This is a genomic window from Azonexus sp., assembly GCF_049652925.1.
Classification (GTDB): Bacteria; Pseudomonadota; Gammaproteobacteria; order Burkholderiales; family Rhodocyclaceae; genus Azonexus.
This window is the reverse complement of record NZ_JBASFI010000005.1, coordinates 114590-170105: the sequence shown is the minus strand read 5'-3', so window position 1 is coordinate 170105 and position 55516 is coordinate 114590. Positions and strand designations below refer to the sequence as shown.

Here is a 55516-nt window from a genome sequence, read left to right as displayed (position 1 = left end):
CCCGGCGACGCAAGCGGCGCCACTGCCGCATCATGGTGAGTTGCGCAAGTTGCGCGAGGCGCTGACGGCAGTTGAAGAATTATGGAGCCGGTTTTGTACCGGCAACACGGGCAGCTTGGCCGGATTTGTCGAAAATGCGCGTAACTGCGCCCAGCTGACCGAGGAAATTGGACAGACCGATCTCAAGCGTCTTGGCCAGGGCCTCGGTGCTGTTGCCAACTGGTTGTCGGAAGATTCGTCACGCTTCAATGATGCGGTGGCGATGGAAGTGGCGACCACCATCCTGCTGCTCGAGAATGCGCAGGAGAATTTCCGACGTCTGGGTACCGATTTCGCCCAGCAAGTCGATCTCATGGTCGCCCGCCTCTACGCTTGCATCGCTGGCCGGCCAGCGGCTGACGAGGGAATTCCGCTGCTCGACGAGATGACTCGGCGGGCTCAGGAAAAGCTGCTGATTGGTCAGGTGGGTCGGGAAATCCAGAATAATCTGGCTCAGATCGAGCAGGCTCTCGACGGATTCTTCCGCGATCCGACCAAGGCACACGATCTCCTTCAGCTTGATAATCCGATCAAGCAGATCAGCGGAGCGCTGGCCATGCTTGGCCATTTTGGCGCGGTCAACAGTCTCAAGGAATGCGCGGCCACCATCCAGCAATTCGCGCAGCCTGATTATCAGCCGGCCAATGAGGATTTCGAGGCGGTTGCCGACCAGTTGTCGTTGCTGGGCTTCTTTGTTGACTCATTGCAAAACGGCGAAACCGATTTCGATGCCTTCGTTCGTCGCATGAATGGCGAGGTGTCGGATGAGCCGATGCCGGAGCCGGAGACCGCTTCGGCGCCGACTGTCGAAGCGCTTCTGGTCCAGCAGGCGCGGGACATGCAGGTTCTTGCCGACGCGCTCAAGGAGGCTCCGGAAGACGCTCGTCTGCAGGATGAGCTCAAGCAAAATCTGCAGGACATCCAGAAGGATGCTGACCTTGTCGCCAACCGCGAACTGGGCGAATCGGCCAAGGTTGCGCTGGCTGCCTTGCAGTCAGGCGTCGAGGTCGATGCTGCCTTGTCCGGGCTCAAACCGCTGGCGCCTGAAGCTCCGGCGCCTTCTGCCGAAACGCTGCAATTGGCCGAGTCAAGCCACGAAGAAATCGATGCCGAACTGCTGTCGATCTTCCTTGAGGAAGCCAACGAAGTCCTGGCCTCTATCGCTGACCAGAAGGCCTTGCTGGCGGCCGCCCCGGATAACGTCGAGGCGTTGACTACGGTTCGGCGCTCGATGCATACGCTGAAGGGTAGCGGTCGGATGGTCGGCCTCAAGGATCTTGGCGAGGCGGCGTGGGAGTTCGAACAGACCCTGAACCTATGGTTACGTCAGGACACGGCAGTAACGCCGGATCTCCAGCGCATGATCGAGGAAGCTCATGCCTTGTTTGCGGAATGGGTTGTATATCTCGAGTCCGGCCAGGGGCGAGCCCCCGATCCCACCGCCTTGGTTGCGCTTGCTGCACGGCTGCGCGGCGTTGAAGTTCCTGTCGCTCAACCGATTGAGGCCGCGCCGGTAGCGGTTGACGAGCCAGTCATTCTCATTGAAGAGCCAGCCGAGCTGCTGGCGCCCGAACTGCCCGAAGAAACGTTGGAGCCGGTCGAAGAAGTGTTTGAATTGGCGGAAGTGCCGCCCGAAGTTGTTGAAGTGGCGCTCCCTGAGATCGAAGAGGCGCTTCCGGCTGTCGAAGAGCCGTCTGCGCTGTTTGAAGAGCCGCCTGCCTTTGCCGGTGAACTTCTGGAGATCGAAACGCCCGCCGAAATCGTCGCCCAGCCAGCTCAGGACGTCGAAGAAATAGAAGCGCTGGCGTTGCCGGAAGAACTGGTCGAGCCGGAAGAGGCTATGCTGCGGTCAACGCCGGAAAACGAGGAAATTCCGCTTGTTTCGCCGGAGCCAGTCAGCGAGTCGCCAACGCTTTACGACATATTCCGCGAAGAAGCGCGGGGTCATTTGCAGACGCTGGTGGACAGTTATGCGGTGATCGACGCCGATCCATCGGCCCCGACCACCTTCGAAATGACCAGAGCTGCGCATACCCTTGGTGGTATTGCGGCAACGGTTGGCCTGATGCCGCTTAACCGGCTGGCTGTGGCGCTTGAGCATGCCTTATTGCGGCGCGATGGCTCGGGGCAGGCGGAAAGTATCGAGGGCATTGAAACAGTTCGCCAGGCCATCATCACGCTGGAAGAAATGTTTGCTGGCCTCGCCTTGCAGCGTTCGCCGGATGAGCAGACGCAGTTGATCGTGGCACTGGAAGATGTTTTCCACGCGGCATTGCCTGGCGAGGAAGCGGTGCAGCCCGGTGCCGAGGTCGTTGAACTGCCCGGCCAGGCGGCAGAAGCACCCGAATTTGTTGCCGAGGTGCTTCATGCAGCACCGGCACCGGCCTTGCCACTGCTCAACGACGAGCTCGACGAACAACTGCTGCCGATCTTCCTGGAGGAGGCCGTTGATCTGACGCGTGACCTGACTACCCAGGTCCGTGCCTGGCGCAGCGATCTGGCCGGGGACGCGGCGCCGCATGCGATTGCCCGCCTGCTGCATACCTTCAAAGGCAGCGCGCGCATGGCCGGGGCGATGAATCTCGGCGAAGCGACGCATCAGCTTGAGGCGCGGGTTGAAGAGGCCCTGCGCGCCGGTCATGTGACGCCGGCATTCATCGACGAACTTGAAAACGGATGCGATGCGCTGGACCAGGTTGTCGAGCGCCTGCGGGTCGGTCCTCAGGAGCCTGTCGCTCCGGAAAGCCAGGAAACGGCTGCTGAGATGCCGGCTGCCGCGGGTCAGTTGCCGCCGGTGGAAGCCGAAGCGGAGGCTGAGGCGGGCAGCCAGCGGGCGACGCTACGTGTCCGCGCCGATCTCATTGATCGTCTGGTTAGCGAGGCTGGCGAACTGTCGATTGCCCGTACCCGGATCGAAGGTGAAATGCGCAGCCTGAAGGGCTCGCTGCTCGAGTTGACGGAAAACGTCATCCGTTTGCGCCGCCAGTTGCGCGAAATCGAAATTCAGGCTGAATCGCAGATTCAGGCGCGTGTTGCCCAGACGCCGGACAGCGAGGTTGATTTCGACCCGCTGGAACTCGACCGTTTTACCCGCTTCCAGGAGCTGACACGCTTCATGGCCGAGTCGGTGAACGACGTGGCGACGGTTCAGCAAAGTCTGCTCAAGAACCTTGATGACGCCAACGCGGCGATTCTTGCCCAGTCCCGTCTCAACCGCAGCCTGCAGCAGGAGCTCATGGGCGTACGAATGGTGCCGTTCGCCAGCCAGACCGAGCGCCTGTACCGCATTGTCCGGCAGTCCGCCAAGGAAGTCGGCAAGCGGGCCAATCTTGATATCGTCGGCGGTCAGGTCGATATCGACCGTTCAGTGCTCGACAAGATGCTGGCGCCGATCGAACACATGCTGCGCAATGCCGTGACGCACGGCGTCGAGAGCCGCGAGGAGCGTCTTGCCGCCGGCAAGCCGGAGGCCGGTGAAATCGTCGTCAAGCTGTCGCAGGAAGGCAACGAAATCGTTCTGGCCATGAGCGATGACGGCAAGGGGCTTGATCTTGACCGCATCCGGGGGCGTGCCGAGGCCATGGGCCTGCTCCAGCCGGGCCAGGCGGCCGATGAAAAAACGCTGTACGACTTCATCTTCCAGCCCGGATTCTCGACGGCCGCCGAAGTGACCCAGCTTTCCGGCCGCGGTGTCGGCATGGACGTCGTGAAAACCGAGGTTGGCGAAATCGGCGGACGCATCGAAATCCAGTCGCAGCTCGGTCAGGGAACCACTTTCCGTCTCTACCTCCCGCTGACGCTGGCGGTGACGCAGACTTTGCTCGTTCGTGTCGGCACCCATCTCTATGCCGTGCCATCGACGATGATCGAGCAGGTCAAGGAAATGAAGGAAAAGGTACTGGCCTCCGTTCGCGAAAAAGGCGAGGTGGAGTGGCAGGGCATTCGCTACCCCTTCCACTTCCTGCCGCACCTGCTCGGCGATATGGAAGCCGTACCGGAAGCGCATCGTCAGTACTGGGTGCTGTTGTTGCGTTCCGGTTCGCAGCGGGTTGGCATTCTCGTCGATGAGCTCAAGGGCAACCAGGAAGTCGTCGTCAAGAATATCGGCGCCCAGCTCGCCCGCGTGGTCGGTATCGCCGGCGCTACGGTGCTTGGCGACGGCAAGGTCGTGCTGATCCTCAACCCGGTCGCGCTGGCCAGCCGGACAACGGTTTCCAGCGTCCATACCGCTGTGCCGTCGATGCTGCCGCCAGTCATGACGGAAGTGGCGCGCCTGCCGACCGTGATGGTGGTCGACGATTCGCTGACGGTGCGCAAGATCACCAGCCGACTGCTCATGCGCGAGGGCTATCAGGTGATTCTGGCCAAGGATGGTGTCGATGCGCTCGAGCAACTGGTCGAGGTGACACCGGATGTCATCCTGTCCGACATCGAAATGCCGCGCATGGATGGCTTCGATCTGGTCCGCAACCTGCGCGCCGACGCCCGTCTGCGCTCGCTACCGGTGGTCATGATCACCTCGCGGACGGCCGATAAGCACCGCAACTACGCGCTCGAAATCGGTGCTAACCACTATCTCGGCAAGCCGTACGACGAAGCCGAGTTGCTGGGCATCGTGGCCGGTTATTGCAAAAAATAGCCCGAATTTCCGGTTGACCGTGGCATTCCACGGTCAACCGGAAATAATGCCTAGTTTTTAAGTATGGCGTAGCGCGCCAAGGTTCTATCCCGGGCAGGAGCATGATCGACTATCGGTGCCGGGTAGTCCCGACCGATTACCACCCCAATGCTTTCCTGCTCGAGGCGCCCCATTTGCCACGGCGCGTGGATATATTCGTTGGCGACTTTGGCCAGTTCGGGCACGTAGCGGCGGATGAACTTGCCCTCCGGGTCAAAACGCTCGGACTGCGTCACCGGATTGAAAATGCGGAAATACGGTTGTGCATCACAGCCGGTCGAGGCTGCCCACTGCCAGCCGCCGTTGTTGGCCGAGAGGTCGAAATCGTTGAGCTGATCGGCAAAATAGCGCTCGCCGAGCCGCCAGTCGATGCCGAGATCCTTGCTCAGGAAGGAGGCGACGATCATGCGCAGCCGGTTGTGCATCCAGCCGCTGTGATTGAGTTGGCGAATGGCTGCGTCGACGAGCGGATAACCGGTGCGGCCTTCCTTCCATGCGGCCAGGCCATCCGGCCAGTTATCCCAGTGCACCGCATCGTAGGCCGGCTTGAAAGCCTGGCCGACGACGTGCGGAAAATGGTCGAGGATCATGAAATAGAAATCACGCCAGATCAGTTCGTTGAGCCAGGTGGTGTCCTTGGCGTTCAGCGCATTGCGGACCAGTTCGCGAATACCGATAGTGCCGAAGCGCAAATGCACCGACAGGTACGAAACCCCCTTGACCGCCGGGAAGTCGCGCAGCGCGCCGTAGCGTTCGATACGTCCCTGGCGGAACTCGTCCCACAAGGCGCGGGCACCCGACATGCCGGGGCGAATGCCCAAGGCCTCAAGATCGCTCATTTCGAAACCGATTTGAGCCAGCGTCGGGATGCCAGCCAACTCGCTGCCGGCTAGTTGCCCATGGCAAGTCCACTCGGCACAATCGGCTGCGGTCAATCGTTTCAACCAGGCGTTTTTGTAAGGCGTGAATACCGAGAACGGGTTGCCGGCCTGAGTCAGTACTTCGTTGCCATCGAAGACGGCCTGATCCTTGAATGCATCGAACTCGATGCCTTCAGACTTCAGTGATTCAGTGACGAGGGCGTCGCGCCGCTTGGCTGCGGGTTCGTAATCGCGGTTGGCAAACACCGCCGATACGCCGAGTTCTTTGGCCAACGCGGGGATTTCCTCGGTTGCCCGGCCGTGACGGACGATCAGTCCGCCACCCTTGGCGTGCAGGGCGGCATCGAGTTCGACCAGCGATTCGCGAATGAAATGAACGCGCCGGTCACATCGGGCGGGCAGTGCATCGAGAATTTCAGAGTCGAAAACAAAGGCGCAATAAACCTGTTGCGCCCCGGCCAGTGCCGCGCTCAGGGCGGCGTGGTCATGGTCGCGCAGGTCACGGCGAAACCAGACAAGGGCTTTTTCTTTTTTCATGGTTGGTTTGTACCCTCCCGGCGATTAAAATTCCAGTCATGGACAACGTCAACCTGACCGACAACTTCCTCATCGCCATGCCGACGCTGGAAGACCCGTATTTCTCGAACGCCCTGATCTACATTTGCGAACACAATGAGAACGGGGCGCTGGGGATCATCGTCAATCGCCCGATTGACATGAATCTGGCCGGTCTGTTCGACAAAATCGACATCAAGCTGGCGGCGGAAAATCTCGCCAACCTGCCGGTCTATTTCGGCGGCCCGGTCCAGCTTGACCGCGGTTTCGTCCTGCACCGTCCGATTGGCAAATGGCAGTCCACGCTGGCCGTCAATGGCGAGGTCGGCCTGACCAGTTCGCGCGATGTGCTCAATTCAGTGGGCAGCGAAGGCCTGCCAGCCGAAATCATCGTCACGCTGGGTTACTCAGGCTGGGATGCCGGGCAGCTTGAAGACGAGCTGGCCCAGAACTCCTGGCTGACCGTGCCGGCCAAAGCTGAAATCCTCTTCGACCTGCCGCCCGAAGAGCGCCTGCCAGCGGCCATGCAAAAGCTGGGCATCAGCTTCACGCAGCTTTCCGACGTGGCAGGACACGCATGAGCCGGTCAGCTCGTTGATGGGCACCGTCCTCGCGTTCGACTTCGGTGAAAAGCGCATCGGCGTCGCCACCGGCGAAACCATGCTCGGTACAGCCCACCCGCTGACCACCATCCACGCCGAATCGAACGACGACCGATTTGCCGCCATCGGCAAACTGGTCGCCGAATGGCAGCCGGTGCAGCTGGTTGTCGGTCTGCCAATGCACGCCGACGGTACGCCACATGAAATGACCCGGCTGGCCACCAAGTTCGCCGAGCGCCTCAAGCGTCGCTACAACCTGCCGGTCGGCTTTGCCGACGAACGGCTGACTTCGGTCGATGCCGAATCCCGCCTGCGCGAAACTGGCCACAACAGCAAATCCGCCAAGCCGCTGCTTGATGCCGTGGCAGCCCAACTGATCCTTGAAACCTGGTTCGAAAGCCCGCACCATGTCACCCCATCCTGAAGTATTACCCGATGCCGAGGCGCAGTGTCGCCAACTAGCCGATCTGATTCGTCCGCAACTTTCCCGCAAGCCGGCGCTGGTCGGCATCTACAGCGGCGGCGCCTGGATCGCCGAGCGCCTGCGCGAACTGCTCGATCTGCCGGAGGACATCGGCCTGATCGACGTTTCCTTCTATCGCGATGATTTCGCCGAAAAGGGTCTGCACCCGCAGGTCAAGCCGACGGTCATTCCCTTCGACGTTGAAGGCCGTCACCTGATCCTGGTCGATGACGTGCTCTACACCGGACGCACGACGCGGGCAGCGATCAACGAGCTGTTCGACTACGGTCGTCCGGCTTCCATCGAACTGGCCGTGCTGGCCGACCGCGGCGGCCGTGAGTTGCCGGTAGCCGCAGCCTACGGTGCCTGGGCGGTGGAATTGAACGATAACCAGAACCTCGTGCTGGGCAAGGCGAATGACGGTCGACTGGTGTGGAGGATGGAAAATGCATAACCCGCAGTTGAACAAGGAAGGCGAACTGACCCACCTGCTGTCGATCGAAGGCTTGCCGCAGCGCATCCTGACGCAGATTCTCGATACCGCCGCGTCCTTCATGGAAGTCTCGGCGCGCGATGTCAAGAAGGTGCCCTTGCTGCGTGGCAAGAGCGTCTTCAACCTGTTCTTCGAGAACTCGACCCGCACGCGAACGACCTTCGAGATTGCCGCCAAGCGCCTGAGCGCCGACGTCATCAACCTCGACATCAACAAGTCATCGACGGCCAAGGGCGAAACTCTGCTCGACACCATCGACAACCTCGTCGCCATGCACGCCAACCTGTTCGTCGTGCGCCACGCCTCGAGCGGCGCGCCCTACCTGATCGCCGAGCACCTGCAGCGCATCGGCCGCGACGACGTGCACGTGGTCAATGCCGGTGACGGTCGCCACGCCCACCCGACCCAGGGCCTGCTCGACATGTACACGATCCGCCACTACAAGAAGGATTTCACGCAACTGCGCGTCGCCATCGTCGGTGACATCCTGCACTCGCGTGTCGCCCGTTCCGATATTCACGCGCTGACCACGCTGGGCGTCCCGGAAGTCCGCGCCATCGGGCCGGAAACCCTGTTGCCCAAGCATCTCGACAAGCTCGGCGTGCACGTCTTCCACGACATGAATGAAGGGCTCAAGGATGTCGACGTCGTCATCATGCTGCGCCTGCAGAACGAGCGCATGACCGGCGCCCTGCTGCCTTCTGCCGGCGAATATTTCCGTCACTACGGTCTGACACCGCAGAAACTCGCGCTGGCCAAGCCGGACGCCATCGTCATGCACCCGGGGCCGATGAACCGCGGCGTCGAAATCCACTCGGCCGTGGCCGACGGTTCGCAGGCCGTGATCCTGCCGCAAGTCACTTTCGGTATCGCGGTCCGCATGGCCGTCATGAGCATCGTTGCGGGGAACTGATAAATGAACATCGAAATCAAGAACGGCCACGTAATTGACCCGAAAAATGGCGTCGACCGCAGCACTTCGCTCTACATCACCGCTGGCAAGGTGGCCGGGCTGGGCGACGCGCCCGCCGGTTTTGTCGCCGGCAGATGCATCGACGCCGCCGGTTGCGTCGTCTGCCCGGGACTGATTGACCTCGGCGCCCGCCTCAACTCCATCGAGGCCGAACTGGCCGCCGCCGTGGCTGGTGGCGTCACTTCGGTCGTCGTTCCGCCCGACGCCGATCCGCCGCTCGACGAGCCGGAACTGGCCGACCGTCTGGTCCATCGTGGCGCCGAAATCGGCAAGGCGCGTGTCCTGCCGCTGGGCGCCCTGACCCTCGGCCTCAATGGCGAGCGTCTGGCCGAACTGGCCGGCCTCAAGAAGGCCGGCTGCGTCGCCTTCTCGCAAGCCAACAAGCCGGTCACCGACACCGAGGCGCTGCTCCGCGCCATGGAATACGCCGCCACGTTCGGCTTCGCCATCTGGCTGCAGCCGCAGGATTACTGGCTGTCGCGCAATGGCATTGCCCACGAGGGCGAGGTTTCCAGCCGTCTCGGTCTGGCCGGCATTCCGGTCGCGGCCGAAACCATTGCCGTCGGCACCATCGTCCAGCTCGTGCGCGATACCGGCTGTCGCGTGCATCTGACCCGCCTTTCCTCGGCGGCCGGCGTGGCGCTGGTCCAGCGGGCGCAGCATGAAGGTCTGCCAATCACTTTCGACATCGGCGTTCATCACCTGCTGCTCACCGAAAACGACATCGGCTACTTCAACCCGCACGCCCGTTTCAGCCCGCCGCTGCGCGCCCAAAGCGACCGTCAGGCGCTGTCGAATGCGGCCGCTGCTGGTCTGGCCGTCATCTGTTCAGACCACACGCCGGTCGGCGCAGATGACAAGTTGCTGCCCTTTGGCGAAGCCAAGCCGGGGGCGACCGGGCTTGAAGTGTTGTTGCCGCTCACCCTGAAGTGGGCAGAGACGGCCGGCGTAAGCCTGTCCGATGCGCTGGCCCGCATCACCTCGGCGCCGGCTGCCGTCCTCGGTCTGCCCAGTGGCCAACTGGGCGTCGGCGCAGCGGCCGACATCTGCATCTTCGACCCGGAAGCGACCTGGCAACTGACCTCGGACGCCCTCAAGAGCCGTGGCAAGAATTCGCCATGGACCGGTTACATGATGACCGGCAAGGTGAAATCCACGCTGGTTGGTGGGCGCGTCGTTTATCAGGCTTGAGGCGTTTTCAGCACTGATTTGCCTCCCCGTCTGAGCTGTAGATTCATGGTTTAATCGTCGCATGGATCCACAGCTCACGACGGCCACCCAGCGCATCATCAAAATCCGGCGCGACTACAACACCTGGGTTGCCAACGAAACCCTGGAAGACTATGCGCTGCGTTTCACGCCGCGCAGTTTTCGCAAATGGTCAGAGTTGCGCGTCGCCAACACGGCCTTTGGAGCAGCCTCCTTTCTGGTCCTCGAAGCGGTCGGCGCGACCATGCTCGTCCAGGCTGGTTTTCTCAACGCTTTCTGGGCGATCCTCGCCACCGGCCTGATCATCTTCCTGATCGGCTTGCCGATCAGCGTCATGGCCGCCCGCCACGGGCTGGACATGGACCTGCTGACGCGCGGCGCCGGCTTCGGCTACATCGGCTCGACGATCACCTCGCTGATCTACGCCAGTTTCACCTTCATTTTCTTCGCCCTCGAAGCGGCGATCATGGCCTACGCGCTCGAACTCGCCTTCAAGATACCGCCGGTCTGGGGCTATCTGATCTGCGCGCTGGTCGTCATTCCGCTGGTTACCCACGGTGTCACGGCAATCAGCAAACTCCAAGCGTGGACCCAGCCGCTGTGGATTTTCCTGCTCGTCCTGCCTTACGCCTTCCTCTTCCTTGAAGACCCGCAGGCGCTGTCCGGCATTTGGCAATACGGTGGCGAACGGGGCGGCGAGTTGGGCGGAAATTCCAGTTTCAATCCGCATCTGTTTGCGGCGGCGCTGACGGTCGGCATCGCGCTGGTCACGCAGATGGCCGAGCAGGTCGATTACCTGCGTTTCATGCCGGAAAAAACGCCGGCCAACAACCGTCGCTGGTGGCTCGCCGTCATCATCGGCGGGCCGGGCTGGGTGGTTCCTGGCGTCCTCAAGATGCTCGGCGGGGCGCTGCTCGCCTGGCTCGTCTTGCGCAACGGCATCCCCGCCGAGAAGGCCGTCGACCCGAACCAGATGTACCTGATCGGCTTCTCGCACGTCTTCGACAACACGACCTTGGCCATCGCCGCGACGGCGCTGTTCGTCGTCATTTCGCAGCTCAAGATCAATGTCACGAATGCTTATGCCGGTTCGCTGGCCTGGTCGAATTTCTTTTCCCGGCTGACGCACAGCCATCCCGGCCGCGTGGTCTGGGTGGTTTTCAACACGCTGATCGCGCTATTGCTCATGGAACTGGATGTCTTCCAGGCGCTTGGCCAGGTGCTTGGGCTCTACTCGAACATCGCCATTTCATGGATGGCCGCCGTGGTCGCCGACCTCGTCATCAACAAGCCGCTCGGCCTGTCGCCGCCGGGGCTGGAGTTCAAGCGGAGCCATCTTTACGACATCAATCCGGTCGGCGTTGGCGCCATGGCCATCGCCTCGGCGCTGTCGGTCGGCACCTTCGTCGGGTTGTTTGGCGAGGCGTTGCAGCCCTATGCGCCCTTCGTCGCGCTGGTCGCAGCCTTTCTCGTTTCGCCACTGATCGCATGGGGAACGGGCGGTCGCTACTACCTGGTCCGCCCGAAAGAGATTCCCACGGTCAACCGGAAAAAATGCTCAATTTGCGAACGTGACTACGAGAGCGAGGACATGGCTTACTGCCCCGCCTATCAGGGGGCGATCTGCTCGCTGTGCTGCACGCTCGACGCCCGTTGCCACGACCTGTGCAAACCGCAAGCCAGCCTTGGCGCGCAATGGAACGCCGTGTTGCGGCGCATCCTGCCTAGGGCCGCGCTGCCCTATCTCGAAACCGGGCTCGGCCACTACCTGCTGCTGATGACGGGCATCGTGCCGATTCTGGCGCTCATCCTCGGCGTGCTCTACACCCACGAACTACTCGCGCTCGGCGCGCCGGACTCAGCCGTCATTGCCCGCCTGCAGGACAGTTTCATCAAGACCTTCGCCGCGCTGCTCATGCTCAGTGGCGTCATCGCCTGGTGGATGGTGCTGACCCAGGAAAGCCGGCGCGTCGCGCAGGAGGAGTCCAACCGCCAGACGCAGCTGCTAATGCAGGAAATCGAATCGCACCAGCGCACCGACGAGGCGCTGCAAAAAGCTCGGGTAGTCGCCGAGCAGGCCAATCAGGCCAAGAGCCGTTACATCACGGCGATCAGCCACGAACTCCGCACGCCGCTCAACAGCATCCTCGGCTACGCCCAGATTCTCGCCGCCGACGAGGACGTGCCGCCCAACCGGGCGCAGGCCGTCAGCGTCATCCGCAAATCCGGCGACCACCTGCTATCGGTCATTGAAGGCACGCTCGACATCGCCCGCATCGAGGGAGGCAAACTGACCCTCGACGTCAAGGCCATGGATTTCCCGGAACTGATGCAGCAGATCGTCGGCATGTTCGAACTGCAGGCGCGCAACAAGGGTTTGTCTTTCGAGTTCCGCCCGGTCGGCGAACTGCCGGTCGTCGTCCGTGCCGATGAAAAACGCTTGCGCCAGATTCTGATCAACGTATTGGGTAACGCCGTCAAATTCACCGTGCGCGGCGGCGTCACCTTCAGCGTCGAATGCCGGCGCGACATGGCGATTTTCGAAATCCGCGACACCGGCCCCGGCATCCCGGCTGCCGACATGGAACGCATCTTCGAGCCCTTCACGCGCGGCAGCAGCGCGCAGGCCGGCGGCAGCGGCGTCGGCCTGACCATCGCCCGCATGCTGACCGACCTCATGGGCGGCGAAATGCAGGTGTCGAGCACGCCGGGCGAAGGCACGCTGTTCCGCATCCGCCTCTTCCAGCCATCCGTGCACTCGGCGCAGGCAGCGAAGGAGTTGCCCAAACTCAACCGCATCGGCTACGTCGGCGTGCGCCGGCGAATCCTCGTCGTCGATAACGAAAAGGTCGACCGCGACCTGCTGCAAAACGTCCTCGAACCGCTTGGCTTCGTCGTCGAGCAGGCGGCCAGCGGCTACGAATGCCTCGCCGCCGTGCCGCGTTTCGCCCCGCACCTGATTTTCATGGACCTCGGCATGCCCGGCATCGACGGCTGGGAAACCATTCGCCGCCTGCGCCAGCAGGGCCACAACGAGGCCGCCATCGCCATCCTCTCGGCGAATGCCTACGACAAGGGGCTCGACAACGATGTCGGCGTGACGCCCGACGATTTCATCGTCAAGCCGCTCAAGGTCGACGAACTGCTCGCCTGGTTGGGCCGTAAGCTGGACCTCGAATGGGTGACGGCCGATGCGCCCGCCGCAGTGGCACAGCCCACGCCGGCCGAACCGCTCCCCCTGCTGCCGCCTGGTGAAACCGAAATGGCCGCGCTCGACGAATTGATCACCCTCGGCTACCTGCGCGGCATCCTCAACAAACTCGCCGAAATCGAGCGGATGGATGCCAGTCACGCCGAATTCGTCCGCGTCCTGCGCGATCTTGCGCGACAATTCCAGTTCGATGCGATGAAGGAAATTATCAGGAAAATGCGCGATGCCGCCCGTTGATCGGACCATCTCCGACATCGTCCTGATCGTGGACGATGTGCCGGAAAACCTCTCCCTGCTGCACGATGCGCTCGACGAAGCCGGCTACACCGTGCTCGTCGCGACGCACGGCGAAGCGGCGCTGCAACGCGCCCGCCAGAGCCTGCCCGACGTCATCTTGCTTGATGCGCTGATGCCCGGCATGGATGGCTTCGAGGTCGCCCGCCGGTTGAAGGCCGACTTCTCCACCCAGCATATTCCCATCGTCTTCATGACCGGCCTGACCGAAACCGAGCACGTTGTCGCCGCCTTCGCCGCCGGCGGCGCCGATTACGTCACCAAGCCGATCCGCCCGGCCGAGGTGCTCGCCCGCATCGCCGCCCACATGGCCAACGCCCGGCAGATGAAGCAGGCGCGCAGCGCGCTCGACGCCTTCGGCCAAGCCACCGTCGCCGTGCGCGCGGCAGACAGCAAGGTCGTCTGGCAGACGCCACTGGCCCGCAGCCTGCTCAACGCTTACTTTGCCAACCCGGAAACCGTTGCCCCGGAAGAACTGCTGAGCTGGATCGCCGCCGCTCTGCGCGCCCGTGCCGACGGCCGTGATGCGCCGGCCCTGCTCATCGCCGAAGGCAACAAGCGCCTGCTCGCCTCCTTCCACGACCAGACCGGCGACGACGAATGGCTCGTCGTGCTGCGCGAGGAAAACGACGCCTCGGCGGTCGAATCGCTGATCGCCGCCTTCCGCCTGACCCAGCGCGAAGCCGAGGTGCTTTACTGGGTGGTGCAGGGAAAAACCAGCAACGATATCGGCGAAATCCTCGGCAACAGCCCGCGTACGGTCAACAAGCACCTCGAGCACGTCTTCGAGAAACTCGGCGTCGAAACTCGGACGGCGGCGGCCAATCTGGCGATGAGCAAGATGCGCGGCGCCTGAACCATTTCAATTTTGGCCGTTTTTTCGGGTTGACCGTGGATGGCTTTGTCGACCCGAAATGGTCATTGGTCAGCCAAGGAAGCGGACATTGGCTGCTTGCAGGTTCGATTCTGGGGTGACAGTATTCTCGAATGGAATGACCTTCGGTAACCCACTGTCAAAATTTATGAATAGTTCATCCTCAGGAAACTCACTGGCCGAGCTAGTAACGGACTGGGGTGGGTTTGAGAAGCTCGTTGCTGAGCTGCACGATACTGGCGACGTGAATGTCGAGCACAATGTCACGCTGCCCGGACGCTCAGGTGCACCCCGTCAAATTGATGTCCTAGTTCGTTATACGCAAGGGCTGTATGAGCACCTGATTGTTGTCGAATGCAAATATCGGAACTCACCAATTGAACGTCTTCACGTGGATGCACTGGCAACAACGATACGGGAGGTAGGGGCTTCCCGCGGCGTTATTTTTTCGACAAAGGGATTCCAGAGCGGCGCCATCGCGCAGGCAGAGCACGAGAACATCTCACTCTTTCTCCTTAGGGAGCCGACCGATGCCGAGTGGGGATTGCCAGGGCGGCATCTCGACATATGGCTGCATTATGTTTCGATCAGCATTGGAAATTTAGAGATGCCGGGCACAACGGCAACGCCGCTCCGTCCAGGTGTTTCCCCCAGAATTGATATTCGTTTGGGTGATCCAGCGGGACCATCTCAAACACGGATTGAGGTCGATGGTAAGCCGCACCCAACGCTTGAAGAACTCCTCCTGGATATTGCCAACCGTTCTGCTCAGTTGGCATATCGCCCCACTCATATAGATTTTGGTGGGACATTCGAGGGAACCGTAAAGAACGTAATTAAGGTGAATTTCGCGCCAGAAACACCCACTCAGATATTCCTCGATGGAGCCATAATTTTCGCCCCGCGCATAACATTCGACCTGGGGACCAAAGTGACCCAATCCAGGCTTCAGCTTGACCGTGGCACTCCTTATGCATTTGTTCTTGCCATTGAGGATTGCATAAAGAAAGTGGTTACAAAGGCGTACAGAGGCCGGGAAGAGGCGGTTACCCAACTCCACCCAACCGGGGATACCACCGCAGAGTTGTCCGGAGATCCGTATAAAAATGGCTCAATCATGTCCATTTGGTTGAAGGGGTTCGAAAACTTTGACGAGTTTTCTGGGGTCACTCCATCGAGCGGTTCGGAAGTACTGCTCAAGCTCGTCCTCTAAAATATGCACATACCCATCTGGTGACTAGAACGACCGCTAGCAAGGAAAAACACGCAACATCTGCTGCTGGCCGATTGCCGCTTATCACTGGCTCCACAGCGTTCGATGGCTAATACCGGCCACCTTCTCTCCTCTGCGTGTCGACATGTCCATTTTGGTCAATTTTTCGGGTTGACCGTAGCAAAGCGGTACGCTGCGTACCCCTACGCAATCTAACGTATTTCTCCCGAACAACCCCGGTCGTACTCTGGCGCTGCACTGCAACAACGCAGTTTGACCAGATTTCCATTCCGAGGAGCTTCCATGAGCAATCGTCGCAACTTCATCAAGGCAACCGTTCTCGCCGCCGCCCTGTCGTCCATCGGCATGGCCGCCCACGCCGCCGACACCATCAAGGTCGGCGTGCTGCACTCCCTGTCCGGCACCATGGCCATTTCCGAGACCGCGCTCAAGGAAACCGTGCTGATGACCATCGACGAAATCAACAAGTCCGGCGGCGTCATGGGCAAGAAGCTCGAGCCGGTCGTTGTCGACCCCGCTTCCAATTGGCCGCTGTTCGCCGAAAAGGCCCGCCAGCTGCTGACCAAGGACAAGGTTGCCGTCACCTTCGGCTGCTGGACCTCGGTGTCGCGCAAGTCCGTGCTGCCGGTTTACAAGGAACTGAACGGCCTGCTCTTCTACCCGGTTCAGTACGAAGGCGAAGAGCTTGAGAAGAACGTCTTCTACACCGGCGCCGCGCCCAACCAGCAAGCCATCCCGGCCGTCGAATACTTGATGTCCAAGGACGGCGGCGAAGCCAAGCGCTTCGTGCTGCTCGGCACCGACTACGTCTATCCGCGCACCACCAACAAGATTCTGCGCGCCTTCCTGAAGTCCAAGGGCGTGGCTGACGCCGACATCATGGAAGACTACACGCCGTTCGGCCACAGCGATTACCAGACCATCATCGCCAAGATCAAGAAGTTCGCCTCCGAAGGCAAGAAGACCGCAGTCGTGTCGACCATCAACGGCGACTCCAACGTGCCGTTCTACAAGGAACTCGGCAATGCCGGCCTGAAGGCTACCGATGTGCCGGTCGTCGCCTTCTCGGTCGGTGAAGAGGAACTGCGCGGCGTCGATACCAAGCCGCTGGTCGGCCACCTGGCTTCGTGGAACTACTTCATGTCGCTCAAGAATCCGGAAAACGACAAGTTCGTGAAGATGTACCGCGACTGGGCCAAGAAGGCCAAGCTGCCGAACGCCGACAAGGTTGTGACGAACGACCCGATGGAAGCCACCTACATCGGCATCCACATGTGGAAGCAGGCGGTCGAGAAGGCCAAGTCCACCGACACCGACAAGGTCATCGCCGCCATGGCCGGCCAGACCTTCAAGGCACCGAGCGGCATCATGTCGAAGATGGACGAAAAGAACCACCACCTGCACAAGTCGGTATTCATCGGCGAAGTGAAGGCCGACGGCCAGTTCAACGTCGTCTGGAAGACGCCCGGCCCGGTCAAGGCCCAGCCGTGGAGCCCGTTCATCGCCGGCAACGACAAGAAGAAGGACGAGCCGGAAATGAAGTAGTCCGGAGCTACTGTCAGTCGCAGGAACGGGGGCTTCGGCCCCCGTCTTTACGTCCGGTCTTAGCATTCTTTGACATTGTCCGGCGATGACAGGGATACGCCGATCAGGCATAGTCGGCCCCTTGCGCATTCCCGATGAAAAGCAGTTCCCATGACAACTGACACGCGGGCAAACATCCGTCTGGCCCAGCTCCACCTCTACGTAGACATCCATCTTCACGATCGCTATCTGGCGCCGCCGCTGGCTCTGGTGGTCGCCGCGCTGCTCACCAACTGGGTTCCCGTCGCGTGGGCCGCTGCCTGGGCTGGTGCCGAACTGCTGATCATCGCCAACTACATCCGTGTTTATCGCGCCTTCAAGCGCAGCAACGCCACGCCGCGCGACGAACCGCGCTGGGCCCGACGCATCGCCATCGCCCACGGCGCCCACATGCTGGCCTGGTCGTCGCTGGTTTTCTGGGCCTGGCAACCAGGCAGCTTTCCCAGTCTGGTGTTCATCATGCTGGTGCACATCGGCCTGATTTCGCTGACCACCTCGATGAGCAATGCCCATCTGCGCATCCTCGCTTTCGACATGATCTTTCCCATCCTGGCCCTGCTCGGGCCGCCACTGCTTGAGTTCAGCTGGTTCAACGTCGGCCTTTGCCTGCTCGGTGCCGGTTTCAGTGCCTTGATGCTGCTCGTCGCCCGGCAGATCAATGCCTATTCGACCGAGGCCCTGCAACTGCGCCAGCGTAACGACATACTGATCCGCGAACTTGAATCGCAAGCCTCACGCGATTCGCTGACCGGCCTGGTCAATCGCCGCTATTTCCTCGCCGAGGCCAACCGGCAAATTCAGGCAGCACAACGTTCCCCGCAGGTGCTGGCCCTGATGATCATCGATCTCGATCACTTCAAGCAGGTCAATGACCAGTATGGCCACCTGGGTGGCGACGAGGTGCTGGTGGCTGTTGTCGATGCCTTGTCCCGGCACCTGCGCACCGGCGATTGGCTGGGGAGGCTGGGCGGCGAGGAGTTCGCCCTGCTCCTGCCCGAGACGACGCAGGCCGAAGCCATGGAAACGGCCGAGCGCCTGCGCCAGGCGACGGCCGCGCTGCACCTCGACATCCAGGGGCACCCCGTTAATCCGACCGTCAGCATCGGCATTGCCTTGCTGGACAAGGAGGATCTCAGCCTGTCCAATCTCATGCACCGGGCCGACCTGGCGATGTACGCGGCCAAGACACAAGGCCGCAACCGCGTCGTCTGCGCCACGCCGGCCGTGTCGCCGGAGATGGTGAGTCCACGCGCAAACACGGCAGCCATCCCGGTCTAGCCGGAAGCGAAATAATCCGGATCGATTGCCAATCGAACGAACGGGGGCCGAGGCCCCCGTTTTCAATTTTGGCCAAAATTTCCGGTTGACCGTGGGATTGGGCGCGCGGGGTTCAGACCACCCGTTTGGCACCGAAAGTGCTTACTCTCTGCCGGATGCGACGATGACCGCAGTTTTGTCTGTCATTTGTCGCACACTCATCCCGCCCTTGTTGCATTCGATACTACGGAGAGCGTCGTGCCCGTACTGACTGAAAATACCACCCTGATCGCACTCAAATCCGCCAAACCTACCGGCCTGGGCATGACCCAGCTCGGCATTCCCGTGCTTGACAGCACTCAGGTGAAGAAGGGCAAGCTACATGAGTTTCTGCAGTCCACCGAGGACGGCAAGGTTGGCCGCCGCTACCAGAACATCCGGGTGACCGCGGTCAGGACAGCCGAAGGCGGCGTCGAGTCGGCCAAGGTCTTCCTGCAGTTCGAGGTCTTCGGCGACGACAACGTGCCGGAAGGCGCTTGTGGTGGCTACACGGTGGCGCTGCTGAGCGGCGCGGACGCTCTGCTGACCCTGCCGGCGAGCAGCCTCTTCCTGCCTTATGGCCGCGCCTGGTACGAGAATCAGGTGGTCTTTGACGTGCCGCTCAGCATCTTCGACAAGGCAGACCAACTGCAACTCACGGTTGCGGCCGATCAGGTGCGGGCAATCTGAGCGCTGACGATGGTTCAGGCGGGCGGTGCGATGCCGCTCGCGGCCAGCTGTCGTTCCAGCGTGTCGGCGGCGGCCGCGATATCGAGCACGCGCCGGCGCATCAGCGCCAGCATTTCGCCGAGCAGCACGGCCGGCGGCGCTTCCATGACGCCCAGACCAACCAGCCAGCTGGCCAGGGCCGCCTCGTTGCGGTCAAGGGCCCGCGCGGTTTCGCGTTGCCAATCGCTGCCGTAGAGCAGGCGCGCGTTGTCGCGAAAAATCTGGCGTGCCGCTTCGTCGGCGGCCATGGCGTCGAGCGGCAGGGCAGTGCCGCCGGCCTCCTCGACGGCCATCGGCTGCGTCTGCATTGCTTCGGCCAGACGGCTCAGTTCCGGCAGGATTGATCGCACCAATTCCAGGCCGCTCAGCGGCACGATCCAGCAACGGTGCTTGGCACTCCAGCGTGTTTTCGGCGCCCAGCGCAGCAGGCGCTCGATGGTGTCGGTGTACTCGGCCTTGATGATGATGGCGCGGTCGGTGGCATAAACCCACGGGTTGGCAGGCAACGGATGGGCGGTGAGGCGGGAGTGGGCTTCTTCGTCGGTCAGCATGGCAGGTGGCGTGAGCCTGGTTGGTGGCGTGCCGGGTGATTCCGGAGGCTCTGCCACAACAGCGTTACAACTTGCCAATTGGCGAGACAGGGGCCGCAGCCCCTGTTTTCGATTTTGGCCGATATTTCCGGTTGACCGGGGAATCGCCGTTTAGGCTGCTACAGCGATCCACGGCTTCCGGCCGGTGCCTCAGACGCGCAGCAGGGCCTTGACCAGGCGTTCCGACAGCTGCTCTTCGGTGAATTGCGGTTCGTTCGGCGGGTAGAGGGAATTTTCTTCGATCTCGAAACCCTCGGCGGCGGACAGGGCACGGAGTTCCTTGATTTTCAGGCAGGCCTTCAACTGGGCGCCCAGTTCGGGATTGGCTCTGGCTTTTTCAGAAAAGGCCTTGATCGGTGCAACGGACATGATTTCTCCTTGGGTTAAAACAAAATGGGCATTGCTTTGGCAGCCTTCTCAGGCCGGGTAGTCGAGCGTTTCCGGATCGTCCCCGGCGTTCTGAATCACGGCCTGGGCCAGCCTGCCATCCGAGTGATAGTGGTAATCGTGACAAACCTCGATCTCGCCATAAACCACCTTCTCGCAGCGCGTCAGCAAGCCGCCAACGTCGAACGCCCCACGGTAGAAAGTGTTTCGGTTGCGCATGTCTTCAGCGGCGAGTTCGCCCACCAGATTGAGTGGCAGGCGAGCCCCGCTGTAGCTCGTGAAGTAGCGGATCGTCAGATCGGAGGAGTTCATGGCTGGTTCAGGATTGTCGGATAGACCACAAAAACCCGCCAAAAAAGCAGGTCAGGGACTGAACTAGCAAATTCAGGACCAAGGCGCGCCCGGCGGCGCCAAAGCCCTACGCAATTCATCGTATTCCTGATCACGAGCCCGCCCCGTAACCTGTCGTTGCACTGCACAAATTGCGGACGGGAATTTGATGAAAAAAACGCTAATTGCTTTACTGCTCAGCCTCGGCAGCCTGTCGGCGCAAGCCGCGCTCGACCCGGCGCAGGTGCGCCAGCTGGCCGCCGAGGATTCGACCGACAAGGTGGCAGCCATCCGCCAACTGACGCAGACGGCCGACCCGGATGCCGTGCGCGTTCTCAAGGCGATGTCGGAAGACAGCCTGTTCCTGGCCGGCGACAAGGTGGTGATTATCGATGGTGACAAGGCTTTCGACGGGGCGACCGGCGAAGCGATCAAGATGCCGGCCAATCCGGAATCGCCGACGGTCAATAACCGCATTCGCGGCGAACTGGCCAGCGCCTTGGCCGCGCTCAAGCTGTTCGATGCCGATGTGAGCGTTCGCCTCGCTTCCGCCCAGAAACTGCAAAGCCAGGTGACGCCGGAAATGGCGCCGCTGCTGGCCCGCGCGCTGGAGAAGGAAAGCGACTCGCAGATCAAGGCGCTGCTCGTCCTCGCCCACGCCCAGGCCAACTTGGCCCACACCGACCCCGCCGCCCGCCTCGCTGCGGTCAAGGCGCTGGCCGAAACTTCTTCGCCCACCATCAAGAGCGTCCTCTTGCCGCTTACCGAAAAGGCTGGCGAGCCCGATGACAAGGTGCGCTACGAAGCCATCGCGGCGGTGAAGGCGATCGACAGCCGACTGGCCATCGCCGAGAACGTCGGCCGCGCCTTCTCCGGCCTGTCGCTCGGCAGCATCTTGCTCCTTGGCGCCCTCGGCCTGGCCATCACCTACGGCGTCATGGGCATCATCAACATGGCGCACGGCGAATTGTTGATGGTCGGCGCGTACGCCACCTACGGCATGCAGACGCTGTTCCGCGCCTATTTCCCTGATGCCATCGATTGGTACCTGCCGGCCGCTATTCCGGTCGCCTTCTTCGCCGCCGCAATGGTCGGCGTGATCATGGAACGCACGGTGATCCGCTGGCTCTACGGCCGCACGCTGGAAACCCTGCTCGCCACCTGGGGCCTGTCGCTGGTGCTGATCCAGTCGGCGCGTGTGCTGTTCGGCGCGCAGAACGTCGAAGTCTCGAACCCGAGCTGGATGTCGGGCGGCATCGAGGTCATGCCCAACCTGATCCTGCCGTGGAACCGCATCATCATCGTCGGCTTTGCGATGTTCGTGCTCTTCCTCGTCTGGGTGCTGATGAACAAGACGCGCCTCGGCATGTTCGTCCGCGCCGTGACGCAGAACCGCCCGATGGCCGGCTGCGTCGGTGTGCCGACGGCGCGCATCGACACCATGGCCTTCGCGCTGGGCGCCGGCATCGCCGGGCTGGGCGGCGTCGCGCTGTCGCAGATTTCCAACGTCGGTCCGGACATGGGCCAGGGCTACATCGTCGATTCCTTCATGGTCGTTGTCGTCGGCGGCGTCGGGCAACTCGCCGGCGCGGTCTGGGCGGCGCTTGGCCTGGGCATCTTCAGCAAGCTGCTCGAAGGCTGGGCCGGGGCGGTCATCGCCAAGATCAGCATCCTCGTCTGCATCATCATCTTCATCCAGAAACGGCCGCAGGGCATCTTCGCCCTCAAGGGCCGCTTCGTCGAGTAAGGCTGAACCATGCGCAAACCCCTCACCCTCCGCATTGTGTCCTCCCTCGACACCAAAAGCTGGATCGCCCTCGGCATCTTCCTCGCCCTCGCGCTGGTCGTCGTCCCGGTCCTCCACCTCAACTTCCCGGAAGACAGCGCCTTCCACGTCTCGACCTACGCCATCACGCTGATCGGCAAGATCATGTGCTACGCGCTGGTCGCCGTCGCCATGGACCTGATCTGGGGCTACGGTGGCATCCTGTCGCTTGGCCACGGGTTGTTCTTCGCACTCGGCGGCTACGCCTTCGGCATGTACCTGATGCGCCAGATCGGCCGCGACGGCTCCTACGGCGCCGATCTGCCCGACTTCATGGTCTTCCTCGACTGGAAGGAACTGCCGTGGTTCTGGCTCGGCAGCGACAGCTTCGGCTGGGTCGCTTTCCTGGTCATGGCCGTGCCGGCTGTCGTTGCCTTCGTCTTCGGCTACTTCGCCTTCCGCTCGCGGATCAAGGGCGTCTATTTCTCGATCATCACCCAGGCCCTGACCTACGCCGCGATGCTGCTCTTCTTCCGCAACGAAACCGGCTTCGGCGGCAACAACGGCTTCACCGACTTCAAGCGCGTGCTGGGTTACAGCGTCACCTCATCGGAAACCCGGCTGGTCCTGTTTGGCCTGACCGCCGTGATGCTTGCCGTGACGCTGGTCTTTGCTGCCTGGCTGGTCAAATCCAAGTTCGGCCGGGTGCTGACTGCCATCCGCGACGCCGAGAGCCGCGTCATGTTCATCGGCTACAACCCGCTTTGGTACAAGCTGACCATCTGGGTCATCTCCGCCATCCTGTGCGGCATCGCCGGCGCGCTCTACGTGCCGCAGGTCGGCATCATCAACCCGTCCGAAATGAGCCCCGGCAACTCCATCGAAATCGCCATCTGGGTCGCCGTCGGCGGGCGCGGTACGCTGATCGGGCCGATCATCGGCGCCTTCGTGGTGAATCTCGCCAAAAGCTGGTTCACCGTCAGCTTCCCGGAATACTGGCTGTTCTTCCTCGGCCTGCTCTTCATCGTCGTGACGCTGATGCTGCCGCAAGGCCTGGTCGGGCTGTGGAAGAAACTGATGGCCAGAAAAGGAGCCGAAGCATGAACACGATTGACCTTTTCGAAGATGACCGTCCGGAAGGCAGCGATGGCGCGGATCAGATGGGGCACTTCGTCACCGGCGAACTCGACCTGTCGCACGGCGTTGCCCTCTACCTCGAAGACATCACCGTCAGCTTCGACGGCTTCAAGGCCCTGAACAACCTGAATCTCGAAATCAACGCCGGCGAGCTGCGCTGCATCATCGGCCCGAACGGTGCCGGCAAAACGACGATGATGGACGTCATCACCGGCAAGACCCGCCCCGATTCGGGCAAGGCCTACTTCGGTCAGTCGATCGACCTGACCCGCCTGACTGAACCGGAAATCGCCCACGTCGGCATCGGTCGCAAGTTCCAGAAACCGACCATCTTCGAGCAGCACACGGTGTTCGAAAATCTCGAACTGGCCATGAAGACCGACAAGCGCGTCTGGAAAAGTCTGATGGCCTGGCTGGCCGGCGATGAACGCGACAAGATCGCCGAAACCCTGCGCTTGATTCGGCTGGACAAGGAACCCGACCGGCAAGCCGGCTTGCTCTCGCATGGGCAAAAGCAGTGGCTGGAGATCGGCATGCTGCTGATGCAGGAACCCAAGCTGCTGCTGTTGGATGAGCCGGTCGCCGGCATGACCGACGATGAAACCATGCGCACGGCCGAACTGTTCGTCTCGCTGGCCGGCAAGCATTCACTGGTCGTCGTTGAGCACGACATGGCCTTCGTCGAAAAACTCGGCGGCCTTGTCACCGTGCTGCACGAAGGGTCAGTGCTGGCCGAGGGCGATCTCGCCACGGTGCAGAACGACCAGCGCGTCATCGAGGTGTATCTCGGCCGCTGAGTTGGCCGCTGAACAGATTTCATTTTTGGGCATTTTTTCCGGTTGACCGTGGAAACCCCGGCAGCCAACCCGAACAGGACAAAACATCATGTTGAAAGTCGATACCCTCAACCAGGCCTACGGCGGTAGCCACATCCTGCGCGGCCTCAGCTTCGAGGTCAAAACCGGCGAAGTCACCACCCTGCTCGGCCGCAACGGCGTCGGCAAGACCACGCTGCTCAAGTCGCTGATGGGCCTCGTCAAAACCAAATCGGGCAGCATTACCTTCGACGGCAAGGACATCACGAACCTGCCGCCGCACGAACGCGTCAAGGCCGGCATCGGCTTCGTCCCGCAAGGCCGCGAGATCTTCCCGCGCCTGACCGTCGAGGAAAACTTGCTCATGGGCCTCGCCACCAAACCCGGCAGTACGCCGATTCCGCAGCGCATCTTCGACATGTTCCCTGTGCTCAAACAGATGATGCACCGCCGCGGCGGCGACCTCTCCGGTGGCCAGCAACAACAACTGGCCATCGGCCGCGCCCTGGCCATGGGCCCCAAGCTGCTCATTCTCGACGAACCCACCGAAGGCATCCAGCCCTCGATCATCAAGGACATCGAACGCGCCATCCGAATGCTGGCCGAAACCGGCGAAATGGCCATCCTGCTCGTCGAGCAATACTACGACTTCGCCGAATCCCTGGCCGACCAGTACCTGCTCATGGAGCGCGGCGAATTCATCATGCGCGGCCGGGGTGAAACGATGCCGCAGGATGGGGTGCGCGAGGCGCTGGCGGTATAAGCTGAATATCGCGAAGTCATTGGGGCTGTCGCGTTTCGCCCGATCAATGGCTTGCGTAGCGCCGACGGCAATAGTTTGTTGCCAATGGTCTGGGCCGGGCCCCGTCTCAGGCACAATACGGCGGAATAATGTCTACAGGAAGTACGCACATGTCCCTGGTTCTTGGTGAGATCAGCAACGGCATCGGCACCGTTACGCTGAACCACGATATCAAGCGCAATGCGCTGTCCGAACACCTGGTCCAGGCAATTGCCGCGACCTTGGCAAGCTTCAAGGAGGCTAAGGTGCGCGTCGCCATCCTGCGCGCCCAGCCCGGCGCGCAGGTCTGGTCCGCTGGCCACGATGTTTCCGAGCTGCCGCTTGGCGGACTCGACCCACTTGGCTGGCAAGACCCGCTGCGCATGCTGATCCGCGAGGTGGAGGCTTTTCCAGCCCCGGTCATCGCGCTGATCGAGGGAAGTGTATGGGGCGGAGCCTGCGAACTGGTCTTTGCCTGCGACATGATCGTCGCCACCCCGGAGGCAACTTTTGCTGCGACACCAGCCAAGCTCGGTGTGCCCTACAACGCCACCGGTCTGCTCACCTTCCTCAATGCCGCGCCACCGCACATTGCAAAAGAGCTGCTTTTTACCAGTCGACCGATGACGGCCGCGCGCCTCGAACGTCAGGGCATCATCAACCATGTCGTGCCGGCCGCCGAAATTTCGGATTTTACGCACGACATGGCGCAGACCATCGCCCACAACTCGCCGCTGGCGATCGGTGTCATGAAGGAGCAACTGCGCATCCTGGCCGCCGCACACGCCTTGTCGCCAGCCGATTTCGAGCGTATCCAGGGCTTGCGTCGGGTGGTGTATAACAGTCGCGACTATGCCGAAGGGATCAATGCATTCAAGGAAAAACGCAAGCCGCTCTATCTTGGCGAATAGCCGAAAAGGAGAAATATGCTCCTTCTTTCGATGCTGCGCGCCGGGGTCGGGCCGCCAGGAAAAATCTGCCAAGCTCGCCCGTAAGCTGCCTACGCTTTCCTGCGTATGGTCGGCACTGGGGGTTTTGCCGATAATCCGGCCATGAACAGCCGCCTGTCGATCGCCCCGCCCAACTGGCATGCCGAATTGCAACTCGGCTTTGCGCGCCGCGATGCGCGCTCCGTGCTGCGCGAAAATCGTCATTTGGGGCCCTTGCGGGTGCAAAAGGCGCTTTACCCGGAAGGCGAAGGTGTTTGCCAGACCATCCTGCTCCATCCGCCCTCAGGCATCGCCGGCGGCGACCACTTGCACATTGCTGCGACGCTCGACGCCTCCGCGCAGGCCCAGATCACCACGCCCGGCGCCGGCAAGTGGTATCGCTCGGGCGGCGCCGAGGCCAGCCAGCACATCGACTTCATTGTCGGCGCCGGAGCCGTGCTCGAATGGCTACCGCAGGAAACCATCGTGTTCGACGGCGCCCGGGCGCGCATGGAAACCCGTGTTGCGCTGGCCGCCGACAGCCGCTATATCGGCTGGGACATCCTGTGTCTCGGCCGGGCGGCGGCTGGCGAGCGTTTTGAAAATGGTCGATTTGACCTGTTTTTTCGGGTTGACCGTGGCAACCGTCCGATCTGGATCGAACGTGGTGGCTTCGACGGCAGCGATCCGATGTTGAGCAGCCCGGCCGGCTGGGCCGGCGCCACGGTGTGCGGCACCTTGCTGTGCACCTTTCCCGAATTGCCGCAGCAGGCGGTAGCCCTGCTCGAAGCCTGCCGCAAAGTCGTCCCCGTCGATGGCGCCAATCATGGCCTGAGCGCCTTGCCCGGCATGCTCGTCGCCCGTTACCTCGGCGACAGCAGCGAAGCCGCCCGGTTGTGGTTCGCCGACCTGTGGTCCATCCTGCGTCCGGCCTGTTGCGGTCGACCGGCAGTTACCCCCCGAATCTGGAATACCTGAGGAGTCTTCATGGAACTGACACCGCGCGAAAAAGACAAACTGCTGATCTTCACCGCCGGCCTGCTCGCCGAGCGGCGCCAGGCCAGGGGCCTGAAGCTGAACTACCCGGAAGCCGTGGCGCTGATCACCTGCGCCATCATGGAAGGTGCCCGCGAAGGCAGGACTGTCGCCGAATTGATGCACGCCGGCACGCAGGTGCTGAGCCGCGCTGACGTGATCGACGGCATCGCCGAGCTGATCCCGGAAATTCAGGTCGAGGCGACGTTTCCGGACGGCACCAAGCTGGTCACCGTGCATAACCCGATTGTTTGAGGAGCTGACATGATCCCCGGAGAACTCCTCGCCGAACCCGGCGAACTCGAACTCAACGCCGGTCGGCCGACCATCACGCTGGTTGTCGCCAACACCGGTGACCGGCCGATCCAGGTCGGTTCGCACTACCATTTTTTCGAAACCAACGCCGGCCTCTCCTTCGACCGCGAAGCAGCGCGCGGCTTCCGTCTCGACATCGCCGCCGGTACTGCCGTGCGCTTCGAGCCGGGCCAGACGCGCACCGTGCAACTGGTGGCGCTGGCCGGTGACCGCAAGGTCTATGGTTTCCGTGGCCTGATCCAGGGGGCGCTATGAGCACGAAAATTACCCGTCAGGCTTACGCCGAAATGTTCGGCCCGACCACTGGCGACCGCCTGCGCCTGGCTGATACCGAACTGATCATCGAGGTCGAAAAGGACCACACCATCTACGGCGAAGAAGTGAAATTCGGTGGTGGCAAGGTCATCCGCGACGGCATGGGCCAGGGCCAGCGCGTCTCGGCTGAGACGGTCGATACCGTCATCACCAATGCGCTGATCGTCGATGCCGTCACCGGCATCGTCAAGGCCGACATCGGCTTGAAAGACGGCCACATTGCCGCCATCGGCAAAGCCGGCAACCCGGACATCCAGCCCGGCGTCACGATTGTGATCGGCCCCGGCACCGAAGTCATCGCCGGCGAGGGCATGATCGTCACGGCCGGCGGCATCGACAGTCACATCCATTTCATCTGCCCGCAGCAGATCGACGAGGCGCTCTATTCCGGCGTGACCACTATGATCGGCGGCGGCACCGGGCCGGCCACCGGCACTTTCGCCACGACCTGCACGCCGGGACCGTGGCACATCCACCGCATGCTCGAAGCCGCCGACGCTTTCCCGATGAACCTCGGTTTCCTCGGCAAGGGCAACGCCAGCCTGCCGGAAGCCCTGCGCGAACAGGTCGAGGCCGGGGCGATGGGCCTCAAGTTGCACGAAGACTGGGGTACGACACCGGCCGCCATCGACTGCTGTCTGACAGTGGCCGACGAGATGGACGTGCAGGTCGCCATCCACTCCGACACGCTCAACGAATCCGGCTTCGTCGAAGCGACGCTGGGCGCCTTCAAGGGCCGCACCATCCACACCTTCCACACCGAAGGCGCCGGCGGCGGCCACGCCCCGGACATCATCAAGGCAGCCGGCCTGCCCAATGTCCTGCCCAGTTCGACCAACCCGACCATGCCCTACACGGTGAACACCATCGACGAGCATCTCGACATGCTGATGGTTTGCCACCACCTCGACCCGAGCATCGCTGAGGACATCGCCTTCGCCGAATCGCGCATCCGCCGCGAGACCATCGCTGCCGAAGACATCTTGCACGACCTCGGTGCCTTCTCGATGATGTCCTCCGATTCGCAAGCCATGGGCCGCGTCGGCGAGGTCATCATCCGCACCTGGCAGGCGGCGCACAAGATGAAGCTGCAGCGCGGCGCCTTGCCGGAAGACAATGCGCGCAACGATAACTTCCGCGTCAAACGCTACATCGCCAAGTACACGATCAACCCGGCGCTGACCCACGGCATCGCGCACACTGTCGGTTCCGTCGAAGTCGGCAAGCTGGCCGACCTGGTGCTGTGGAAACCGGCCTTCTTCGGCGTCAAACCGTCGCTCATTTTGAAGGGCGGCATGATCGCCGCCGCCGCCATGGGCGACCCCAACGCCTCGATCCCGACACCGCAGCCGGTGCATTACCGGCCGATGTTTGGTAGCTTCGGCAAGGCGCTGAAGACTTCGGTCACCTTCGTCTCGCAGGCGGCGCTGAACAACCCGGCCGTCGCTGCGCTCGGTTTGAGCAAAACGTTGATCGCCGTCTCCGGCACACGCACGCTCAAGAAGTCCGACATGGTGCACAACGGCGCGACGCCCGAAATCACCGTCGATCCCGAAACCTACGTGGTCAAGGCCGACGGCGTGCATCTGGTCTGCGAACCGGCGACAGAATTGCCGCTGGCCCAACGTTACTTCCTGTTCTGACATGTTGATTCTCAACCAACGCACCCAACAATCGGCCACCGACTCGGTCGCGCTCGCCTACGACGAACGCAAGCGCAGCCGCCTCAAGGTGACGCTCGCTTCCGGCGCCGAAGCCGGTATCTTCCTCGAGCGTGGCGACCACCTGCAGGGCGGCGACAAACTGGCAGCCGAAGATGGTTCCGTAGTCGTCGAAATCCTCGCCGCGCCGGAAAGACTCATCGAAGCCGTCGCCGACAGTCCGCTGCTCTTCGCCCGCGCCGCCTACCATCTCGGCAACCGGCATGTGCCGGTGCAGATTCTGCCGACCGAGAACGGCGGCAAACTGCGTTTCCAGGCCGACCACGTGCTGGCCGACATGGTGCGCGGTCTCGGCTGCACGGTGAGCGAAACCGAAGCCCCGTTCCAGCCTGAATCCGGCGCCTATGGGTCGCATGGTGGCCACCACCATCATGGCGACGATGAGCCGGGCCCCGACCTCCACAACCCCGGTCACGGCCCGCATCGCTCGGTGCCGAAAATCCACCAGTTCAAGCCGCGCTAAACGGGAAATTTGCCAACATGCCCTACGTTAACGTTCAAATCACCAAGGGTGCCACCCGGGCACAAAAGGCAGAAATCGTTCGTGATATCACCGACTCGCTGGCCCGTGTGCTGGGCAAGAAGCCGGAGCACACGCACATCGTCATCCAAGAAATCGACGACGAGAATTGGGGCTTCGCCGGGCTGCTCACTGACGACTGGAAAAAGCAGCAAGCGACCGGATGAACCCTGCTTCGTCAATGCTGCAACTCGCTCGCCTGCTGCAACTGGCCAGCCCCGCGCTGCCGGTCGGCGCCTACACCTATTCGCAGGGGCTGGAGTGGGCGGTCGAATCCGGCGTCATTCGTGACGAAGCCAGTGCCGGACAGTGGATCGCCGACCTGCTGCAACACGGTATCGGTCGCTACGAGGCGCCGCTCGTCGTTGCCTTGATGGCGGCGTGGTCGACTGGCGACACGGCCGAGATCGACTGCCTCAACGCCGAATTCCTGGCCAGCCGCGAATCCGCCGAACTGCGGGCCGAAACCGCCCAGATGGGTTTCTCGATGCGCCGCCTGCTGCGCGACCTGCGCGACGGTTCGCTGGGCAGCGTGATGACCGCGGTCGAAGCCATGCCCGAGGTGGCTTTCCCGACGGTCTGGTCCGGCAACGCCGCCGCCTGGCGGATCGACCCGGAAGCCGCACTCACCGCTTACCTCTGGTCGTGGGCCGAGAACCAGGTGATGGCGGCACTCAAAGCCGTGCCGCTCGGTCAGGCGGCGGGCCAGCGCCTGCTTGCCGAACTGGGCCGGAAAATCCCTGATGTCACGGTCAACCGGAAAAATTGGCCAAAATCGAAATGGTCCAACTTCACGCCGGCCTTCGCCATCGCCTGCGCCCGCCACGAAACCCAATATTCACGTCTCTTCAGATCGTAAAACCATGAGCAAACAAGCCTTACGCGTCGGTATCGGCGGCCCCGTCGGTTCCGGCAAGACCGCCCTGACCCTCGCCCTGTGCCAGGCCCTGCGCGAGCAGGTCGATATGGCCGTCGTCACCAACGACATCTACACCGCCGAGGATGCCAAGTTTCTGGTCAATCATTCGGCGCTGGCGCCCGAGCGCATCATCGGGGTCGAGACCGGCGGTTGCCCGCATACGGCCATTCGCGAAGACGCCTCGATCAACCTTGAGGCCATCGACCGCCTGCAGCGGGCCTTCCCTGAAGTTGAGCTGATCCTTGTCGAATCGGGCGGCGACAATCTCGCTGCCACCTTTTCGCCCGAGCTTTCCGATCTGACGCTGTACGTGATTGACGTCGCCGCCGGCGAGAAGATTCCGCGCAAGGGCGGACCGGGGATCACCAAATCCGACCTGCTGATCATCAACAAGATCGACCTCGCGCCGATGGTCGGCGCCTCGCTTGAGGTCATGGCGCACGACGCCAAGGTTCAGCGCGGCGAGCGGCCTTTTGTCTTTTCCAACCTGAAAACGGGCGAAGGCCTGGACAAGATCATCGCCTTCATCCGCGAACGCGGGATGCTTTAAGCGCCTGAATTATGCCGAGGCGAAAGCGGCAATGGCGCCAACCTCGGCGCCCTGAACTTCGAGCACCTTGCGCCGCGAAGTCTGGCCGCTTTTCAGGTTGACCGCCGATTTGGGCAGTTTCAGCGTTTCGGCAACGAACTTGACCAACGCCTCGTTGGCCTTGCCGTCGACCGGCGGGGCTGCCAAGCGGATTTTCAGTGCGTCGCCATGCAGCCCGGCAAACTCCGTTTTCTTCGCCCCAGGCTGGATGTGCAGGGTCAGCGTGATGCGGCCGTCGGCGGCCTGGCGAAACCACTCGCTCACAGGAACATCAGCACCGCTTGCAGGAGCAGGATGGCGACCAGTGGCGACAGGTCGATACCCGAGATCAGCGGTACGATGCGGCGAATCGGATCAAGCAACGGCCGGGTCAGCTGATGGGCTGGCGCCGACAGCGGCGAGTAGGGGTTGATCCACGACAGCACGGCCTGCAAGATCAGCGCGCCGATCATGATGTAAACGGAGAGACGCAGCAGGCCACGCACGGCGAGCCAGAGGACCATCGGCGCCACGCTGGCGCCATCAACGTCACTGAAACTGACTGAGGCGCCGACGATGATGCCGGTGAACAACAGTTGCAGTGCCAACGCGGCAACCAGGCTGGCCCAGTCGAAACCGCCAGCGCCGGGGATGACGCGGCGCAGCGGCTTGACCGCCCAGTTGGTCAGCTTGACGACAAAATCGCCGATCTGCCCGCCAAAGGAAACTCGCAACGCCTGCATCATGAAACGCAGCAGGAAAAGTGTGCAGAAGAAGCTGACGACAGCGTCGAGCAGGAAAACGATGGCTTGCATCAATCGGCTCCGAGAATCTTGCCGAGTTCCTGGCCACGGGCGGCAGCGGCCATGCAGCCGGCGACGATGCCGTCCTTGACCCCGCGTTCGGCCATGACGTTGAGGGCGGCAGCAGTAGTACCGCCCTTCGAGGTGACGCGTTCGCGCAGAATCGAAGCCGGTTCGCTTGACTGGGCGGCCAGCGCGGCGGCGCCCTGCACGGTTTCGATGGCGAGCAGGCGGCCTTGTTCCGGCGTGAAGCCAAGGTCAGCGGCGGCCTGTTGCAGCGCTTCGATGAACAGGAAAACATAGGCCGGGCCGCTGCCGGAAATGGCGGTGACGCCATCGATCTTCGCCTCGTCCTCGATCCACACCGTGGTTCCGACGGCGCGCAGGACGCGATCCGCCGCGGCGCGCTGGTCGGCGCTCACTTCCGGCAGTGCGCACAGCCCGGTGATGCCGGCTCCGATCAGGGCTGGCGTGTTCGGCATGCAGCGGACGATCTGCCGATGGTCGCCGAGCCAGCGCGACAGGGCAGTCATGTCGAGGCCGGCGGCGATGCTGATGACCACAGCCTGGCCCAGTTTGCCGACGAGCGGCGCAACAGCTTCCTTCATCTGCTGCGGCTTGACGGCGAGCACCAGAATGTCCGGCGCGGCCGGGGCGCTGGCGGCGCTTTCATGGCAATTGACCCCATACGATGCAGCCAGCTTGGCGCGCGCTTCGGCGCCCGGGTCAATGACATCGATGTCGCTGGCCGCGAAGCCTTGCTTGAGCATGCCGCCGATCAGCGCGTTGGCCATGTTGCCACCGCCCAGGAAAACAATTTTCATCTGTAAATTCTCTCACCAAAAATGGCCGTGCCGATGCGGACGATAGTCGCGCCCTCGGCAACAGCTGCTTCAAGATCGTGGGACATGCCCATGGAAAGGGTATCGAGCGGTATGCCGGCCGCCCGGATGTGGTCGTAAATTTCCCATACATGGTGGAACTGGGCGCGCTGGGCGGCGGGGTCGTCGGTCGGCTCGGGGATGGCCATCAGGCCGCGCAGCTGGAGACCGGGCAGGGCCGCGACAGCCTGGCACAGGGCCAGCGCATCATCTGGCGCGCAACCACTCTTGCTGGCTTCGCCCGAGACGTTAACCTGGATGCAGACCTGCAAGGGCGCCAGGTTGGCCGGGCGCTGGGCCGACAAACGTTCGGCAATTTTCAGGCGCTCGATCGAGTGGACCCAGTCGAAATGCTCGGCGACGGCGCGCGACTTGTTGCTCTGCAACGGGCCGATGAAATGCCATTCGAGATTGCGTCCGGCAGTCGCCGTCACCTTGTCGATACCTTCCTGCACGTAGTTCTCGCCGAACGCACGTTGGCCTGCATCGGCGGCTTCGATCACGCTGGCCAGCGGCCAGGTTTTGCTGACCGCCAGCAGGTGAATGCTTTCCGGTGAACGGCCGGCAAGCGCCGCAGCATCGCTGATACGGGCCTGGACAGCTTGCAGGTTGTCGGCGATTGCGCTCATAATCCATTGGGAATTAACAACAAACCAAGTATACACGCGCTCCGAGGACGATCCGCATGGACATCACCGAACTGCTGGCTTTCAGCGTCAAGAACAAAGCCTCCGACCTGCACCTCTCCGCCGGCCTGCCGCCGATGATCCGGGTGCATGGCGATGTCAGGCGCATCAACCTGCCTGCCATGGAACACAAGGACGTTCATGGGATGGTGTACGACATCATGAACGACGGCCAGCGCAAGGTCTATGAAGAGACGCTGGAGTGCGACTTCTCCTTCGAAATCCCGAATCTGGCGCGTTTCCGGGTCAACGCCTTCAATCAGCATCGTGGTGCCGGCGCCGTGTTCCGGACCATTCCGACCAAGGTGCTGACGCTGGAAGAGCTGAACTGTCCGAAGATTTTCAAGGAAATCTCCGAGTATCCGCGCGGCATCGTTTTGTGTACGGGGCCGACCGGTTCCGGCAAATCGACGACGCTGGCGGCGATGGTCAATCACGTCAATGAAAACGATTACGGCCACATCCTGACGGTCGAGGATCCGATCGAATTTGTTCATGACTCGAAGAAGTGCCTGATCAACCAGCGTGAAGTCGGGCCGCATACGCTGTCCTTCGCCAACGCCCTGCGTGCGGCCCTGCGGGAAGATCCGGACGTCATCCTGGTCGGTGAAATGCGCGACCTGGAAACCATTCGCCTGGCCCTCTCTGCGGCTGAAACCGGCCACCTGGTATTCGGCACCCTGCACACCTCGTCCGCAGCGAAGACGGTTGACCGTATCGTCGACGTCTTTCCGGCGGCGGAAAAGGAAATGGTCCGTTCGATGCTGTCCGAGTCACTGCGTGCGGTCATCTCGCAGACGCTGCTCAAGACCAAGGACGGCAGCGGCCGGGTCGCGGCGCACGAAATCATGATCGGCACGCCGGCCATCCGCAATCTGATTCGCGAAAACAAGGTTGCCCAGATGTATTCGGCGATCCAGACCGGCCAGAATTTCGGCATGCAGACGCTCGATCAGAACCTGATCGACCTGGTGCGGCGCAACGTCGTATCGAGCGCCGAAGCGCGCTTCCGCGCTGCCAACAAGGATGCTTTCCCGGCTTGATCGGGCATCTGACAGAACAGACAAGGGGAAACAATGGAACGCGATCAGGCAATGAAATTCATGCACGATCTTTTGCGTCTGATGTCGCAAAAGAAAGGCTCCGACCTCTTCATCACCGCCGGTTTTCCGCCGGCCATCAAGATTGACGGCAAGATCACGCCGGTCTCGAACCAGGTTCTGACGCCGCAGCACACGGCCGAACTGGCCCGCTCGATCATGAATGACCGCCAGGCTGCCGAGTTCGAAGCGACCAAGGAATGCAATTTCGCCATTTCGCCGGCCAGTATCGGCCGCTTCCGGGTCAATGCGCTGGTTCAGCAGGGCCGTGTCGGGGTTGTTTGCCGGACGATCAACATGACCATCCCGACGCTGGACGAACTGCTGTTGCCGCCGGTGCTCAAGGATCTGGCCATGACCAAGCGCGGCCTGATCATCTTCGTCGGCGGCACCGGTACCGGCAAGACGACCTCGCTGGCCGCGCTGGTCGATTACCGCAACGAGAATTCGTACGGCCACATCATCACCATTGAAGACCCGATCGAGTACGTCCACGAGCACAAGAACTGCATCGTCACGCAGCGTGAAGTCGGGGTCGATACGGATGACTGGGGCCCGGCACTCAAGAACACGCTGCGTCAGGCACCGGACGTCATCCTAATGGGCGAAATCCGCGACCGAAACACCATGGACTACGCCATCGCCTTCGCCGAAACCGGCCACCTGGCACTGGCGACGCTGCACGCCAACAGCGCCAACCAGGCCATCGACCGGATCATCAACTTCTTCCCGGAAGAGCGTCGTCAGCAACTGCTCATGGACCTCTCGCTCAACCTGCGCGCCCTCGTTTCGCAGCGCCTGATTGCGAAAAAGGACGGCCGGGGGCGGATGGCGGCGATCGAGGTCATGCTCAATTCGCCGCTGATTTCCGACCTGATCTTCAAGGGCGAGGTGCACGAGATCAAGGAAATTATGAAGAAATCCCGCGAACTCGGCATGCAGACTTTCGACCAGGCGCTGTTCGACCTCTACGAAGCCGGCAAGATCACCTACGAAGATGCGCTGCGCAATGCCGATTCGCTCAACGACCTGCGCCTGCAGATCAAGCTGCACGGCAAGGAGTCGAAGGACCGGGATCTGTCGTCCGGTATCGGTCACCTCGACATCGTCTGATCCAAAGGAGCCTCTCATGCACGCCTTGAAACATTCCGTTTTTGCCCTTTTTTTCGGGTTGACCGTAGGATTCGCCCAGGCCGGGGCGCTCGATGCCATCTCCAGCGGCGACGCCAGTGCCGGCGTCAAGGAAGCACTGGCCAAGGGTGCTGATTACGCTGTTGCGTCGCTTGGCAAGAGTGGCGGCTTCCTTGGCAACGACAAGGTCAAGATCAAGCTGCCCGGCTATCTGGAAAAGGCCGATTCGGCCCTGCGCATGTTCGGCATGGGCAAGCAGGCTGACCAGCTGGTCGAAACCATGAACCGCGCGGCCGAAAATGCCGTGGCCGAAGCCAAGCCCATCCTCACCGAGTCGATTAAGAAGATGAGCGTCAAGGATGCGAAGGATATCCTGACTGGCGGCGAGGACAGCGTGACCCAGTATTTCAAGCGCACCTCGACCGATCAGCTGACCGCCAAGTTCAAGCCCATCGTCAAGAAGGAAACCAACAAGCTCCAGCTGGCCGACCAGTACAACAAGTTCGCCGGCAAGGCAGCGAGCGCTGGCCTGGTTGATAAACAGAACGCTGACGTCGATAGCTATGTGACGCAGAAAGCCATGGATGGCCTGTTCCTGATGATTGCCGAAGAAGAAAAGAAGCTGCGCGCCAATCCGATGGGCGCCGGCAGCGATCTGCTCAAAAACGTCTTCGGCGCGCTGAATTAAAGCTAATTGCTTTAAATGCCGTAATTGGGGGCAAGGAGCCCCCAATGAAACTCACCCGTCTGTCGAGCACCACGCAACGCGCCACTCGTGAATCGAGCGAGCGCGTGCGTCCGGTCGACAACGAGCAGATTCGGCGGGTCGAAGTCATGGAAGGCATCGAAGGCGATCGCCAGCGCACGCTGCAACAGGAGATCGCCGAAGTCGACCCGGGCGCCGTCGGCGACTTTCACGGTCAGGAGCGCGTGCTGCAAGGGGCGCGCGACGTTGCGGCGCAACTGCTTGAAAAGGATTTCGGCACCGACAGCCTGATCAAGCCCGGCGTGCCGCTGGACCGCCTGATCGGCATTGACGACACCGTCTGAAGCGGCTTCCACGGTCAACCGGGAAAAACGGCCAATATTCACATCTGCCGCCCTGAGTTAAAATCAAGGCAACCTATCCAGCGCGCCCCGCCTCGTCGGGGCGCCGTCATTTGCAGAGTCATGTCCGGCCTCAATCAACCGCAACGCGAAGCGATCCACTACCTCGACGGCCCCCTGCTCGTCCTGGCGGGTGCCGGCTCGGGCAAAACGCGGGTGATCACGCAGAAAATCGCCTACCTCGTGCAAAGCTGCGGCTTCAATCCGCGCAATATCGCCGCCATCACCTTCACCAACAAGGCGGCCAAGGAAATGCAGGAGCGCATCGGCAAGCTGCTCTCCAAGCAGCAAGCCGACGAATTGCAGATTTCGACTTTCCACTCGCTGGGCGTCCGCATCCTGCGCGAAGAAGCCAAGGCGCTCGGCTACAAGCCACGTTTCTCGATTTTCGATTCGGCCGATTGCGCCGGCATCATCAGCGAAACGGCCGGTACCGTCGACAAGGCGACGCTGCGCATCGTCCAGTCCACCATTTCCAACTGGAAGAATGGGCTCATTACACCCGAGGCAGCGCGCCATCTGGCCACCGATGAGCACCAAAAGCTGGCCGCCCACGCCTACCTGTCCTACGAAGCGACACTCAAGGCCTATCAGGCGGTCGATTTCGACGACCTGATCGGCCTGCCGGTCAAACTGTTCAGCGAGCATCCGGAAATCGCCGACAAGTGGCAGAACCGCCTGCGCTACCTGCTGGTCGATGAATACCAGGACACCAACGCCTGCCAGTATCAGCTACTCAAGCTGCTGACCGGCGTCCGCGCCCAGTTTACGGCGGTCGGCGACGATGATCAGGCGATCTACGGCTGGCGCGGTGCCGACATCGAAAATCTCAAGAAACTGCCGACCGAGTTTCCCGCCCTCAAGGTCATCAAACTTGAGCAAAATTACCGGTCGACCGTCAGAATCCTCAAGGCCGCCAACAACGTCATCTCGCACAACGAAAAACTGTTCGACAAGAAGCTCTGGTCCGATCTCGGCCACGGCGAACAGATTTCCGTCACCGCCTGCCGCGACAATGACGCCGAAGCCGAAGGCGTGGTCATGAAACTGCAGGCGCACAAGTTCGAGCATCGCGCCAAATTCAAGGATTACGCCATCCTCTACCGTTCCAACCACCAGGCGCGGATTTTCGAGGAATACCTGCGCGACCACCGCATTCCCTACCTGCTTTCCGGCGGCAAGTCCTTCTTCGACAAGGCCGAAATCAAGGACATCAACGCCTACCTGCGTCTGCTCACCAACGAAGACGACGACCCCGCTTTCATTCGCGCCGCCACGACGCCCAAGCGCGGCATTGGCGCGGCGACCCTGCAGGTGCTCGGCATCTATGCTGGCGAGCGCCACGTCTCGCTGTTCCAGGCCGCCTTTGAAGAGGGCTTCGCGCACCGCGTCCAGCCGCGCCAGCTCGACCCCCTGCTCGAATTCTGCAACTTCATCAACCGTACCCAGTCGCGGGCCAGCAAAGAGCCGGCACATCAGGTCCTGCCTGATCTGCTCAAGGCTATCGACTACGAAACCTTCCTCTACGACCACGAAGAGGAGCGCACGGCCCAGACGCGCTGGGCCAATGTCTGCGAATTCGCCAACTGGCTGAACAAGAAGGGCGAACAGGACGGCAAAACGCTGGTCGATCTGACCCAGAGCATCGCGCTGATCAACATGCTCGATAAGAAGAACGACGACGAATACGATGCTGTGCAACTGTCGACCCTGCATGCCGCCAAGGGCCTGGAGTACAAGAACGTCTTTCTGGTCGGTGTCGAGGAAGGCATCCTGCCCCACCGCGAATCGGTCGATCCGGCCAAAATCGAGGAAGAGCGCCGCCTGATGTACGTCGGCATCACGCGCGCCCAGCACACCTTGAACATTTCCTACTGCGAACGCCGCAAGCAGGCCCGCGAATTTGTGCCCTGCGAGCCCTCGCGCTTCATCGACGAAATGGGCAAGGAAGACGTTCGTTTCACCGGCGGCAAGCAGGATGTCCCTCCCGACAAGGCAACCGGCAGCGCCCGGCTCGATGCCATGAAGGCAATGCTCTCGGGAAACAAGCGCTAACCGCTTGGTAACACTGCGTTACAACGGGTTACGCTGCTTATGACATCCGGGCGGTAACCAGTCGCGTTATTCGGCACAAGGCAGCGCAATTTTGCAAAGCCGGATCAAAAACCGAATCAACAATACTGGAGAATCAAAAATGACCAAACAACTCGTCGCCATCATCCTTGCCACCGCTTTTGGTGTTGCCCACGCCGCTGATGTCAAGCCGGCCGCCGCTGAAGTGAAGGCGGCTGCCCCGGTCGCCGCCACCGTCAAGGCTGAAGCCCCGAAGGTCGCCGAAGCCGTCAAGGCGCCGGAAGGCAAGCCGGCCGTCGCCGCCCCGGAAATGAAGAAGGACGAAGCACCGGCTGCCGCCAAGCCCGCTGCCAAGGTCAAGAAAGCGAAGAAAGTTGCGAAGCCGGCTGAGGCCGCCGCACCTGCTGCTGTACCGGAAGCCGCAAAGGCTGCCGAACCGGCCAAGAAGTAAGGAATCCGCAGGACGTCAGTCGCAGCCCTCCAAAAGCTGAACTGGCCGGGGCGCCCACGAGACGCCCTTTTTTACGTCCACGAAAAAGGGAGGCCGCAGCCTCCCTTGATGTGAGCGGTGAGGCTTATTTCGCCTTGCCCATCACGTATTCGACGGCGCCCTTGATCTCGTCGTCGGACAGCGTGGCGCCGCCCTTCGGGGGCATGGCACCCTTGCCATTGGTGACGCTCTTGATCAGCGCATCCTTGCCGGTAGCCAGACGCGGTGCCCAGGCGGCCTTGTCGTCGATCTTCGGAGCGCCGGCAGCGCCAGTGTTGTGGCAGGCGCCGCAGACCGTGTTGTAAATCGTTGCGCCATCGCGGGGGCCGCTGGCGACAGGTGCTTCGGCCTTGGCCAGTTCAAACCGGGCAACCGGCTGAATGCGAATATCTGCCTCGTCGGCAGCGCTGCTGGTGTTTGCCGTCGAGCCACTCTTGTTGGCGGTCAGCGGATAAATGACAGCAATCAGAATGGCGGCGACGATGATCGTTGCCCACATGATGCTCTTGGAAGAATGTTGCTCGGCCATGCTCAAGACCCCAGTGCAATGTTTAAAAAACACCATTATAACGGCCCAGTGCGGTGACTGAGCAAAAAAAACCCCGCCAGTGGCGGGGTCGAAGTTCTCGAAAGGGGGAGTTTCGAGAGGAGGGGTTCAATGCACAACTGCAGTGTAAGTTCCCGTGCTCTCAAAGTCTGTCGTACTTTCGTAGCCTTCTGTAACAAAATGTGGTTGTTCTAAAATTGTGCAATGCACAATCGCAATAGGTGGTCATGAAAAAGGCACGGATACACCCTTTCAGGCGTGCCGTGCCGATTGTTTATCGTGGGTGCGAGGAGTGGTTCAGCTCTCGATACGGCAGATCTGGACAGCACTTTTCGGGACCTGATAATCGGTCGCCAACTGATGTGTTGCCGTGTCTTCGATTGCTTCGCCTTCGCTGACGACAAAGTGGCGGGCGCCCGTGTAGTCCTGCGGGATGCCGGCGCGGTCCTGGGTTATGCGGTAATGGATCTTGACGTTCATGGCTGTTCTCGATTTATGGACAATTATTGTTCCTGCGCGTCGAGTATAGCCTGATTATGCTGCGGTGCAATATCGGTTTTCCACAGGGTCTTGGCGAACCTGCAGTACTCAGCTTCTGATCAGGTCGTCCAGGGTGTTGAAATTGCCGAAGGCTTCGCTCTGGTCGGAAAAGTCGACTTCGATGGCGCCCATGTCGGCGCACCATGCCGCAACCTTGCGCCGTCGCCCGGCTGCTGGCCTTTGTCGACGCCGCTCATGCGCGTACCTTGGCCACCGGCCAGGGTACGCCGGTGATCGGCGCTTCGGGTTGTCTGGTGGCAGGGGCAGGGGCAGACATTGGTCTTGGGTCGCGTGCTAGGATTGAACAATATGTCCGAACTGGAGAAACTTGCCGAAGGTCTGGGTCGTCTGCTCCTCGAGCGCGGCGAATGGCTGGCCGCTGCTGAATCCTGCACTGGTGGCTGGCTCGCCCAGTCGGTGACGGCCATTGCCGGCAGTTCGGCGTGGTTCGACCGCGGGTTCGTGACCTACTCGAACGCCGCCAAAATGGACATGCTTGGCGTTCCCGAGGCAACGCTGGAGCGTCATGGCGCTGTGTCGGAAGCCGTGGCGAGGGCGATGGCGCTGGGCGTTCTGGGCAACAGTCGGGCCGACTGGTCAGTGGCGATTACCGGCATTGCCGGGCCGGGGGGCGGTTCACCGGAAAAGCCGGTGGGGATGGTTTGTTTCGCCTGGGCCCGTAAAGACGCGGGCTGCGAGGCACAGACCCATCATTTCAACGGTGACCGGGCCTCGGTTCGCGAGCAATCCGTACGCCACGCACTTGTCGGCTTGATCGACCGTCTGGAATCGGCTGTCTATATCGCTTGAGGCGGTCGGGGTTTTCCGGGCTACTCGTAAAAAATATAAAAATTCAAAAAATACACCATGGAAAGTCGGCCAGGTGAAATCGATGCGCTACGTTGAACTGAATCGCGACTCCATCGAGCAGGCGCTGAACGAATGGTCTCCGAGGCAAGCCGGAGCGGGGGTCGTGGCCTTGTTGCCGGAAGCGGCAAAGGACCACCTGCCGGTATTGCAGGCAGCCTGCCGTGAATACCACGGGCAACGCGGCCTGCGCTGTTGTCGCGGCGGCGCGTGAGGTCTTGAGGAGCTGTCCCGTCGGGGAAGCAAAGCCGACCTTGTTCATGCTCTTTGATGGCATGGTGCCGAACGTGGCCAGCATTCTTGACAACATCTACCTCGAGCTCTCGAATCGTGTCGAATATGGCGGTGTTAACGCGGGGAGCGAGACTTTCCAGCCGATGCCCTGCCTGTTTGATGAAACGCAGGAGGTCGGCGATGGGGGGCTTGGCCTGCTGTTGCCCGGCAACATGGCGCCGACCCTTGAGCACGGCTTCGCGCAACCGGAGCAGGCAATGAGCGCGTCGTCGACCGAAGGCAACCGGATTGCGATGATTGACTGGCGGCCAGCATTCGAACAATGTTTGTAGGCCGGCATGAATGATTTTGTGACCAAGCCGGTCAATCCGACCTTGCTTTATTCGGCGCTATACCACTGGCTGGGCGGCGCGATGGTCGTCTGAACGGATTTTTCGGGGCTTGCCACGGTCAACCGGAAAAAACGGCCAAAATTGAAGTCTTACAATCCCGCTTCGGCGGCTATTGCCTCGAGTAGCGGGGCGACCAGCTTGGCAGCGGGGCCTTTGGGCTGCCGATAGCTCACCCAGGTTGTGTTTTTCTCGCCGGGCAGCGTGTAGATCGAGATGGCGAATGGACAGAACACGATGTTGTGCGGGTCCATTTCCATCATTTTGCGCGACAGACCGGCCGAACAGAATTCAATGATTTCCGCCAGCTCGAAGATCTGACGTGTCGCGCCGATGTCACTGCCGGTGCGGTTCAGCATGTCGGCGATATGCGAGGTGTAATTGATCACCAGCCCACGGTTTTCGATGGCCATGACGATGGCGTCGCGGGTGTCGACAAAATTGCTGGTCAGTTTTTTCTTGACCATCCACTCTTCGGCCTGGGTCACTGTAGCGGCCAGCACGAAGCAAAGCAGAAATATGAGGTGGCGCATGCGGGCTCCTGTATTAGCAATTTCTAATTTGTTCATTGTAGGCGATGTCCTTCGCCTGCGGTCGACGCGAAAAAACGGCCAAAACCCTTATTCGGGCAAAGGCTCGAACAGCGCGGCGAGATCGTCGGTGCCGAACTTGACGTCAACGCGATAGTCGTCGGACAGGATGCCGGCCGCCAACTCCGCCTTGCGTTCCTGCAGGGCGAGAATTTTTTCCTCGATGCTGCCGCTGACGATCAACTTGTAGACGAACACCGGCTTGTCCTGGCCGAGGCGGTGGGCGCGGTCGGTAGCCTGGTTTTCGACGGCCGGATTCCACCATGGATCGTAGTGGATCACGGTGTCGGCGGCGGTCAGGTTGAGGCCGACGCCACCAGCTTTCAGGCTGATCAGGAAAATCGGCACCTCGCCATCCTGAAAGCGGCGGATCGGCACTTCGCGGTCAACGGTATCGCCAGTCAGCGTGACGTAGGCGATGCCCATCTTGTCCAGTTCGTGTTCGATGAGTGCCAGCATGCTGGTGAATTGCGAGAAAACCAGAACCTTGCGACCTTCGTCGACCAGTTCAGGCAGCATGGCCATGAGCAGATCGAGCTTGGCCCGTTCCGGTACCTTGCGGGCCGCCGTGGCCTTGACCAGGCGCGGGTCACAGCAGACCTGACGGAGCTTGAGCAGGGCGTCGAGGATGACGATCTGGCTGCGCGCAAAGCCGCGGTTGGCGATTTCGTCGCGGACCTTGGCATCCATCGCGGCGCGCACCGTTTCGTAAAGGTCGCGCTGGGCGCCTTCGAGTTCGACGCTGCGGATGATGATGGTCTTGGGCGGCAATTCCTGCGCGACGTCTTCCTTCTTGCGACGCAGGATGAAGGGGCGGATGCGGCGGGCGAGCAGGGTGCGGCGACGAAGGTCGCCCTGCTTCTCGATCGGCGTCCGCCAGTGGCGGGTGAACTGCTTGCTGGTGCCAAGAAAGCCGGGCAGCAGGAAGTCGAACTGGCTCCACAATTCGCCAAGGTGATTCTCTAGCGGCGTACCGGTCAGGCACAGGCGATGCCGGGCATCGACCTTGCGCACGGCTTCGGCGCTCTGGCTCTGGGCATTCTTGACCGTCTGTGCCTCGTCGAGAATGAGCAGGTGGTAGCTGTGCTGCATCAATTCTTCGGCGTCGCGCCAGAGCAACGGATAGGTTGTCAGCACCACATCGTGCTGCATGATCTGCGGGAACAGGACCTTGCGTTCCGGGCCATGCAGCGACAGGACTTTGAGGTCGGGGGCGAAACGAGCCGCTTCGTTCTTCCAGTTGAAGATCAGCGAGGTCGGCAGGATGATCAGGGCCGGCTTGTCGAGACGGCCGGCTTCCTTTTCCATGAGCAGGTGGGCTAGCGTCTGCGCTGTTTTGCCAAGGCCCATGTCGTCGGCCAGGATGCCCGACAGGTCGTGCTCACGGAGAAATTGCAGCCAGGCCAGGCCTTCCTTCTGGTAAGGGCGCAGTTCGAGCTTGAAGCCGGCCGGTGGCTCGACGTCGCCGATGCCCTGTGCCTTGAGCAGGCGCTCGGCCAGGGCCATGATGTCGCTCTGGCCGCGGAACTGCCAGCGGCTGATATCCGACAGTTCGGCCAGTCGTGGTGCGTCAAAGCGAGACAGGCGCAATGTGTTGCCGCCAGTAAAGCCGTCGAACAGGTCGATCAACGTCGCGGCCAGCGGCTTGAGGCGGCCGGCTGGGACGCGTAGGCGCTTGCCGCGGGGGGTGTAGAGATCAATGCCCTCATCGTCGGGAACGCGTTCGAGTTCAGCCGCTTCGAGCCAGCGCGGGTCGGTGCGGAACAGGTTGGCCAGCAAGGGTGCCAGTGGCAGGCGCTCGCCCTCGACCATGACGCCCATATCGAGGTTGAACCAGCCGTTGTCGGCCTCGGAGAGCTCGGCCTCCCAGCCATCGACTTCGATGACGTGGTGACGGAAATCCTCCGGGAACTCGATCTGCCAGCCGGCTTCCTTGAGGCGCTGGGTGCCATCCTGCATGAACGGCACCCAGCTGGCCTCCTCGGCCAACCCGTAAATGCCTTCCGGCGGGCTGCCAAAAGTGTGCAGGGTATGTCCGGGAATCTTTTGCAAGGCGCAGCCTTCGAGTGCCAGCAGGGCCTTGGCTTCATCCTCGGGGCGGCGCATCAGGCGGATCGTTTCGCCTTCGGGCAGGGTGATGAATTCGCTCTTCTCTTCCGGGCGGACTTCGGCATCGCCGTAACGGAAAATGACCTTGGCAACATCGAAGGGGCCGCCGCCAAAATTCTGCGGGTAAGCACGCCAGGCCCGGTGGCCGTGCGTGTGCAGGGTTTCGAGTTGAAGGATGGGAATCAGCGGCGCGTCAACCAGGCGCAGGCGGGCGCCGGCATCTGAGCCGGGAAGTGGCAGGTCGGGCGCCAGTTCGGACAGGGCTTCGGCAACCAGCGCAGCTTCGTTGGCCGATAGGGGCGGCAGCGAGAACAGTCGGTTGATCACGTCCGGGTTGCCGGTCACTTCCAGCGGTCCGGCTTCGCCCTCGGCCAGATCGATGTACCACGGAGGGTCGACGGCGACGATCATTTCGGCCGACGGCTCCGGCTTTAAATGTGGTCGCTGAAAGCCCATGCCGTCGACCTGCCAGCCGATGCTGGCCGGCCGGGTCGGGCCGGCGTTGAGCGGCAGACCGAGGTCATCCTCAGGGTAGAGCCGGTGGCTGGCCGCCATGCGCTGCAGGATTTCGGCGCCATGCTTGGGGCCCAGGCCGAAGGCGCGCAAGCCGGTTTCGTGGCCACGGTCAGCCCAGATCAGGCGCAGGATGCCGATGTCTTCTTCATTGACGAACTGCGGCGGCGTGACCAGCGCGCGGTCCACCTTCCACCACTCTTCGGCACTTTCCGGGTACTTGCCCTTGCGGATCTCGATGCCGAACTGACGCTTGTCGGCCGTCCATTTCAGGATGTAGAAAAGTTGCTGGCGGGCGCTGGCCGGCCGGGCTTTTTTCTTGGCGACGGCGACCGAGACGCGGCGTAGGTCTTCGAGCCAGGACAGGGCGCTGCCGCTGACCGGTTCCTTCGGATTGCGTTCTTCGATGGCCTTGAGCAACATGGCGGCAACGTGTTTGCAATGCTTGCCGGCCGAGCAGGTGCAGCGGCTGATCACCGTCATCTCGCCGCTCTGGGCCTGGCTTAGATAGGCCTGCGCCACGTAGGGTTCGCTTGACGAACCGGGGACCAGGGCGCGTAGCTGGCTGCCCTCGATGGTCAGGTCGCGAACCAGGTCGACGTAGGGGCGGGCCTTGTTGATGTCGCGCGTGGCGAACCACTCGGCGATGTTCTCTTCAGTGAAGGTGGTGAGGTTGACTACGGCCATCGGCGGTCAGGCAAGCAGCGCGCCGACGAGCAGGGCGAGCAGCAAGGCGATAATGGCCAGCCAGCGGTTTTGCTGGTGCTGGGCGGCGATCAGGCGCTCGATTTGCGGTTGCAGATCGGTCTTGGCCGGCTGCGCCAGCGCCTGATGGACAAGGCGCGGCAGTTGCGGAATGGTGCGGGCCAAATAGGGGGCTTCCTGTTTGAAGCTGCGGATTAGTCCTCGCCAGCCAATCTGCTCGCTCATCCAGCGCTCAAGGAAAGGCTTGGCGGTGGTCCACAGGTCGAGTTCAGGGTCAAGCTGGCGACCGAGACCTTCGATGTTGAGCAAGGTCTTTTGCAGCATGACCAATTGCGGCTGGATTTCGACATTGAAACGGCGCGAGGTCTGGAACAGGCGGAGCAGCACCTTGCCGAAGGAAATGTCCTTGAGCGGGCGGTCGAAGATCGGCTCGCAGACGGCGCGGATGGCTGCTTCGAACTCGTCGACCCGGGTGTCTTTGGGGGCCCAGCCGGATTCGATGTGCGCTTCGGCGACGCGTTTGTAGTCGCGGCGGAAGAAGGCGAGGAAATTCTGCGCCAGGTAATTCTTGTCGGAATCGGTCAGCGTGCCGACGATGCCGAAATCGAGTGCGATGTAGCGGCCATCAGGGGCGACGAAGATGTTGCCGGGGTGCATGTCGGCGTGGAAGAAGCCGTCCCGGAATACCTGGGTGAAGAAGATTTCGACGCCGGCTGCCGACAGCTTGGAGAGGTCGATGCCCTCGGCGCGCAGCTTGTCGATCTGCGAGATCGGCGTGCCATGCATGCGCTCCATGACCATCACGGTCGATGTGCAGAAATCCCAGTAAATCTCGGGGACGATCAGCAATTTGGAGTCGACGAAGTTGCGGCGCAGTTGCGAGGCGTTGGCGGCTTCGCGCATGAGGTCAAGTTCGTCGCGCAGATATTTGGCAAATTCGGCGACCACTTCGCGTGGCTTCAGGCGCTTGCCATCAGGCCACAGCTTCTCGAGCAACATGGCTAGGTTGTCCATGAGCGCCAGATCGTGCTCGATGACTGAGAGCATGTTGGGGCGCAAGACCTTGACGGCGACTTCATGACCGCCGTCCACTGCATGCAGTTTGGCGAAATGGACTTGGGCGATCGATGCCGAGGCAATCGGCGTCGGATCGAATTCGGCAAAGACTTCGCTGGCTGGCCGACCATAGGCTTTTTCGATTTCGGCCAGAGCGAGGTCGGAGGCAAACGGTGGGACGCGGTCCTGCAGTTTTGCCAGTTCGTCGGCAATATCCATTGGCATCAAGTCGCGTCGCGTGGACAGGACCTGGCCGAACTTGACGAAAATGGGCCCGAGCGATTCGAGGGCAAGGCGCAGGCGAACGGCGCGTGGCGTGGACAGGTCGCGCCAGAATTGCAGGGCGTTGGCGAGGCGTACCAAGCGGCCGCTCGGCTCGTGTTCGAGCACCATTTCGTCGAGGCCGAAACGGCTGGCGACTGAGGCGATCTTGAGCAAACGAAGGAGACGCATGTGGACTGTAAACGCCGGCCGGGCCGGGCAAAATCGCTAAACGAGCATGTTAACACGCCAACGGCGGTTGCGCCCCCGTGATTTGTGACTGTTTGAGTCAGGCGACACGGCACAAACAATCTTGCAAGAAGGTCTGGGCTATAGGATAAACTCGATAATCAAGCCTGCCGGTGTCATGCCCAGCCACCACTAGTTAGCCAAAGCGTCGATGAACGAACCGAAACACCCCTCCGTAATTGCTCGTGAGGCGCTCAAGCGCCTGGCGACCAGTCAATTGGCTCCGACGCCGGCCAATTACCAGGCTTGCTACAATGAAATTGCCAATCTACCCAATCTGCCGCCGTTTCCAGAGGTGCCGCTACGCGAGTTGCTGAGCGACTTGCCAGCCCGGAATGAAGAGCAGGAGAGGCAGTTGGACAAGCTCTCCAGCGCAATTACCAAGCGCAGCTGGCAGGGGATCAAAGAGTCCTTGGCCGCATTTGCCCAGGCTGGCGAGTCCCGCCTCCATGAAAGTGTGGCGTCCCCCCTTGCGCCTGCTTTGCCTGGTGAGTTTGCCGGCAAGCTGGCGCGTTTCGTCGAATGTGTTCTGCCGGCGCTGGGTGAGGAGGACTCCCGGGTTCTCACTGTGGCCGGCGAGTTGCTCCTGTTGTTGCGGCAGCCGACGGTCGAGATTGCGCAGGTTCAGGCCCTCTTTGGCAGCCTGACCCATCAGGCCGTGTTTGCCGCGGAGGAGCAGGTCGAGATCAAGGGCTCCCTGCTCAAGTTGCTGCATCTGATTATTGAAAATATCGGTGAATTAAGTACAGACGACAACTGGCTCAAGGGGCAGATCGACGGGCTGCTGGCCAGCGTGGCGCCGCCGCTGACGCTGCGTCATCTCGATGAAATGGAGCGTCGCCTGCGCGACGTGATGGAAAAGCAAGGGCGCGCCAAGTCGCGCTCGGTGGAAGCACAGGCAGAAATGCGCCAGATGCTCGCCGAGTTCATCGAGCGCCTGGGCGTGATGAACAAGTCGAGCACTGACTTCGAGGGGCGGATCGAGGCGAGCGCACGCCAGATCGAACAGATATCCAGCATTGAGGATCTGAAACCCCTGCTCGACGATGTTATCGCGGCAACCCATGCGATGGCCGAGGAGACGGCAAACTCGCGGGAGCAGTTGAAGAGCCTGCAGGACAAGGTAGTGGTTACCGAGGCAGAACTGATGCACTTGCACCAGGAGCTGGACAGTGCCAGCGCCCTCGCCCGCCACGATCCGCTGACCGATGCCCTGAATCGTAAGGGGCTGGATGAGGCGATGGAGCGTGAGGTTTCAAGCGTGCGGCGCAAGGAAACGCCGTTGTCGGTCAGCTTGCTCGATATCGATAATTTCAAGCGCTTGAATGATCGTCTCGGTCACGAGGCTGGCGACCGTGCCTTGGTTCATCTGGCCGATGTGGCACGTCGCAACATGCGGCCGAGCGATACGCTGGCCCGCTACGGCGGTGAAGAGTTTGTCGTGTTGATGCCGGAAACGACCCTTGATCAGGGCATCGAGGCAATGGCCCGCCTGCAGCGGGAGTTGACCAAGGCCATCTACATGGCGGGGAACGAGAAGATCCTGATCACCTTCAGTGCCGGGGTGGCCCAACTGGCTGCCGACGAGTCGGGTACCGATGCCATCCGGCGGGCCGATCAGGCCATGTATCTGGCCAAGCGCGCTGGCAAGAACCGCGTGATGGGCGGTTGACGCCTGATTTGCCGGTGTCCCTGAGTCGCGGTTTTCCACCGGTTGCCGATCCGTCGGCCCGGTTGCTCGTCCTCGGCAGCCTGCCGGGCAAGGCTTCGCTGGCGGCGCAGGAATATTACGCCAACAAGCAAAACGCTTTCTGGCGAATCATGGGGGATTTGATTGGCGCCGGACCCGCTTTGCCTTACGCCCAGAGGCTGGAAAGGTTGCAGGCGGCGGGTATCGCCCTGTGGGATGTGATTGCTGCCGGCGAGCGCCCGGGCAGTCTCGATGCCGATATCGTCAAGACCTCGGTTTGCGTAAACGATTTTTCGGCCTTTTTTGCTGTTCACCGTGGAATTCGTCGTGTTTTCTTCAATGGTGGTGCGGCTGAGGCGGCTTTTCGCCGTCATGTGTTGCCCGGGCTACCGGAGGCAGATGTGCAGTTGATTCGCTTGCCATCGACCAGCCCCGCTCATGCCGCCAGTCGCTATGCAGACAAGCTCGCGGCATGGTCGGCGATTGTTGCACCGGCCAAATAAGTAGGGATCGGCAGCGTATAATCGACGTTTTGCAAATTTTCGCCCCAAATCAATGCCCCTAGACGTCAAATCCCAGCTGACCGCCCTCCTGCAACAGGCGCTGGCCAGCGTTGCGCCGACCGCAACCGATACCCCCATTCACCTGGAGCGTCCGCGCGATCCGACGCACGGTGACTTCGCGACCAACCTGGCCATGCAACTGGCCAAGGCGCTGAAGAAGAACCCGCGTGAAATTGCCCAGCAACTGGTGAACGAATTGCCGGTCTCGGCGCTGGTGACCAAGGCCGATGTGGCCGGGGCCGGCTTCATCAACTTCACCCTCGATGCCGGCGCCAAGACCAGCGTTGTCAAGGCTGTGCTGGCCGAGGGCGAGAATTTCGGGCGGTCGACGCTGGGTGGCTGGCAGAAGGTCCAGGTCGAGTTCGTCTCGGCCAATCCGACCGGCCCGCTGCACGTCGGCCATGGCCGCGGCGCGGCTTACGGCGCTTCGCTGTCCAACCTGCTGACTTTCGCCGGCTGGGATGTGACGCGAGAGTACTACGTCAATGACGCCGGCCGGCAGATGGATATTCTTGGCTTGTCGACCTGGTTGCGTTACCTGGCGCAGAACGGTGTCGATGTGCCCTTCCTGCCCAATGCCTATCAAGGCGACTACGTACGCGACATGGCCAAGCAGATGAGCGCGGCGCACGGCACCAAATTCGTTCGTCAGGTGGCCGACGTGCTGGCCGGCACGCCCGGCTTGCCGGATGCCGAGCGGGCTGACGACGAGGCCAAGCGCCAGCGCGACCAGCATCTCGATGCCTTGATCGCCAACGCCAAGACCTTGCTCGGCGCCGACTGGACCTACGTGCATCAACATGCCTTGTCCGAACAGCTGGCCGATTGCCGCGACGATCTCGAGCAGTTCGGCGTTCATTTCGACGTCTGGTTCTCCGAACAGGCGCTGTTCGATACCGGTCTGGTCGCCCGTTGCGTCGATCTGCTCGAAAAGAACGGCCATCTGTACGTCCAGAACGGTGCCCGCTGGTTCAAATCGACCACTTTCGGCGACGAGAAGGACCGCGTCGTCCAGCGCGAGAACGGCCTCTACACCTATTTCGCCTCGGACATCGCCTACCACCTGAACAAGTTCGAGCGTGGCTTCGACAAGGTCATCAATATCTGGGGCGCCGATCACCACGGCTACATTTCGCGCGTCAATGGCGCGATCACGGCCCTGGGGCTCGACGCCAGCAAATTGCAGGTGGCGCTCGTCCAGTTTGCCGTGCTCTACCGTAATGGTCAGAAGGCGTCGATGTCGACGCGCTCGGGCGAATTCGTCACCCTGCGCGAACTACGCGGCGAAGTCGGCAACGATGCCTGCCGTTTCTTCTACGCCCTGCGCAAGTCCGACCAGCACCTCGATTTCGACCTTGATCTGGCCAAGAGCCAGACCAACGAAAATCCGGTTTATTACATCCAGTATGCCCACGCCCGGATTTGCTCCGTGGTCAATCAGTGGGCCGGTGATCACGCGACGCTCGAAGATGCCGATCTGTCGCTGCTCTGCAATCCGCGCGAACTGGCCATTGCCAGCAAGCTGACCGAGTTCCGTGATCTCATCGACAACGCCGCCCGCGAATTGGCGCCACACCTGATTGCCTTCTACCTGAAGGATCTGGCTGGCGAGTTTCATGGCTGGTACAACGCCGAGCGCATGCTGGTCGATGATGCAGCGCTACGCGATGCGCGCGTTGCACTGGCCATCGCCGTCCGCCAGACGATACGCAACGGACTGACCATTCTGGGCGTCAGCTGTCCGGAATCCATGTAAGGAATTGCCATGAGTCGCGATATGAAGCCCCGCAAGAGCCAGCCGGCGAAAAAGAAGTCCGCCGGCGGCACGCTGGTCGGCATGTTCATTGGTCTGGTCATTGGCATCGGCATGGCGGCGGGCGTCGTCTGGTATCTCAACAAATCGCCGCTGCCTTTTGTCGAGAAGGCGCAGCCGCCGGCCCGGGCTGACGCAGCCAATGGCAAGAATGGTCAGCCGAGCCAGCCGCTGGCCTTGCCCGGCAAACCAGGTGATCCGATTCCGGAAAAACGCTTCCAGTTCTACGACATCCTGCCCGGCAAGGCTGATGCGGTGCCGGACAAGGCACCCAAGCCGGACGCCAAGATCGAAGAGCCGAAGAAAGACGAAGCGAAGAAGGACGACAGGAAGGACGAGCCCAAGGAATCGAAGACGCCGCTCTTCCTGCAGGCCGGCTCGTTCAGCACGGCGCAGGACGCTGACAACCAAAAGGCCAAGCTTGCGTTTATGGGTATTGAGGCTGTCGTCCAGCAGGTGATGATTCAGGACAAGACCTTCTATCGGGTTCGTGTCGGTCCATACACGAAGATTGATGAATTGAACAAAGTGCGTGCCGAGCTTGCCAAATCAGGCATTGAAGCCCAGCTTTCGAAATAGGAGTAGCGAATGAAGCATTCACGTCGTAGTTTCGTTGGTTTCGTTTTTGGCCTTTTTTTCGGGTTGACCGTAGCAACGCCGTCTTTTGCGCAGGGCGCAGCCTTCACGCCGGTCAGCCCCGCCCAGCCGACTGAGGATCCCGCCAAGATTGAGGTGCTCGAATTTTTCAGCTACGGCTGCCCGCATTGTGCCGACTTCAATCCGCTGCTGACTGCCTGGGCGGCCAAGCTGCCGGCCGACGTGGTCGTCAAGAAGGTGCCGATCACCTTCGGACGCGCTGCCTGGGCCAACATCGCCAAGCTTTACTACGCGCTAGAAATCACTGGCGACCTGCATCGTCTTGAAGGCGACGTTTTCCGGGCGATTCACGGCGAGCGCGTCAATTTGTTCGACGAAAAAACGCTGACCGAATGGGTCGTCAAGAAGGGGGTGGATGCCAAGAAATTTGGCGAAACCTTCAATTCCTTCGGTGTCATGAGCAAGGTCAAGCGTGCCGACCAGATGGCGCAGGCTTACAAGATCCAGGGCGTGCCGGCTTTGGCAGTCGATGGCAAGTTCCTGATCGGCGACATGGGCTTCAACGAGAAGCTGGCCGTTGCCGACAAGCTGATCGCCCAGGCGCGCAGCGAGAAAGCTGGCAAGGGCACCGGCAAGAAATAATTGACCCTGAAAGTCTTCATCACGGGCGCCTCGTCGGGAATCGGCGAGGCGCTTGCCGTTTACTACGCCGCCCAGGGCGCCACCTTGGGCCTGGCGGCACGGCGAAGCGAGTTTATCGAGGCGCTGAACCAGCGTCTGGGTGGGCAACATGCCTGTTACGCGCTGGATGTTAGCGATGCGCCGGCCCTGCATGCCGCCGCTACCGATTTCATTGCCCGCTTTGGCGCGCCCGACATCATCATCGCCAATGCCGGTGTTTCGGCCGGGACGCTTAGCGAATTCGAGGAAGATCTCGAGGTCTTTCGTCGAGTCATGGACACCAACGTTTTCGGCATGGCGGCGACCTTTGCGCCCTTCATTCCGGCGATGAAGGCAGCCGGTGGCGAAGGCAGGAAAATGCAGCGTCTGGTCGGCATCGCCTCGGTTGCCGGTATTCGCGGTTTGCCCGGCGCCGAGGCGTATTCGGCCTCGAAGGCGGCGGCAATCGCCTATCTCGAAAGCCTGCGTCTTGAAATGCGTCCGTACGGCATCAAGGTCGTGACCATTGCGCCCGGCTATATCGAAACGCCGATGACGGCAGTCAATCCCTACAAAATGCCCTTCCTGCTGCCGGTCGATCAGGCCGCGTCGCGCTTTGCGGGGGCCATCGCGCGCGGCACCAGTTACGCGGTCATTCCCTGGCCGATGGGTGTCGTCGCCAAGATCCTGCGGGCCTTGCCCAACTGGCTATACGACCGCTTGTTCACAAGCGCCCCGCGCAAGCCGCGCGGCTTGTTAAAATAGCCCGATGCTAGAACTCAAGATCAATGGCGAAGCCCGCCAGTTTTCCGACACGCTGACTGTGACCGGCCTGATTGAGCAACTCGGCTATACCGGCAAGCGTATCGCTGTTGAACGCAACGGCGAAATTGTCCCCAAAAGCCAGCACGTCACGACGGCGCTGGTGTCGGGCGACCAACTTGAAATTGTCGTCGCCGTCGGCGGCGGTTAAGGAGCCTACCCCATGCATCAACTGACTATCGCCGGCAAGGCGTACCGTTCCCGTTTGCTGGTCGGCACCGGCAAGTACAAGGATTTTGCCGAAACCCGCGCAGCCATCGACGCCTCCGGTTCGGAGATCGTCACCGTGGCGATCCGGCGCATGAATATCGGCCAGGACCCCAGCCAACCCAATCTGCTCGACGCCCTGCCACCGTCGCAATTCACCATCCTGCCCAACACCGCCGGCTGCTACACCGCCGACGATGCCGTGCGCACCCTGCGTCTGGCCCGCGAACTGCTCGACGGCCATCCGCTGTGCAAGCTCGAAGTTCTCGGCGATCCGACCAGCCTCTTCCCAAACATGCCGGAAACGCTGAAAGCCGCCGAGACCCTGGTCAAGGATGGCTTTCATGTCATGGTCTACTGCTCGGACGACCCCATTCAGGCCAAAATGCTCGAAGAAATCGGTTGCGTCGCGGTCATGCCGCTCGCTTCGCTGATCGGCTCCGGCATGGGCATCCTCAATCCATGGAACCTGCGCCTGATCATCGATAACGCCAAGGTGCCGGTCATCGTCGATGCCGGCGTCGGTACGGCATCCGACGCCGCGATTGCCATGGAACTTGGCTGTGACGGCGTACTGATGAACACCGCCATTGCCCACGCCAAGAACCCCATTCTCATGGCCAGCGCCATGAAGAAGGGCGTTGAAGCGGGCCGCGAGGCTTTTCTGGCCGGCCGCATGCCGCGCAAACTTTACTCGGCCGATCCATCGTCGCCGACTTCCGGATTGATCGGCTCATGAGCGATACCCACCTGATTCAACCGGCCGCTGTCGGCGAAGGCGTCTACGAAGAAGGCCGTGAGGGCTACGGTCATATCAAGAGCTACGTCCGCCGCGCCGGTCGCATGTCGTCGGCGCAGGAAAACTACTACGCCGAGATGATGCCGAAGATCAGCGTTGTCTATGGCCCGCAGCCGATTGACCTGGCTGCGATCTACGGCCGAAATAACCCGAAAATCCTTGAAATCGGCACCGGCATGGGTGAAACCACGGCCAAGATCGCCGATGCCAACCGCGACAACGATTATCTCGGCGTCGAAGTGCATGTGCCGGGCGTTGGCGCCCTGTGCAAGCAGATCGCCGAGCGCGAATTGAGCAACCTGCGCATTTGCCAACATGATGCCGTTGAAGTCGTCCGCGACATGCTGCCGGAAGCGTCGCTAGACGGCGTCCACGTCTTTTTCCCGGACCCTTGGCACAAGGCGCGGCACAACAAGCGCCGGCTGATCCAGGCGCCCTTCGTTGCGCTGCTCGCCTCCCGCCTCAAGCCGGGCGGCTATTTTCACTGCGCTACCGACTGGGAAGAGTACGCCCACCAGATGCTCGAAGTGCTCTCGGCCGAGCCGACTTTGGTCAACAGTGCCGATGGCTTTGCGCCGCGCCCCGAATACCGCCCGCTCACCAAATTCGAGAACCGCGGAATCCGGCTGGGGCATGGCGTTTGGGATGTTATTTTCCGGAAAAAATAGCTGGCAGATTGGCGGCTCCTGAGTAGAATGAGAATCAGGATTTGTCAGAAAAGTGAGGAAATCATGAAAAAAATGAAAATTGCTGCCAGCGGTTTATTGTTTCCCCTCCTGGCGATTGCGCTGT

Annotated in this window: 58 protein-coding genes (2 of these 58 cut by a window edge); 45 read left to right on the top strand and 13 right to left on the bottom strand. The window is 61.5% G+C overall.

The genetic code is table 11. From position 1 onward, the window contains the following. A protein-coding gene (locus tag WBK19_RS02435) for a hybrid sensor histidine kinase/response regulator (RefSeq protein WP_511286621.1) crosses the window boundary here: on the top strand, positions 1 to 4678 show its 3' portion. It extends 884 nt beyond the left edge of the window; 4678 of the gene's 5562 nt are visible here — the last part of the coding sequence; its start codon lies off the left edge, out of view; it ends in the stop codon at positions 4676 to 4678. A 50-nt stretch (positions 4679 to 4728) separates the two neighbouring features. Here the strand turns inward: WBK19_RS02435 and WBK19_RS02430 are convergent, their stop codons facing one another. Beyond that, a complete protein-coding gene (locus WBK19_RS02430) occupies positions 4729 to 6135 on the bottom strand; it encodes a cryptochrome/photolyase family protein (RefSeq protein ID WP_511286619.1) in 1407 nt (468 codons plus the stop codon). A 38-nt stretch (positions 6136 to 6173) separates the two neighbouring features. Here WBK19_RS02430 and WBK19_RS02425 point away from each other — a divergent pair, with 38 nt between their 5' ends. The 11 genes from WBK19_RS02425 (at position 6174) to WBK19_RS02375 (ending at position 19076) form a co-directional block, all read left to right on the top strand. Further along, entirely contained in the window at positions 6174 to 6734 is a 561-nt protein-coding gene (locus WBK19_RS02425; RefSeq protein ID WP_511286617.1) for a YqgE/AlgH family protein, read from the top strand. Positions 6735 to 6750: 16 nt separating this feature from the next. Continuing rightward, positions 6751 to 7179, top strand: a complete 429-nt coding sequence (gene ruvX / locus WBK19_RS02420) for a Holliday junction resolvase RuvX (RefSeq protein ID WP_511286616.1) — start codon at positions 6751 to 6753, stop codon at positions 7177 to 7179. Next, a complete protein-coding gene (gene pyrR, locus WBK19_RS02415; protein WP_511286614.1) occupies positions 7163 to 7672 on the top strand; it encodes a bifunctional pyr operon transcriptional regulator/uracil phosphoribosyltransferase PyrR in 510 nt (169 codons plus the stop codon). The genes ruvX and pyrR overlap by 17 nt, the downstream gene beginning before the upstream one ends. After that, entirely contained in the window at positions 7665 to 8624 is a 960-nt protein-coding gene (locus tag WBK19_RS02410) for an aspartate carbamoyltransferase catalytic subunit (protein WP_511286612.1), read from the top strand. Before pyrR ends, WBK19_RS02410 begins: the two co-directional genes overlap by 8 nt. Before the next feature lie 3 nt (positions 8625 to 8627). Beyond that, entirely contained in the window at positions 8628 to 9875 is a 1248-nt protein-coding gene (locus WBK19_RS02405) for a dihydroorotase (protein ID WP_511286610.1), read from the top strand. A 61-nt stretch (positions 9876 to 9936) separates the two neighbouring features. Beyond that, complete coding sequence (locus WBK19_RS02400; RefSeq protein WP_511286608.1) at positions 9937 to 13341, top strand: hybrid sensor histidine kinase/response regulator; 3405 nt, start codon at positions 9937 to 9939, stop codon at positions 13339 to 13341. Further along, positions 13328 to 14254, top strand: a complete 927-nt coding sequence (locus WBK19_RS02395) for a response regulator (RefSeq protein ID WP_511286606.1) — start codon at positions 13328 to 13330, stop codon at positions 14252 to 14254. Before WBK19_RS02400 ends, WBK19_RS02395 begins: the two co-directional genes overlap by 14 nt. A 136-nt stretch (positions 14255 to 14390) precedes the next feature. Beyond that, positions 14391 to 15485 carry a restriction endonuclease gene (locus tag WBK19_RS02390; protein ID WP_511286604.1) on the top strand — a complete coding sequence of 365 codons (1095 nt, stop codon included), beginning with the start codon at positions 14391 to 14393 and terminating at the stop codon, positions 15483 to 15485. Between the two features lie 303 nt (positions 15486 to 15788). Then, on the top strand, positions 15789 to 17051 hold the full coding sequence (gene urtA / locus WBK19_RS02385) for an urea ABC transporter substrate-binding protein (RefSeq protein WP_511286603.1): 1263 nt from the start codon (positions 15789 to 15791) through the stop codon (positions 17049 to 17051). Positions 17052 to 17201: 150 nt separating this feature from the next. Next, positions 17202 to 18368, top strand: coding sequence for a GGDEF domain-containing protein (locus WBK19_RS02380; RefSeq protein ID WP_511286601.1), 1167 nt, complete (start codon positions 17202 to 17204; stop codon positions 18366 to 18368). A 237-nt stretch (positions 18369 to 18605) separates the two neighbouring features. Beyond that, on the top strand, positions 18606 to 19076 hold the full coding sequence (locus tag WBK19_RS02375) for a hypothetical protein (protein ID WP_511286599.1): 471 nt from the start codon (positions 18606 to 18608) through the stop codon (positions 19074 to 19076). A gap of 14 nt (positions 19077 to 19090) precedes the next feature. Here the strand turns inward: WBK19_RS02375 and WBK19_RS02370 are convergent, their stop codons facing one another. The 3 genes from WBK19_RS02370 to WBK19_RS02360 form a co-directional block, all read right to left on the bottom strand. Then, positions 19091 to 19666: a hypothetical protein gene (locus WBK19_RS02370; RefSeq protein ID WP_511286597.1), complete on the bottom strand. Its 576-nt coding sequence runs from the start codon at positions 19664 to 19666 to the stop codon at positions 19091 to 19093. Between the two features lie 189 nt (positions 19667 to 19855). After that, entirely contained in the window at positions 19856 to 20074 is a 219-nt protein-coding gene (locus WBK19_RS02365; RefSeq protein WP_511286595.1) for a Nif11-like leader peptide family natural product precursor, read from the bottom strand. Positions 20075 to 20122: 48 nt separating this feature from the next. Further along, positions 20123 to 20404, bottom strand: a complete 282-nt coding sequence (locus WBK19_RS02360; RefSeq protein WP_511286593.1) for a DUF6156 family protein — start codon at positions 20402 to 20404, stop codon at positions 20123 to 20125. Between the two features lie 187 nt (positions 20405 to 20591). Here WBK19_RS02360 and urtB point away from each other — a divergent pair, with 187 nt between their 5' ends. The 13 genes from urtB (at position 20592) to ureG (ending at position 31224) form a co-directional block, all read left to right on the top strand. After that, positions 20592 to 22169: an urea ABC transporter permease subunit UrtB gene (gene urtB, locus WBK19_RS02355; protein WP_511286591.1), complete on the top strand. Its 1578-nt coding sequence runs from the start codon at positions 20592 to 20594 to the stop codon at positions 22167 to 22169. 9 nt (positions 22170 to 22178) lie between these two features. Then, positions 22179 to 23291, top strand: coding sequence for an urea ABC transporter permease subunit UrtC (urtC, locus tag WBK19_RS02350; RefSeq protein WP_511286589.1), 1113 nt, complete (start codon positions 22179 to 22181; stop codon positions 23289 to 23291). A gap of 56 nt (positions 23292 to 23347) precedes the next feature. Next, positions 23348 to 24121 (top strand): urea ABC transporter ATP-binding protein UrtD, encoded by a 774-nt coding sequence (gene urtD, locus WBK19_RS02345; RefSeq protein ID WP_511286723.1) that lies wholly within the window; start codon positions 23348 to 23350, stop codon positions 24119 to 24121. Between the two features lie 88 nt (positions 24122 to 24209). Further along, positions 24210 to 24902 carry an urea ABC transporter ATP-binding subunit UrtE gene (gene urtE, locus WBK19_RS02340; protein ID WP_511286587.1) on the top strand — a complete coding sequence of 231 codons (693 nt, stop codon included), beginning with the start codon at positions 24210 to 24212 and terminating at the stop codon, positions 24900 to 24902. A 149-nt stretch (positions 24903 to 25051) separates the two neighbouring features. Further along, positions 25052 to 25831: a methylmalonyl-CoA decarboxylase gene (gene scpB / locus WBK19_RS02335; protein ID WP_511286585.1), complete on the top strand. Its 780-nt coding sequence runs from the start codon at positions 25052 to 25054 to the stop codon at positions 25829 to 25831. Positions 25832 to 25972: 141 nt separating this feature from the next. Beyond that, on the top strand, positions 25973 to 26827 hold the full coding sequence (locus WBK19_RS02330; RefSeq protein ID WP_511286583.1) for an urease accessory protein UreD: 855 nt from the start codon (positions 25973 to 25975) through the stop codon (positions 26825 to 26827). Positions 26828 to 26836: 9 nt separating this feature from the next. Continuing rightward, positions 26837 to 27139, top strand: a complete 303-nt coding sequence (ureA, locus tag WBK19_RS02325) for an urease subunit gamma (RefSeq protein ID WP_511286581.1) — start codon at positions 26837 to 26839, stop codon at positions 27137 to 27139. Between the two features lie 9 nt (positions 27140 to 27148). Then, entirely contained in the window at positions 27149 to 27454 is a 306-nt protein-coding gene (locus WBK19_RS02320) for an urease subunit beta (protein ID WP_511286579.1), read from the top strand. Continuing rightward, on the top strand, positions 27451 to 29157 hold the full coding sequence (gene ureC / locus WBK19_RS02315) for an urease subunit alpha (RefSeq protein WP_511286577.1): 1707 nt from the start codon (positions 27451 to 27453) through the stop codon (positions 29155 to 29157). The genes WBK19_RS02320 and ureC overlap by 4 nt, the downstream gene beginning before the upstream one ends. A gap of 1 nt (position 29158) precedes the next feature. Further along, positions 29159 to 29698 (top strand): urease accessory protein UreE, encoded by a 540-nt coding sequence (gene ureE, locus WBK19_RS02310; protein ID WP_511286575.1) that lies wholly within the window; start codon positions 29159 to 29161, stop codon positions 29696 to 29698. Between the two features lie 17 nt (positions 29699 to 29715). Continuing rightward, positions 29716 to 29922 (top strand): tautomerase family protein, encoded by a 207-nt coding sequence (locus tag WBK19_RS02305; RefSeq protein ID WP_226402565.1) that lies wholly within the window; start codon positions 29716 to 29718, stop codon positions 29920 to 29922. Then, entirely contained in the window at positions 29919 to 30614 is a 696-nt protein-coding gene (locus WBK19_RS02300; RefSeq protein WP_511286573.1) for an urease accessory protein UreF, read from the top strand. The genes WBK19_RS02305 and WBK19_RS02300 overlap by 4 nt, the downstream gene beginning before the upstream one ends. A 4-nt stretch (positions 30615 to 30618) precedes the next feature. Beyond that, positions 30619 to 31224 (top strand): urease accessory protein UreG, encoded by a 606-nt coding sequence (ureG, locus tag WBK19_RS02295; protein ID WP_511286571.1) that lies wholly within the window; start codon positions 30619 to 30621, stop codon positions 31222 to 31224. A gap of 9 nt (positions 31225 to 31233) precedes the next feature. Here ureG and WBK19_RS02290 read toward each other — a convergent pair whose 3' ends face one another. The 4 genes from WBK19_RS02290 to WBK19_RS02275 are packed head-to-tail and all read right to left on the bottom strand — an operon-like array spanning position 31234 to position 33555. Further along, a complete protein-coding gene (locus tag WBK19_RS02290) occupies positions 31234 to 31527 on the bottom strand; it encodes a DUF167 domain-containing protein (protein ID WP_511286569.1) in 294 nt (97 codons plus the stop codon). Continuing rightward, positions 31524 to 32057 (bottom strand): YggT family protein, encoded by a 534-nt coding sequence (locus WBK19_RS02285; RefSeq protein WP_511286567.1) that lies wholly within the window; start codon positions 32055 to 32057, stop codon positions 31524 to 31526. The genes WBK19_RS02290 and WBK19_RS02285 overlap by 4 nt, the downstream gene beginning before the upstream one ends. After that, positions 32057 to 32869 carry a pyrroline-5-carboxylate reductase gene (proC, locus tag WBK19_RS02280; RefSeq protein WP_511286565.1) on the bottom strand — a complete coding sequence of 271 codons (813 nt, stop codon included), beginning with the start codon at positions 32867 to 32869 and terminating at the stop codon, positions 32057 to 32059. The genes WBK19_RS02285 and proC overlap by 1 nt, the downstream gene beginning before the upstream one ends. After that, positions 32866 to 33555 (bottom strand): YggS family pyridoxal phosphate-dependent enzyme, encoded by a 690-nt coding sequence (locus WBK19_RS02275; RefSeq protein WP_511286563.1) that lies wholly within the window; start codon positions 33553 to 33555, stop codon positions 32866 to 32868. The genes proC and WBK19_RS02275 overlap by 4 nt, the downstream gene beginning before the upstream one ends. 56 nt (positions 33556 to 33611) lie before the next feature. Here WBK19_RS02275 and WBK19_RS02270 point away from each other — a divergent pair, with 56 nt between their 5' ends. From WBK19_RS02270 to WBK19_RS02245, 6 genes are all read left to right on the top strand, one after another. Next, positions 33612 to 34655: a type IV pilus twitching motility protein PilT gene (locus WBK19_RS02270; RefSeq protein WP_511286561.1), complete on the top strand. Its 1044-nt coding sequence runs from the start codon at positions 33612 to 33614 to the stop codon at positions 34653 to 34655. A gap of 33 nt (positions 34656 to 34688) precedes the next feature. Beyond that, complete coding sequence (locus tag WBK19_RS02265; protein WP_511286559.1) at positions 34689 to 35825, top strand: PilT/PilU family type 4a pilus ATPase; 1137 nt, start codon at positions 34689 to 34691, stop codon at positions 35823 to 35825. A 16-nt stretch (positions 35826 to 35841) separates the two neighbouring features. Beyond that, complete coding sequence (locus tag WBK19_RS02260) at positions 35842 to 36531, top strand: DUF4197 domain-containing protein (protein WP_511286557.1); 690 nt, start codon at positions 35842 to 35844, stop codon at positions 36529 to 36531. 44 nt (positions 36532 to 36575) lie between these two features. Next, positions 36576 to 36893, top strand: coding sequence for a hypothetical protein (locus WBK19_RS02255; RefSeq protein ID WP_511286555.1), 318 nt, complete (start codon positions 36576 to 36578; stop codon positions 36891 to 36893). Positions 36894 to 37013: 120 nt separating this feature from the next. Further along, on the top strand, positions 37014 to 39005 hold the full coding sequence (locus WBK19_RS02250) for a UvrD-helicase domain-containing protein (RefSeq protein ID WP_511286553.1): 1992 nt from the start codon (positions 37014 to 37016) through the stop codon (positions 39003 to 39005). Positions 39006 to 39144: 139 nt separating this feature from the next. Further along, the gene (locus WBK19_RS02245; protein WP_511286551.1) at positions 39145 to 39474 is read left to right on the top strand and encodes a hypothetical protein; all 330 of its coding nucleotides are present in this window, start codon (positions 39145 to 39147) and stop codon (positions 39472 to 39474) included. Between the two features lie 124 nt (positions 39475 to 39598). Here the strand turns inward: WBK19_RS02245 and WBK19_RS02240 are convergent, their stop codons facing one another. Further along, positions 39599 to 40042 carry a c-type cytochrome gene (locus tag WBK19_RS02240; protein ID WP_511286549.1) on the bottom strand — a complete coding sequence of 148 codons (444 nt, stop codon included), beginning with the start codon at positions 40040 to 40042 and terminating at the stop codon, positions 39599 to 39601. 315 nt (positions 40043 to 40357) lie between these two features. Further along, positions 40358 to 40540, bottom strand: a complete 183-nt coding sequence (locus tag WBK19_RS02235) for a hypothetical protein (RefSeq protein ID WP_494646754.1) — start codon at positions 40538 to 40540, stop codon at positions 40358 to 40360. 90 nt (positions 40541 to 40630) lie between these two features. Here WBK19_RS02235 and WBK19_RS02230 point away from each other — a divergent pair, with 90 nt between their 5' ends. From WBK19_RS02230 to WBK19_RS02215, 4 genes are all read left to right on the top strand, one after another. Further along, a complete protein-coding gene (locus tag WBK19_RS02230) occupies positions 40631 to 40834 on the top strand; it encodes a hypothetical protein (RefSeq protein WP_511286547.1) in 204 nt (67 codons plus the stop codon). 75 nt (positions 40835 to 40909) lie between these two features. Beyond that, a complete protein-coding gene (gene pncC, locus WBK19_RS02225; protein ID WP_511286545.1) occupies positions 40910 to 41410 on the top strand; it encodes a nicotinamide-nucleotide amidase in 501 nt (166 codons plus the stop codon). 82 nt (positions 41411 to 41492) lie between these two features. Then, positions 41493 to 41681, top strand: coding sequence for a hypothetical protein (locus WBK19_RS02220; RefSeq protein ID WP_511286543.1), 189 nt, complete (start codon positions 41493 to 41495; stop codon positions 41679 to 41681). Between the two features lie 40 nt (positions 41682 to 41721). Beyond that, positions 41722 to 42033, top strand: a complete 312-nt coding sequence (locus WBK19_RS02215; RefSeq protein ID WP_511286541.1) for an FIST N-terminal domain-containing protein — start codon at positions 41722 to 41724, stop codon at positions 42031 to 42033. A gap of 149 nt (positions 42034 to 42182) precedes the next feature. Here the strand turns inward: WBK19_RS02215 and WBK19_RS02210 are convergent, their stop codons facing one another. The 3 genes from WBK19_RS02210 to ubiB all read right to left on the bottom strand — a co-directional run bounded on the left by WBK19_RS02210 (position 42183) and on the right by ubiB (position 47516). Continuing rightward, positions 42183 to 42623: a DUF302 domain-containing protein gene (locus WBK19_RS02210; RefSeq protein ID WP_511286539.1), complete on the bottom strand. Its 441-nt coding sequence runs from the start codon at positions 42621 to 42623 to the stop codon at positions 42183 to 42185. 87 nt (positions 42624 to 42710) lie between these two features. Then, positions 42711 to 45989 carry a DEAD/DEAH box helicase gene (locus WBK19_RS02205; RefSeq protein ID WP_511286537.1) on the bottom strand — a complete coding sequence of 1093 codons (3279 nt, stop codon included), beginning with the start codon at positions 45987 to 45989 and terminating at the stop codon, positions 42711 to 42713. Positions 45990 to 45995: 6 nt separating this feature from the next. Next, a complete protein-coding gene (ubiB, locus tag WBK19_RS02200; protein WP_511286535.1) occupies positions 45996 to 47516 on the bottom strand; it encodes a ubiquinone biosynthesis regulatory protein kinase UbiB in 1521 nt (506 codons plus the stop codon). Between the two features lie 208 nt (positions 47517 to 47724). Here ubiB and WBK19_RS02195 point away from each other — a divergent pair, with 208 nt between their 5' ends. The 10 genes from WBK19_RS02195 to WBK19_RS02150 form a co-directional block, all read left to right on the top strand. Next, positions 47725 to 49245, top strand: coding sequence for a GGDEF domain-containing protein (locus WBK19_RS02195; RefSeq protein WP_511286533.1), 1521 nt, complete (start codon positions 47725 to 47727; stop codon positions 49243 to 49245). Between the two features lie 14 nt (positions 49246 to 49259). Continuing rightward, complete coding sequence (locus tag WBK19_RS02190; RefSeq protein WP_511286531.1) at positions 49260 to 49766, top strand: DNA-deoxyinosine glycosylase; 507 nt, start codon at positions 49260 to 49262, stop codon at positions 49764 to 49766. A 52-nt stretch (positions 49767 to 49818) separates the two neighbouring features. Beyond that, entirely contained in the window at positions 49819 to 51582 is a 1764-nt protein-coding gene (gene argS, locus WBK19_RS02185) for an arginine--tRNA ligase (RefSeq protein WP_511286529.1), read from the top strand. Positions 51583 to 51591: 9 nt separating this feature from the next. Continuing rightward, positions 51592 to 52218 (top strand): SPOR domain-containing protein, encoded by a 627-nt coding sequence (locus WBK19_RS02180; RefSeq protein WP_511286527.1) that lies wholly within the window; start codon positions 51592 to 51594, stop codon positions 52216 to 52218. A 9-nt stretch (positions 52219 to 52227) separates the two neighbouring features. Next, on the top strand, positions 52228 to 52878 hold the full coding sequence (locus WBK19_RS02175) for a thiol:disulfide interchange protein DsbA/DsbL (protein WP_511286525.1): 651 nt from the start codon (positions 52228 to 52230) through the stop codon (positions 52876 to 52878). Next, positions 52879 to 53661, top strand: a complete 783-nt coding sequence (locus WBK19_RS02170) for an SDR family oxidoreductase (protein WP_511286523.1) — start codon at positions 52879 to 52881, stop codon at positions 53659 to 53661. It abuts the gene before it with no gap. A 4-nt stretch (positions 53662 to 53665) separates the two neighbouring features. Then, positions 53666 to 53869: a sulfur carrier protein ThiS gene (gene thiS / locus WBK19_RS02165; protein WP_511286521.1), complete on the top strand. Its 204-nt coding sequence runs from the start codon at positions 53666 to 53668 to the stop codon at positions 53867 to 53869. Positions 53870 to 53881: 12 nt separating this feature from the next. Next, complete coding sequence (locus tag WBK19_RS02160; protein WP_511286519.1) at positions 53882 to 54664, top strand: thiazole synthase; 783 nt, start codon at positions 53882 to 53884, stop codon at positions 54662 to 54664. After that, positions 54661 to 55392 (top strand): tRNA (guanosine(46)-N7)-methyltransferase TrmB, encoded by a 732-nt coding sequence (trmB, locus tag WBK19_RS02155; protein ID WP_511286517.1) that lies wholly within the window; start codon positions 54661 to 54663, stop codon positions 55390 to 55392. The genes WBK19_RS02160 and trmB overlap by 4 nt, the downstream gene beginning before the upstream one ends. Before the next feature lie 63 nt (positions 55393 to 55455). Then, on the top strand, positions 55456 to 55516 hold the 5' end (the start) of the coding sequence (locus WBK19_RS02150; RefSeq protein ID WP_511286515.1) for a c-type cytochrome. Its footprint extends 560 nt past the window's final position; only the first 61 of its 621 coding nucleotides appear in the window; it begins with the start codon at positions 55456 to 55458; the stop codon falls past the right edge of the window.

What these genes read in the sequence shown, in the direction of transcription:
- WBK19_RS02430 (WP_511286619.1), bottom strand. Translation starts at nt 6,135, where the DNA reads ATGAAAAAAGAAAAAGCCCTTGTCTGGTTTCGCCGTGACCTGCGCGAC.
- WBK19_RS02425 (WP_511286617.1), top strand. Translation starts at nt 6,174, where the DNA reads ATGGACAACGTCAACCTGACCGACAACTTCCTCATCGCCATGCCGACG.
- ruvX (WP_511286616.1), top strand. Translation starts at nt 6,751, where the DNA reads ATGGGCACCGTCCTCGCGTTCGACTTCGGTGAAAAGCGCATCGGCGTC.
- pyrR (WP_511286614.1), top strand. Translation starts at nt 7,163, where the DNA reads ATGTCACCCCATCCTGAAGTATTACCCGATGCCGAGGCGCAGTGTCGC.
- WBK19_RS02410 (WP_511286612.1), top strand. Translation starts at nt 7,665, where the DNA reads ATGCATAACCCGCAGTTGAACAAGGAAGGCGAACTGACCCACCTGCTG.
- WBK19_RS02405 (WP_511286610.1), top strand. Translation starts at nt 8,628, where the DNA reads ATGAACATCGAAATCAAGAACGGCCACGTAATTGACCCGAAAAATGGC.
- WBK19_RS02400 (WP_511286608.1), top strand. Translation starts at nt 9,937, where the DNA reads ATGGATCCACAGCTCACGACGGCCACCCAGCGCATCATCAAAATCCGG.
- WBK19_RS02395 (WP_511286606.1), top strand. Translation starts at nt 13,328, where the DNA reads ATGCCGCCCGTTGATCGGACCATCTCCGACATCGTCCTGATCGTGGAC.
- WBK19_RS02390 (WP_511286604.1), top strand. Translation starts at nt 14,391, where the DNA reads ATGACCTTCGGTAACCCACTGTCAAAATTTATGAATAGTTCATCCTCA.
- urtA (WP_511286603.1), top strand. Translation starts at nt 15,789, where the DNA reads ATGAGCAATCGTCGCAACTTCATCAAGGCAACCGTTCTCGCCGCCGCC.
- WBK19_RS02380 (WP_511286601.1), top strand. Translation starts at nt 17,202, where the DNA reads ATGACAACTGACACGCGGGCAAACATCCGTCTGGCCCAGCTCCACCTC.
- WBK19_RS02370 (WP_511286597.1), bottom strand. Translation starts at nt 19,666, where the DNA reads ATGCTGACCGACGAAGAAGCCCACTCCCGCCTCACCGCCCATCCGTTG.
- WBK19_RS02365 (WP_511286595.1), bottom strand. Translation starts at nt 20,074, where the DNA reads ATGTCCGTTGCACCGATCAAGGCCTTTTCTGAAAAAGCCAGAGCCAAT.
- WBK19_RS02360 (WP_511286593.1), bottom strand. Translation starts at nt 20,404, where the DNA reads ATGAACTCCTCCGATCTGACGATCCGCTACTTCACGAGCTACAGCGGG.
- urtB (WP_511286591.1), top strand. Translation starts at nt 20,592, where the DNA reads ATGAAAAAAACGCTAATTGCTTTACTGCTCAGCCTCGGCAGCCTGTCG.
- urtC (WP_511286589.1), top strand. Translation starts at nt 22,179, where the DNA reads ATGCGCAAACCCCTCACCCTCCGCATTGTGTCCTCCCTCGACACCAAA.
- urtD (WP_511286723.1), top strand. Translation starts at nt 23,348, where the DNA reads ATGGGGCACTTCGTCACCGGCGAACTCGACCTGTCGCACGGCGTTGCC.
- urtE (WP_511286587.1), top strand. Translation starts at nt 24,210, where the DNA reads ATGTTGAAAGTCGATACCCTCAACCAGGCCTACGGCGGTAGCCACATC.
- scpB (WP_511286585.1), top strand. Translation starts at nt 25,052, where the DNA reads ATGTCCCTGGTTCTTGGTGAGATCAGCAACGGCATCGGCACCGTTACG.
- WBK19_RS02330 (WP_511286583.1), top strand. Translation starts at nt 25,973, where the DNA reads ATGAACAGCCGCCTGTCGATCGCCCCGCCCAACTGGCATGCCGAATTG.
- ureA (WP_511286581.1), top strand. Translation starts at nt 26,837, where the DNA reads ATGGAACTGACACCGCGCGAAAAAGACAAACTGCTGATCTTCACCGCC.
- WBK19_RS02320 (WP_511286579.1), top strand. Translation starts at nt 27,149, where the DNA reads ATGATCCCCGGAGAACTCCTCGCCGAACCCGGCGAACTCGAACTCAAC.
- ureC (WP_511286577.1), top strand. Translation starts at nt 27,451, where the DNA reads ATGAGCACGAAAATTACCCGTCAGGCTTACGCCGAAATGTTCGGCCCG.
- ureE (WP_511286575.1), top strand. Translation starts at nt 29,159, where the DNA reads ATGTTGATTCTCAACCAACGCACCCAACAATCGGCCACCGACTCGGTC.
- WBK19_RS02305 (WP_226402565.1), top strand. Translation starts at nt 29,716, where the DNA reads ATGCCCTACGTTAACGTTCAAATCACCAAGGGTGCCACCCGGGCACAA.
- WBK19_RS02300 (WP_511286573.1), top strand. Translation starts at nt 29,919, where the DNA reads ATGAACCCTGCTTCGTCAATGCTGCAACTCGCTCGCCTGCTGCAACTG.
- ureG (WP_511286571.1), top strand. Translation starts at nt 30,619, where the DNA reads ATGAGCAAACAAGCCTTACGCGTCGGTATCGGCGGCCCCGTCGGTTCC.
- WBK19_RS02285 (WP_511286567.1), bottom strand. Translation starts at nt 32,057, where the DNA reads ATGCAAGCCATCGTTTTCCTGCTCGACGCTGTCGTCAGCTTCTTCTGC.
- proC (WP_511286565.1), bottom strand. Translation starts at nt 32,869, where the DNA reads ATGAAAATTGTTTTCCTGGGCGGTGGCAACATGGCCAACGCGCTGATC.
- WBK19_RS02275 (WP_511286563.1), bottom strand. Translation starts at nt 33,555, where the DNA reads ATGAGCGCAATCGCCGACAACCTGCAAGCTGTCCAGGCCCGTATCAGC.
- WBK19_RS02270 (WP_511286561.1), top strand. Translation starts at nt 33,612, where the DNA reads ATGGACATCACCGAACTGCTGGCTTTCAGCGTCAAGAACAAAGCCTCC.
- WBK19_RS02265 (WP_511286559.1), top strand. Translation starts at nt 34,689, where the DNA reads ATGGAACGCGATCAGGCAATGAAATTCATGCACGATCTTTTGCGTCTG.
- WBK19_RS02260 (WP_511286557.1), top strand. Translation starts at nt 35,842, where the DNA reads ATGCACGCCTTGAAACATTCCGTTTTTGCCCTTTTTTTCGGGTTGACC.
- WBK19_RS02255 (WP_511286555.1), top strand. Translation starts at nt 36,576, where the DNA reads ATGAAACTCACCCGTCTGTCGAGCACCACGCAACGCGCCACTCGTGAA.
- WBK19_RS02250 (WP_511286553.1), top strand. Translation starts at nt 37,014, where the DNA reads ATGTCCGGCCTCAATCAACCGCAACGCGAAGCGATCCACTACCTCGAC.
- WBK19_RS02245 (WP_511286551.1), top strand. Translation starts at nt 39,145, where the DNA reads ATGACCAAACAACTCGTCGCCATCATCCTTGCCACCGCTTTTGGTGTT.
- WBK19_RS02240 (WP_511286549.1), bottom strand. Translation starts at nt 40,042, where the DNA reads ATGGCCGAGCAACATTCTTCCAAGAGCATCATGTGGGCAACGATCATC.
- WBK19_RS02235 (WP_494646754.1), bottom strand. Translation starts at nt 40,540, where the DNA reads ATGAACGTCAAGATCCATTACCGCATAACCCAGGACCGCGCCGGCATC.
- pncC (WP_511286545.1), top strand. Translation starts at nt 40,910, where the DNA reads ATGTCCGAACTGGAGAAACTTGCCGAAGGTCTGGGTCGTCTGCTCCTC.
- WBK19_RS02220 (WP_511286543.1), top strand. Translation starts at nt 41,493, where the DNA reads ATGCGCTACGTTGAACTGAATCGCGACTCCATCGAGCAGGCGCTGAAC.
- WBK19_RS02210 (WP_511286539.1), bottom strand. Translation starts at nt 42,623, where the DNA reads ATGCGCCACCTCATATTTCTGCTTTGCTTCGTGCTGGCCGCTACAGTG.
- WBK19_RS02205 (WP_511286537.1), bottom strand. Translation starts at nt 45,989, where the DNA reads ATGGCCGTAGTCAACCTCACCACCTTCACTGAAGAGAACATCGCCGAG.
- ubiB (WP_511286535.1), bottom strand. Translation starts at nt 47,516, where the DNA reads ATGCGTCTCCTTCGTTTGCTCAAGATCGCCTCAGTCGCCAGCCGTTTC.
- WBK19_RS02195 (WP_511286533.1), top strand. Translation starts at nt 47,725, where the DNA reads ATGAACGAACCGAAACACCCCTCCGTAATTGCTCGTGAGGCGCTCAAG.
- argS (WP_511286529.1), top strand. Translation starts at nt 49,819, where the DNA reads ATGCCCCTAGACGTCAAATCCCAGCTGACCGCCCTCCTGCAACAGGCG.
- WBK19_RS02180 (WP_511286527.1), top strand. Translation starts at nt 51,592, where the DNA reads ATGAGTCGCGATATGAAGCCCCGCAAGAGCCAGCCGGCGAAAAAGAAG.
- WBK19_RS02175 (WP_511286525.1), top strand. Translation starts at nt 52,228, where the DNA reads ATGAAGCATTCACGTCGTAGTTTCGTTGGTTTCGTTTTTGGCCTTTTT.
- thiS (WP_511286521.1), top strand. Translation starts at nt 53,666, where the DNA reads ATGCTAGAACTCAAGATCAATGGCGAAGCCCGCCAGTTTTCCGACACG.
- WBK19_RS02160 (WP_511286519.1), top strand. Translation starts at nt 53,882, where the DNA reads ATGCATCAACTGACTATCGCCGGCAAGGCGTACCGTTCCCGTTTGCTG.
- trmB (WP_511286517.1), top strand. Translation starts at nt 54,661, where the DNA reads ATGAGCGATACCCACCTGATTCAACCGGCCGCTGTCGGCGAAGGCGTC.